Origin of the sequence: Klebsiella sp. CN_Kp088, from assembly GCF_040064335.1 — a bacterium.
Taxonomy (GTDB): domain Bacteria; phylum Pseudomonadota; class Gammaproteobacteria; order Enterobacterales; family Enterobacteriaceae; genus Klebsiella; species Klebsiella aerogenes.
Genome location: NZ_JBEAIQ010000030.1, coordinates 1 through 56,950 on the forward strand (window position 1 = coordinate 1; position 56,950 = coordinate 56,950).

Consider the following 56,950-nt stretch of genomic DNA (forward strand, 5'->3'; position numbering starts at 1 on the left):
CGATGGTAGTGTGGGGTCTCCCCATGTGAGAGTAGGGAACTGCCAGGCATCAAATAAAACGAAAGGCTCAGTCGGAAGACTGGGCCTTTTGTTTTTGTGTTTTGCGGTCAGACGCACCGCCATCTCCCCGGTGGCGCTGCGCTTACCGGGGCTACAGACCCCGTAGCCCGGAAAAGGTGCGCAGCACCGCCTCCGGGGAAAGCCGCTGTCATAGCAACGTAAACGAAAGGCTCAGCCGGAAGACCGGGCCTTTTGTTTTTGTGTTTTGCGGCCAGAGGTGCTGCCATCTCCCCGGTGGCGCTGCGCTTACCGGGGCTACCGCTCCTCCCCCCGGCCTGTGCCGCCTCCGGGGAAATCCCACGCCCTATTCCGAAACTTGATACGGAGCGTCTAAAGTCTCCTGTCAGCTGTTATTATCCTCTCAGGATCTTGCTGAAACAGGAAAGGACGCGTGACCATCTTATATATCTCGTTGTATAAAAATCGAATGACCGTACGCAACCTCGATGATAGCCGCGAATACAGTGGCAGCGGGGCATTTAGCAATCAACGTCTCCTCGTGGCACAGTTTTTTGCCGCGCATGACGTCTTATATCCCCTGATCCAACAACAAAAAGGCGAAAACTGGCTGGCGCGTTTGCTGAAAAGAAAGCGCTTTCGCATTCTGGTCGATGCCATGGAGTTAAATGAAGGAGGGTTATCACAAGTCGAAGAGCGCGCAATAATGGAAATGGTTGCCAGCGCCGTATCAATGCGTTACCGCCAGCTTGAAGTTCGCTGCAGCAGCCATGTACGCAATGATGTTGAAGTTCGTGCGTTGCTGGCTAATTCCACGTCCTGACGGCTGTTGTCGATATTGAAACTTTCTCACCTTCCGCTTGCAGACTCGACATTTTGTTTATTCCTGGTTATTGTCAGCTATCTGGATGTCTAAACGTTTATACGTATGTAATGAGGTGATACAGCTATGCCAATTCGGGTGCAGGACGAGCTACCGGCCGTCAATTTCTTGCGCGATGAAAACGTCTTCGTGATGACCACATCGCGTGCTACAACTCAGGAAATCCGCCCGCTGAAGGTGTTAATTCTCAATCTGATGCCCAAGAAGATCGAGACGGAGAATCAGTTCCTGCGGCTGCTGTCGAACTCGCCGCTGCAGGTTGATATCCAGCTGCTACGCATCGATGCGCGTGAGTCGCGTAATACGCCGACGGAGCACCTGAATAACTTTTACTGCAATTTCGAAGATATTCGCGAGCAGAACTTCGATGGTCTGATTGTTACCGGTGCGCCGTTGGGGCTGGTCGAGTTTAATGATGTTGCCTACTGGCCGCAGATTAAACAGGTACTGGAGTGGGCTAAGGATCACGTCACGTCAACGCTATTTGTCTGTTGGGCGGTACAGGCGGCACTGAATATTCTGTATGGCATCCCCAAGCAAACTCGTACCGAAAAGATCTCTGGCGTTTATGAACACCATATTTTGCACCCGCATGCGCTGCTGACTCGGGGGTTTGATGACACCTTCCTTGCGCCTCATTCGCGCTATGCCGACTTCCCGGCCGGGCTGATTCGTGACTACACTGACCTCGATATTCTTGCTGAAACCGAAGATGGCGATGCCTATCTGTTCGCCAGCAAAGACAAGCGTATCGCTTTTGTTACCGGTCACCCTGAATACGATCCGCATACCCTGGCAAGTGAATACTTCCGCGATCTGGAGGCAGGTTTAGCGCCACAGCTTCCGGACAACTACTTCCCGAATAACGATCCAAACAATAAACCGCGGGCGACCTGGCGCAGTCATGGCAATCTCCTGTTTGCCAACTGGCTTAACTATTACGTCTACCAAATCACACCATACGATCTGCGACATATGAATCCCACGCTGGATTAATCTACCAGCGCGTACGATCCTAAAGCGTTTCAGCATCTCGCCTCAGGCACCTTCGGGTGCCTTTTTTATTTCCGAAAATCACTTCCCCTTCTATTTAAACTTTAATTTCTTTGTTATCAGGATGTTGTATAAATTTTAAATTGAAAATGGAAATTGTTTTTGATTTTGGAAAATTCTTGAGTAGTCTTAATTGTGCTGAGCGAAAAGCAGACAACGATCTTTCGTTCGCGCTACCAGGATAAACCAAGAGGAGCTGCACAATGACGCACCAGGCGACAATGACCGATGAACTGGCTTTCAGCCAGCCTTATGGCGAGCAGGAGAAGCAAATTCTGACTGCGGAAGCGGTGGAGTTCCTGACGGAACTGGTGAGCCGCTTTATGCCTGAGCGTAATCAACTGTTGGCGGTACGCGTCCAGCAACAGCAGGCCATTGATGAGGGTAATCTTCCTGATTTTATTTCGGAAACGGCTTCCATTCGGAATGGTGACTGGAAGATACGAGGTATTCCGGCCGATTTACAGGACCGCCGCGTAGAAATTACCGGTCCGGTAGAACGCAAGATGGTAATTAACGCCCTGAATGCTAACGTTAAAGTCTTTATGGCTGATTTCGAAGACTCGCTGGCGCCGGATTGGCACAAAGTGATTGATGGCCAAATCAATCTGCGCGATGCGGTCAATGGCACCATCAGCTACACCAACGAAGCGGGGAAAATTTATCAGTTGCAGCCCGATCCGGCGGTTCTGGTCTGCCGCGTTCGCGGCCTGCATCTGCCGGAAAAACACGTTACCTGGCGTGGTGAGGCGATTCCCGGCAGTCTGTTCGATTTTGCGCTCTATTTCTTCCACAACTACCAGGCCCTGCTGGCGAAAGGGAGCGGCCCCTATTTCTATCTGCCGAAAACCCAGTCCTGGCAAGAGGCGGCATGGTGGAGCAAAGTCTTCAGTTTCACCGAAGATCGTTTTGAACTGCCGCGCGGCACCATTAAGGCTACTTTGCTGATTGAAACACTGCCGGCAGTGTTCCAGATGGATGAAATCCTGCATGCGCTGCGCGACCATATTGTTGGCCTGAACTGCGGGCGCTGGGACTATATCTTCAGCTATATCAAGACGCTGAAAAATCACCCCGATCGTGTCCTGCCGGATCGCCAGGTGGTGACGATGGATAAACCTTTCCTGAGCGCCTATTCACGCCTGCTGATTAAGACTTGCCATAAGCGCGGCGCCTTCGCGATGGGCGGTATGGCGGCGTTTATCCCGAGCAAAGACGCCGAGCGCAATCGTCAGGTGCTGAATAAAGTCACCGCCGACAAAGAGCTGGAGGCTAACAATGGCCACGATGGCACCTGGATTGCGCATCCGGGACTGGCGGATACGGCAATGGATGTCTTTAACCGCGTACTGGGTGAACATCCTAACCAGCTGTTTGTTACCCGCAATGACGACGCGCCGATTACCGCCGAGCAGTTGCTGGCTCCCTGCGAGGGCGAGCGTACTGAAGCCGGCATGCGCGCCAATATCCGCGTGGCGGTGCAGTACATCGAGGCCTGGATCTCCGGCAACGGCTGCGTACCGATTTACGGCCTGATGGAAGATGCGGCGACGGCTGAGATTTCGCGTACCTCTATCTGGCAGTGGATCCATCATCAGAAAACCCTGAACGACGGCACACCGGTTACCAAGGCGCTGTTCCGCCAGTGGCTGGCTGAAGAGCTGATGGTGATTCAGGAAGAGTTGGGGGAACACCGCTTCAGCCACGGTCGCTTTGACGATGCGGCACGGCTGATGGAGCAAATCACCACTTCCGACGAACTGATCGACTTCTTGACGTTGCCAGGTTACCGCCTGCTGGCGTAATTCACCCCATCACAATATGGAGCATCTGCACATGAAAACCCGTACCCAACAAATCGAAGAATTAAACAAAGAGTGGACGAACCCGCGCTGGGAAGGCATTACCCGCCCATACAGCGCGGAAGAGGTGGTGAAGTTACGCGGCTCGGTGAATCCGGAATGCACGCTGGCGCAGCTTGGCGCGGCGAAAATGTGGCGTCTGCTGCATGGTGAAGCGAAAAAGGGTTATATCAACAGCCTTGGCGCGTTAACCGGCGGCCAGGCGCTGCAGCAGGCGAAGGCGGGCATTGAAGCCATCTACTTGTCTGGCTGGCAGGTCGCCGCCGACGCCAACCTGGCCTCCAGTATGTACCCGGATCAATCGTTGTACCCGGCTAACTCGGTGCCATCGGTGGTTGATCGGATCAATAACACCTTCCGTCGCGCCGATCAGATCCAGTGGGCGGCGGGGATTGAGCCGAACGATCCGCGTTTTATCGACTATTTCCTGCCGATCGTCGCCGATGCGGAAGCCGGTTTTGGCGGCGTGCTGAACGCCTTTGAGCTGATGAAATCGATGATTGCGGCCGGTGCAGCGGCCGTGCATTTCGAAGATCAGCTGGCGTCGGTGAAGAAGTGCGGACATATGGGCGGCAAGGTGCTGGTGCCGACACAAGAGGCGATTCAGAAGCTGGTCGCCGCGCGCCTGGCGGCGGATGTGATGGGCGTGCCGACGCTGCTTATCGCCCGTACCGACGCTGATGCCGCTGACCTGATTACCTCGGATTGCGATCCTTACGATCGCGAGTTTATCTCCGGCGATCGCACCAGCGAAGGTTTTTATCGCACCCATGCCGGAATCGAACAGGCAATCAGCCGCGGCCTGGCCTACGCCCCTTACGCTGACCTGGTATGGTGTGAAACCTCCAAACCGGACATTGAACAGGCGCGTCGTTTTGCCGAGGCGATCCACGCCCGCTTCCCGGGCAAGCTGCTGGCCTATAACTGCTCGCCATCTTTTAACTGGAAGAAAAATCTCGACGATAAAACCATCGCCAGCTTCCAGCAGCAGCTTTCGGATATGGGCTATAAATTCCAGTTCATTACCCTGGCGGGTATTCACAGCATGTGGTTCAACATGTTCGACCTGGCCCACGCCTACGCGCAGGGTGAAGGCATGCGTCACTACGTCGAAAAAGTTCAGCAGCCGGAGTTTGCCGCCGGGCCGGAAGGCTACACCTTCGTGTCGCATCAGCAGGAGGTGGGTACCGGGTACTTCGATAAAGTGACCACCATTATCCAGGGGGGGACCTCGTCGGTAACGGCGCTGACCGGCTCGACCGAAGAATCGCAGTTTTAAGCAATGCCCGGTGGCGCTGTGCTTACCGGGCCTACAAAGGTGTAGGCCGGATAAGCGAACGCGCCATCCGGCATGATGTTGTGCCGGATGGGGGAAAGCGATGACGCGTGGCCTGGAACTACTGATTGCCCAAACCATTTTACAGGGATTCGACGCCCAGTACGGGCGTTTTCTGGAAGTCACTTCCGGCGCGCAGCAGCGCTTTGAACAGGCTGACTGGCACGCCGTGCAGCAGGCGATGAAGCAGCGTATCCACCTCTACGATCACCACGTGGGTCTGGTGGTAGAACAGCTGCGCTGTATTACCGAAGGGAAAAGTACCGACGTCGATTTTCTTCTGCGGGTGAAACAGCAGTACACCCAACTTTTGCCGGATTACCCTCGCTTTGAAATTGCGGAGAGCTTTTTCAACTCGGTCTACTGCCGACTGTTTGACCACCGCTCGCTGACCCCCGAGCGGCTCTTTATTTTCAGCTCCCAGCCGGAACGGCGTTTTCGCACGATTTCGCGACCGCTGGCGAAGGACTTTTATCCCGAACGCGGCTGGGAATACCTGATGCATAACCTGCTTGCCGATTTGCCGCTGCGCCTGCCGTGGCAAAACAAAGGGCGTGATATCGGTTATATCGTCAGTCATTTACGCGAAGCGCTTGGCGGCGAGTTGCTGTCGCAGTCGCATCTGCAGGTGGCGAATGAGCTGTTTTACCGTAATAAAGCCGCCTGGCTGGTGGGTAAACTGATTACGCCGATGGCGACGCTGCCGTTCCTGCTGCCGATACATCGTAGCGATGACGGTCAGCTGTTTGTGGATACCTGCCTGACGACCCACGCCGAGGCGAGTATCGTCTTTGGTTTCGCCCGCTCCTATTTCATGGTCTACGCGCCGCTGCCCGCGGCGCTGGTTGAATGGCTGCGCGAGATTCTGCCGGGAAAAACTACCGCCGAGCTATATATGGCGATTGGCTGCCAGAAGCATGCTAAAACGGAAAGTTATCGCGAGTACCTGCACTATGTTACCCGCAGCGATGAGCAGTTTATTGAAGCGCCAGGCATCCGTGGGATGGTGATGTTGGTCTTTACCCTGCCGGGATTCGACCGGGTATTTAAGGTGATTAAAGACCGCTTTGCGCCGCAAAAAGAGATGACTGCCGCCCACGTCCGCGCCTGCTATCAGCTGGTCAAAGAACACGACCGCGTCGGGCGGATGGCGGATACTCAGGAATTTGAAAACTTTGTGCTCGATAAGCGGCAAATTGCGCCCGAGCTGATGACGCTGTTGCAGGCGGAAGCGGGAAATAAGTTGACCGACCTCGGCGATCGCATTGCCATCAGCCATCTTTATATTGAACGACGGATGGTGCCGCTCAATATCTGGCTGGAGCAGGTGGAAGGCCAGGCGCTGCGCGACGCGGTAGAAGAGTATGGTAATGCCATTCGCCAACTGGCGGCCGCCAATATCTTCCCCGGCGACATGCTGTTCAAAAACTTCGGCGTCACGCGCCACGGGCGGGTGGTATTCTATGATTACGATGAAATTTGCTACATGACAGAGGTGAATTTCCGCGATATTCCGCCGCCGCGCTATCCGGAAGATGAGCTGGCCAGTGAACCCTGGTATAGCGTGTCCCCTGGCGATGTCTTCCCGGAAGAGTTCCGTCACTGGTTGTGCGCCGATCCGCGGATCGGACCATTACTGGAGGAAATGCACGCGGATTTGCTGCGAGCCGATTACTGGCGCGAATTACAGACGCGAATTAAAAACGGGCACGTGGAAGATGTTTACGCTTACCGGCGTAAGCAGCGTTTTAGCGTGCGCTATGGCGCCGACAGTAGGCCGGATAAGGCGTTTACGCCGCCATCCGGCAAGGTGCGCCGATCTGCCTGATGGCGCTACGCTTATCAGGCCTACTTAAAATGCCCCTTTGGGGCATTTTTATTATTTAACCCCGCCGTATGCCAACGTGACTTCCTTGGCGGCCTTAATGACCAATGCGCCAAGCTCGGTCACCCGGTCATCGGTCATGCGCGAAATCGGCCCGGAGATGGAGATAGCGGCGAACGGCTCGCGGTGTTCGTCGTAAATGCAGGAGGCGATACAGCGCAGCCCCAGCGCATGTTCTTCATCATCAAATGAATAGCCGCGTTTACGCGTTTGGGCCAAATCCTCTTTCAAATGTACCGGAGAAACCAGGGTGGCGTGGGTGTAAGCGTGCAGCCCTTTCCGATGTAGCAGCGTGGTGACCTCTTCTTCGCTCAACTGCGACAGAAACGCTTTTCCGGCGCCTGACGCGTGCATTGGCAATTTGCCGCCAATCGGCGCCGACATGCGCATCAGCTGCGTACATTGCACCTGGTCGATGATAATCGCCTGATGATCGCTTTTATCCAGCACCGCCAGGTTGACCGTTTCGCCGGAATCTTCCATCAGCTGGCGCAGAATAGGATGGACGATGGCCAGCAGATTGCGGCTTTGCAGGAAGCTGCTGCCGACGACAAACGCATGCGCGCCAATCGCCCAGTGCCCCAGATCGCCGACCTGGCGGACAAAACCGAGCTGCTGCATGGTGGTGAGCAGACGATGGGTCGTGGAGTTAGGCAGTCCCGCCTGCTGCGCCAGTTCGGTGAGCGCGACGCTGCTATGCGATTCAGAAATCCATTCAAGCAGTTTCAAACCGCGGGTAAGCGACTGCACTTGCCCGCCAGCCTGCGCGGCAGGGGCGGCAGCGGCGGGTTTTCTGCCGCGTTTGGCGGGAACCGGGGTAGCCATGATGAACTCCTTTTTTCTGTATCGTGGAAATGATTTTCGTTTTATTTGGCGATAATGCAATCAGAACCAGACTGATCGGAGGAGTGAAGTTGAACTTGTCTCATGTTGCTGCAGGTTTCCTTTTCCGGCAGGTTGGTTTATGCCAGTATGGTTTGTTGGCTTTTTGGTCTGAGTTGAGCGCTGTCGGGAGTCTGTGTGAGTAACAAAGTAGAACAATTACATCAGCAGTTAAGAGAACGCATTCTGGTTCTGGACGGGGGCATGGGCACCATGATCCAGGGCTATCGTCTGAGTGAGCAGGATTTCCGCGGCGAACGCTTTGCCGATTGGCCGTGCGACCTGAAAGGCAATAACGACCTGCTGGTCCTCAGCAAGCCTGAGGTTATTCGCGAGATCCACGACGCCTATTTCGCCGCCGGCGCGGACATTATCGAGACCAATACCTTCAACTCGACAACCATCGCGATGGCGGATTACCAAATGGAATCCCTGTCGGCGGAAATCAACTTTGCCGCCGCAAAGCTGGCCCGCGCCAGCGCCGACGCGTGGACCGCGCGTACGCCGGAAAAACCGCGCTATGTGGCGGGGGTGCTCGGGCCGACCAACCGCACCGCTTCTATTTCTCCGGACGTCAACGATCCGGCATTTCGGAATATCACGTTCGATCAGCTGGTGGCCGCCTATCGTGAATCCACCAAAGCGCTGGTGGAAGGCGGCTCGGATCTCATTCTTATTGAAACGGTCTTTGACACCCTGAACGCCAAAGCGGCGATTTTCGCGGTCAAAGAAGAATTCGAGGCGCTCGGCGTCGAGTTGCCGATTATGATTTCCGGCACTATCACCGATGCCTCCGGACGTACACTGTCCGGGCAGACGACCGAAGCGTTCTATAATTCGCTGCGCCACGCCGATGCCCTGACCTTTGGCCTGAACTGCGCGCTGGGGCCGGATGAGCTGCGCCAGTACGTGCAGGAGCTTTCGCGGATCGCCGAATGCTACGTTACCGCGCACCCGAACGCCGGACTGCCGAACGCCTTCGGCGAATACGATTTGGATGCCGACACCATGGCGGCGCAAATTCGCGAATGGGCGCAGGCTGGTTTCCTTAATATCGTCGGCGGCTGCTGCGGCACCACCCCGGAACATATCGCCGCCATGAGCCGGGCGGTAGAAGGCTTACCGCCGCGCCAGCTGCCGGTACTGCCGGTCGCCTGCCGTCTGTCTGGCCTGGAGCCGCTGAACATCGGCGACGATAGCCTGTTCGTCAACGTGGGTGAGCGGACCAACGTCACCGGCTCCGCTAAATTTAAGCGCTTAATCAAAGAAGAGAAATACAGCGAAGCGCTGGACGTGGCGCGTCAGCAGGTGGAAAGCGGCGCGCAGATTATCGATATCAATATGGATGAGGGGATGCTCGATGCCGAAGCGGCGATGGTGCGTTTCCTCAACCTGATAGCGGGTGAACCGGATATTGCCCGTGTGCCGATTATGATCGACTCCTCCAAGTGGGAAGTCATCGAAAAAGGGCTCAAGTGCATTCAGGGCAAGGGCATCGTTAACTCGATCTCGATGAAAGAGGGCGTCGAACCCTTTATTCATCACGCTAAGCTGGTTCGCCGCTACGGCGCGGCAATGGTCGTCATGGCCTTTGATGAAGTAGGCCAGGCCGATACCCGCGAGCGCAAAATCGAAATTTGCCGCCGCGCCTACAAAATCCTCACCGAAGAGGTCGGTTTCCCGCCGGAAGATATCATCTTCGACCCCAACATTTTTGCCGTCGCTACCGGTATTGAAGAGCACAACAACTACGCTCAGGACTTTATCGGCGCCTGCGAAGACATCAAACGCGAGCTGCCGCATGCGCTGATTTCCGGCGGCGTCTCCAACGTGTCGTTCTCGTTCCGCGGTAACGATCCGGTACGTGAAGCGATCCACGCCGTATTCCTCTACTACGCTATCCGCAACGGTATGGATATGGGCATCGTCAATGCCGGCCAGCTGGCGATATACGACGATCTGCCTGGCGAGCTGCGCGACGCGGTTGAAGATGTGATCCTTAACCGCCGCGATGACAGTACCGAAAGATTGCTTGAGCTGGCGGAAAAATATCGCGGCAGCAAAGCGGACGATAGCGCGAACGCTCAGCAGGCGGAATGGCGCAGCTGGGAGGTGAAAAAGCGTCTTGAATACTCGCTGGTCAAAGGGATTACCGAATTTATCGAGCAGGATACGGAAGAGGCGCGCCAGCAGGCCGAACGGCCGATTGAGGTGATTGAAGGGCCGCTGATGGACGGCATGAACGTGGTCGGCGATCTGTTCGGCGAAGGCAAAATGTTCTTGCCGCAGGTGGTAAAATCCGCGCGGGTGATGAAACAGGCGGTGGCCTACCTCGAACCTTACATCGAAGCCAGCAAAGAACAGGGCTCCAGCAACGGTAAGATGGTGATCGCCACCGTGAAGGGCGATGTACACGATATTGGTAAAAACATCGTCGGCGTAGTGCTGCAGTGCAACAACTACGAAATTATCGATCTCGGCGTGATGGTGCCGGCAGAGAAAATCCTGCGTACCGCGCGCGAAGAAAACGCCGATCTGATTGGTCTCTCCGGGCTTATCACGCCGTCGTTGGACGAAATGGTCAACGTGGCGAAAGAGATGGAGCGTCAGGGCTTTACCATTCCGCTGCTGATTGGCGGAGCGACGACCTCGAAAGCCCATACCGCGGTGAAAATCGAACAGAACTACAGTGGCCCGACGGTCTACGTGCAGAACGCCTCGCGTACCGTAGGCGTGGTTTCAGCCCTGCTGTCGGCAACCCAGCGCGATGATTTTGTCGCCCGTACCCGTAAAGAGTATGAAACCGTGCGAATCCAGCACGGGCGTAAAAAGCCGCGCACGCCGCCGGTGACTCTGCAGGCGGCGCGGGAAAACGATCTGGCGTTTGACTGGGAGAGCTACACGCCGCCGGTAGCCCACCGTCTGGGCGTGCAGGAGGTGGAAGCCAGCATCGAAACGTTGCGTAACTACATCGACTGGACGCCGTTCTTTATGACCTGGTCGCTGGCGGGTAAATATCCGCGTATCCTGGAAGATGAAGTGGTGGGTGAAGAGGCGCAACGCCTGTTTAAAGACGCCAACGATTTGCTGGATAAACTCAGCGCCGAAAAAACGCTCAACCCGCGCGGCGTGGTCGGGCTGTTCCCGGCCAACCGCGTTGGCGACGACGTGGAAATCTATCGTGATGAAACCCGCACCCACGTGCTGACGGTCAGCCATCATCTGCGCCAGCAAACGGAAAAAGTCGGCTTCGCGAACTACTGCCTCGCTGATTTTGTTGCGCCGAAGCTGAGCGGTAAAGCGGACTATATCGGGGCTTTCGCGGTAACCGGCGGGCTGGAAGAAGACGCGCTGGCGGAAGCCTATGAAGCGCAGCACGACGACTATAACAAGATCATGGTTAAGGCCATCGCCGACCGTCTGGCGGAAGCCTTCGCCGAGTATCTGCATGAGAAAGTGCGTAAGGTTTACTGGGGCTATGCGGCCAATGAGAACCTCAGCAATGAAGAGCTGATCCGCGAAAATTACCAGGGGATCCGCCCGGCGCCCGGTTATCCGGCCTGCCCGGAACACACCGAGAAAGCGACCATCTGGGAACTGTTGGATGTGGAAGCGCATACCGGCATGAAGCTCACCGAGTCCTTCGCCATGTGGCCTGGCGCATCAGTTTCCGGCTGGTACTTCAGCCATCCTGATAGTAAGTACTTCGCCGTAGCGCAGATCCAGCGCGACCAGGTGGAAGATTACGCCCTGCGTAAAGGGATGACGGCGGCGGAAGTTGAGCGTTGGCTCGCCCCTAACCTCGGCTATGATGCTGACTAACGAAATATGTTTCGTTACAACAAACAGGGCGCTCTTTGAGCGCCTTGTCTCTTTATTGAAGTTAACCCCTTATACTGAAGGGAGGTTTAAACCTCAGGAACACTTATAACGATAAGGAGAAGCTGATTCTGTGTTAACGCTGTTACACCTACTTTCCGCCGTAGCCCTACTGGTGTGGGGTACCCATATTGTGCGCACCGGCGTGATGCGCGTCTTTGGCGCACGCCTGCGTACCGTGCTCAGCAGTAGCGTGGAGAAAAAACCGCTCGCCTTCTGCGCGGGGATTGGCGTCACCGCGCTGGTGCAGAGCAGTAACGCCACCACCATGCTGGTGACGTCGTTTGTGGCCCAGGATCTGGTCGCGCTGGCGCCAGCGCTGGTCATGGTGCTGGGTGCGGATGTGGGGACGGCGCTGATGGCGAGGGTACTGACCTTCGACCTCTCCTGGCTATCGCCGCTGCTGATATTTATCGGCGTTATTTTTTTCCTCGGGCGTAAACAGACGCGCGCGGGTCAGCTTGGGCGGGTGGGTATCGGCCTCGGGCTTATCCTGCTGGCGCTGGAGCTCATCGTCCAGGCGGTGCATCCGATTACCCAGGCCAACGGCGTTCAGGTGATTTTCGCCTCGCTGACCGGCGATATCATGCTGGATGCGCTGATTGGCGCCGTGTTCGCCATTATCAGTTACTCCAGCCTGGCGGCCGTGCTGCTGACCGCAACGTTAACCGGCACCGGGGTGATCTCTTTCCCGGTGGCGCTATGTCTGGTCATCGGCGCTAACCTTGGCTCAGGCCTACTGGCGATGCTTAACAACAGCGGCGCCAATGCGGCGGCGCGGCGCGTGGCGCTCGGCAGCCTGCTGTTCAAGCTGGTGGGGAGCTTGATAATTTTGCCATTTGTGCACGTACTGGCTGATGTCATGCACAAATTGCCGCTGGAAGAGTCGGAGCTGGTTATCTACTTCCACGTCTTCTACAACCTGATCCGCTGCGTGGCGATGGTGCCGTTCGCCGGGCCGATGGCGAACCTGTGTAAGCGCCTGATCCGCGATGAGCCGGAGCTGGATAACCATCTCAAGCCGAAGCATCTGGATCCCTCGGCGCTGGATACGCCGGCGCTGGCGTTGGCCAACGCCGCCCGTGAGACCTTGCGTATCGGCGACGCCATGGAGCAGATGCTGGAAAGCCTACGCAAGGTGATGCACGGCGAGCCGCGCGAAGAGAAAGAGCTGCGGCGGATGGCGGACGATATCAACGTGCTGTATACGGCTATCAAGCTCTACCTGGCGCGGATGCCGAAGGACGAGCTGGCGGAAGAGGAGTCTCGCCGCTGGGCGGAAATTATCGAGATGTCGCTCAACCTGGAGCAGGCGTCTGACATCGTCGAGCGAATGGGCAGCGAGATCGCCGATAAATCACTGGCGGCGCGGCGCGCATTTTCCGTCGAGGGGCTAAAAGAGCTGGATGCGTTATACGAGCTGCTGCTCAGTAACCTGCAGCTGGCAATGTCGGTCTTCTTTTCCGGCGACGTGCCGAGCGCCCGTCGGTTGCGCCGCAGTAAGCACCGTTTTCGTATTCTTAATCGCCGTTACTCGCATGCGCATGTTGACCGCCTGCATCAGCAAAACGTGCAGAGTATCGAAACCAGTACGTTGCATCTGGCGCTGTTGGGCGATATGAAGCGTCTGAACTCGTTGTTCTGTGCTGTTGCCTATAGCGTGATGGAGCAGCCGGATGAAGACGACGAGCGGGATGATTATTAGCAGGATTTACGCTGGGTAGCCCGGATAAGGCGCAACGCGCCGCTATCCGGGTAATGTTCGTCAAACTAGTCTAGAAACGGTGGCCCGCGGCCAGGGTTACCGCTTCTTCTCCCGCTTTGAACAACAGCGTCGGGTTCGGGCCGCCGAGCGTGGCGTGTCCGTCGCTGACCTGAATCCAGTTCCCCTCCGGCAGGCCAATCACCGTTAATTCCGGCGCCACGACCAGCAATTCGCGAATACGTTGCTCACGGGTCTCACCCTGATGCCCGGTCGGCAGCGCGTTAGTGAAGTGCGAGTTAATCTGCAGCGGGAACAGCCCTAACGCGTCAAACCCCTGAGGATCGACAATCGGCATATCGTTGGTGGTACGAATGGTCGGGCAGGCGAGGTTAGAACCCGCGCTCCAGCCGATATACAACGCCCCGCGTTTGACGACATCGACAATCGGCGCCAGCAGCCCGCGGCTGCGACACTCTTTCAGAAGCTGGAAGGTGTTCCCGCCGCCGACGATGACCATCTCGGTACTTTCAATGGCGGCGATAGGGTCGGCGACGCTGTGAATACCGGTCACGCTGACGCCCATCGGCGCCATGACTGCGGCGGCTTTGGCGGTGTAATCATCCCAGCTTTGCGTCACCCCGGCGAAGGGAATAAATACCGCCGAGCGGCGGCCTTTGACCTGGCCGGCAATCAGCGGCAGCGCATGTTCCATCCAGGCTTTGCCCGGTAGCGTTGAGTTACTCAGTAACAGCAGTTCCATCTTTTCATCCTGTGTAAGCATGTCATTTGACGCAGATTCTATCATTGGCCCGGCCTTGAGGCGCTGATATGGCTCACGGTGCAGGCAAGCTGAATGTTATTATCGGGGCCGAAAGCGCAGATGCTAACCACCCCGGAGACGACCTATGAACAATGAAATACCGCTGAAATATTATGACATCGTGGATGAGTACTCGACGGAGTGCGCGGAAGCGGTAAAAGAGTCCGAGCGCGATTGTCTGGCGCATTACTTCCAACTGCTGATTACGCGCTTAATGAATAATGAGGAGATCAGCGAGGAAGCGCAGCAGGAGATGGCCCGTGAAGCAGGCATTGCCGAACAGCGTATCGACGATATCGCCAATTTCCTCAATCAATGGGGTAATGAATAACGTCATCCCTGTTTTTTATCGCCAGTAAGGTGAGGTATATTTCGCTGTCAAAGGAGAAACTATGCTGACCGACTCATCTACTCGATTAAATAAATACATCAGCGAAAGCGGGATTTGCTCGCGTCGCGAAGCGGACCGCTTTATTGAACAAGGCAACGTCTTTATCAACGGTAAGCGCGCCGCCATTGGCGATCAGGTGAAGCCGGGCGATGTGGTGAAAGTCAACGGTCAGCTGATTGAGCCGCGAGAAGCCGATGATTTGGTGTTGATTGCGCTGAATAAGCCGGTGGGTATCGTCAGCACTACCGAAGATGGCGAGCGCGATAATATCGTCGACTTCGTGAACCACAGTAAACGCGTGTTCCCGATTGGCCGTCTCGATAAAGACTCTCAGGGGTTAATTTTCCTGACCAACCATGGCGATCTGGTGAACAAAATCCTGCGCGCCGGCAACGATCATGAAAAAGAGTATCTGGTCACCGTCGATAAGCCGGTTACCGATGAGTTTATTCGTGGAATGGGCGCGGGAGTGCCGATTCTCGGTACCGTGACCAAAAAATGTAAGGTCAAGAAAGAAGCGCCTTTCGTGTTCCGCATCACGCTGGTTCAGGGATTAAACCGCCAGATCCGTCGCATGTGCGAGCATTTCGGCTATGAAGTCATGAAGCTGGAGCGGACGCGCATTATGAACGTTAGCCTGACGGGCATTCCGCTGGGCGAGTGGCGCGATTTAACCGATGATGAGCTGATCGATCTTTTCAAGCTGATTGAAAACTCCTCTTCCGAAGCGAAGCCAAAAGCTAAACCGAAGGCCAAAGCGGCGACCGCCGGCATCAAGCGCCCGGTGGTGAAGATGGAAAAAACCAACGAGAAAGGCCGCCCGGCCTCGAACGGTAAACGTTTCGCTCAGCCGGGACGTAAAAAGAAAGGCCGCTAACGCCTGCCGCGGGTCGGCGTATTCGCCGACCACGAAAATGTCGCTTCTTTGTCTACTTTGTAAGCCTGCTGCTTTTTCACCTGGCGGGCTTTCTTCGCTTCCGCTTCGCGCAGCGCCATCAGCTTATCGATATATTCCTTTTTCACGCTGTTCGTTTCCGCATTGCTCAGCGGGCGGCCGTGCGCGATACGCGCGCGGTCCAGCAGCGTCTTCAATTCGCGCTGTTCGCGCTCGGTCATCTCTTTTTGTGTAATGCGGGGGAGTGCCATGGTGGTGCCCTCAATCAGACCAGAGAGTCCAGTGTACGGCAATCGGCGCAAAATAGAACTAATCCGGAAAATGCCTCGCAGAATATTTGCTGAGTGGGTGACCGATGACGTTGTCTGGATTAGCGTAGCAGCATGGTTTATGTGGTCATCCGCAAACTTATTTTTGCGCGATTTGTGTATAAAATTTTATACAAGGATGTGGTATGTTGAATCAGGGGCAAAGTTTACGACGTATTGTCTGGATGGGGTCTTCCTTTGATGATTTGCGCCAATTTCCTGAGGAGGTCCGCCGTGATGCCGGTTTCCAGCTTTACCGTTTACAGGCGGGGTTAGAAGCTGCTGATTGGAAAGCAATGCCTCAGTTGGGTCGAGGCGTGGAGGAAATACGGTTACGTCATTATTCCGGCGCTTATCGGGTGATTTACCTTGCTCGTTTTGAGGCAGAGGTTTATGTCCTGCACTGTTTTAACAAAAAAACTCGACGTACCGCCGAACATGAAAAACAAATTGTCAGAAGCCGTTTGCAGCTTATACCGCAGGAACACAGGAGTCGTAAATGAATCGTAAGAAAGTAGATGGCATCCGTCACGTGACGGCAGCAGAGACGAATATTTTCAGTGAACTCGGCTTTGATGACTGTGAAGCGGAGCGGTTAAGGGCGCAAGCGGAACAAGAAGTCGAACAGCTAATGATACTCAAGCGGCAACTCATGCAGGAAATTGCTGAGTGGATAGATGAAAATCAACTGAAGCAAGCGGATGCTGCAGCGAAGTTGAATATTTCACGACCACGTATTTCAGATGTGGTAAACCAGAAAACCAGTAAGTTTACCCTTGATGCGTTGGTCATGATGTTAATGAAGTTAGGCAAGCCGGTGAGTTTACAGGTGGGATAAACGAAACGTCCGGGCATTTGCCCGGACGTATACCGATTAGCGCTGGTTGCCTTTTTTGGTCGTCGGCTTACCGGACCAGTAACCCGCCAGCAGCGAGCCGGAAAGGTTATGCCATACCGAGAACAGCGCGCCGGGCAGGGCGGCCAGCGGGCCGAAGTAGATTTTCCCGAGGGCCGCGGCGAGGCCGGAGTTTTGCATACCCACTTCGATCGCCAGGGTGCGGCAGGTGGATTCATCAAAACCGAACAGGCGCCCGCCCCAGTACCCGCCGAGCAGGCCAATAGCGTTATGCAGGATCACCGCCACGATAACCACCAGGCCTACCGAAGCGATATGCGATGCGGAACCGGCGACCACGGCGCTGATAATCGCCAGGATGCACAGCATGGAGAAGGCGGGAAGGAAGGGTTCCACCGCCTTTACCACTTTTGGCAACAGGTGATGGACAATCAGACCGAGGCCGATTGGGATCACCACGATTTGCAGGATGCTTAGCAACATGCCCATCACATCGACCTGAATGTGCGCATCAACGTACAGGCGCGTCAGCAACGGCGTGGCAACCACGCCAACCAGCGTAGAAACGGAAGAGATGGTTACCGACAGCGCGACATCGCCTTTCGCCAGGTAGATCATGACGTTGGATGCCGTGCCGCTGGCGACGCTGCCGACCAGCACCATCCCGGCGGAGAGTTCTGGCGGCATGTGGAACAGCAGCGCCAGTACCCAGGCGGCGAGCGGCATCACCAGGTAATGCAGAAAAATTCCCGCAGCGACCGGCGCCGGACGTGATAGCACGCGCTTAAAATCGTCCAGCTTCAAATGGACGCCCATGCCGAACATAATCAGCATCAGCAGCGTGGTGACCCACGGGCCGATAGGGGTAAAAGTGGTTGGCGTGTAATAAGCCAGGACGGAGAGCAGCAGCGCCCATAAGGGGAACAGCCGCGTAAGCGTGGCGAGCATAGTGTATTCCTTGCGACAGTGTTTGTTGTGTTGATGTTGTTATAAAAAAGCCGGGTTCGAGCCCGGCTATAGGTATTTTTTATCGCGCAAAAGAATAATATTCAAACAAATTATGCTCATGATGATTAGCCCAGGCTTTCCCAACTGAGACCAAAGCGGGCGAGGTACTTGCGTAACCGGTCGGCATCATTCGGATTGGCCTTTTTCAGCCGGGAGACCGCAAACAACTCACGGCCGGCTTCAGATAGCGAAGCGCTGCGGCGGCAAACCTCCAGCACCGTTTCCAACTGACGGCGATCGAACAGATCGATCTCGTCGATGACGGCGGGAAGAGGATCGTTGATCTGCCAGCTCTCGCTCAGTCGCGAAATTTCCTCATCGACCACATCCAGCGTAATTCGGCCCTGCTCGGCGAGGGTCGCCATGCGGGTCACCGAGGCGCCAAGCTCGCGAAAATTTCCGCGCCACTGGGCCTGCGGCGAACTGGCGAAAGCCAAATAGCGCACGCGCGCGTCTTTATCAAAACGTATTTGCTGCTGTCTGGCGCTGGAGAAACGTTGCAATTCGTACTCAATATTGGGCGCAATATCTTCTCTACGCTGCGCCAGACCGGGTAGCGCAAAGCTCCACATGTTGATACGCGCGTATAAATCCTCACGAAAGCGGCCATCGGCGACCCACTGGCGCATGTCGCGGTGGGTACCAGCAATCAGTTGAAAATCACTGTGCACTTCTTTGTCGGAGCCAAACGGGAAAAAGCTTTTTTCTTCAATCGCTTTTAACAACATCGCCTGTTCATCGAGGCCCAGTTCGGCAATTTCATCGAGAAACAACACGCCGCCGTCGGCCTCGCGTAGCAGGCCTCTACGCGCCGCCTGCGCGCCAGTAAAAGCGCCTTTGACGTGGCCGAATAGCGTCGACATGGCGTTATCGCCACGCAGCGTGGCGCAGTTGATGGCGACAAACTTACCCGCCACCAGGTGGCGTGACTGACGTAGCAGGAAAATGCGTTTCGCGAGAAAGGATTTGCCCGCGCCGGTAGGTCCGGTGAGTAGAATCGGATCGGTTGAACGCAGAGAAACCCGCTCAATGCGATCGATAAGCTTATTGAAGGTGGCGTTGCGGGTTTCAATCCCGTCCTTAAGAAATGAAACGGACTGCTGTTGTTCACGCTGAAAACGGCTGGTTAGAGTGGCATAGCGGCTTAAATCCAGATCGATAACCGAGGCGGTACCGGCCGCGATCTGCTCGTCGGTGGTGCCTTTTGGCGCCGGCCCGGTCTGCAGCAAACTGGCGGGCAGATAGCGCGCCTCGGTCAACAGGAACCAGCAGATCTGCGCCACGTGCGTTCCGGTGGTGATATGCACCAGATATTCTTCATTGTCGGTATCGAACGGGTAGCGGGTCGCAAAATCAAGAAAGGCGGCATACACCTCTTCGAAATCCCAGGGATTGGCGATGGCTACAGCATGCGGATGTACTTCGGTCTGTGGCGAGACCAACGCAACATCTTCGGCGAGCTGCTGCGCCATGCCGATGTCACGGGGCTGATGCAGTAGTTCCAGCCGATCAATGGGCATTTCAGCTTGTTGGCACAACCCAATCGTTGGCCGCCACTTGCGAAAACGGTTGGCGCGCTTGCCACGTTTATCGAGCACCGTCCCCAATACGCCAATAACCACCCGACGTTTTCTCATGATTTATCCCACAAGATAAAATTAGATACTTAAGGATAAAAATATATCTTTCCGCAGGCAATCGGAATAGATGCTTAATAAATAAAAGTCATTAATTTTCATTTTGTTAAAAAATTATTTTGTTGTTTTACGTTTTTGGCACGCTTCTGGCAATAACTCTATTGTCAACGCGCTGAAATGCAGGGGGTTAAACCCCGCCGGCGCTGTAGAAACGGCGCAATCCGTTTTTCTGCCGCGTTCCGTCAGCAACTGACCACATAAGTGGAGGGTTCGATTCCCTCATTCATCTCCTCGATGAAACTGGTTGTAAATCAAAATAATAAGCCGGGGAACTGCGTGTTTGGCGGTCCCCAAAACAGGTTGCCGATAATAACGCCGGGCGCCAGGCAAAAGGGAGTTCCCCTGCCGCTTCGCCTTTGCATCCGCGCCTGCTCCATTTTTAAGGAACGAATAATGGCTAAGAAAATAACGATACGAAAAGGTCAATTAGGTCTGCTGGCGAAAGCGGGCGACTACTATCAGGTACTGGAAGCCGGCGAGCATCGCTTACCGTGGTTTTCCACACCGGAAGTGCTGATCGTCACCACCGATGGCAGCGAAGTACCGCAGGCGTTGGCCGACTATATGCGCCGCTTCCAGCCTGAATGGATCGACCGTTACTGCCTGGCGGCTGATATGGCGGAAGAGGAAGCCGGCGCGCTGTATATCGATGGCGTGCTGCAGGAGATCATCCCGCCAGCGACGCGCCGTCTGTACTGGCAATATGACAATGCGCTGAAGCTGGTACGCATGGATACTCGCGCGGTGCTGGTACCAGCAGAGGTGATGAACGCGGTACTGCAACCTCGACGCAGCGGCGCGGTAAAAGGGCGTGAGTCGATACTGACGGTACAGGTTCCTGCCTGGCATGTTGGGGTGGTGAAAATTGACGGCGAGCTGCAGAAAGCTCTACCGCCCGGTTTGACTGCCTACTGGAAGATTAACCATCTGGTGGAAGCCGAAGTGGTGGATACTCGCCTGCAGGTGCTGGAGGTCAGCGGTCAGGAGATCCTGACCAAAGACAAAGTTAATTTACGTCTGAATCTGGCGGCGAACTGGCGTTATCAAGACGTGCTGACGGCATTTTGCCAGTTAACTAAACCGCTGGATCATCTGTATCGTGAACTGCAGTTCGCGCTGCGCGAAGCGGTCGGTACACGTACGCTGGATGAGCTTCTGGAAAATAAACAGATGATTGATGAAGTGGTGAGCGCGCAGGTGAAAGAGCGTATGGCGCCATTCGGCATCGAGATCGCCTCGTTGGGAGTAAAAGATATCGTCCTGCCAGGCGACATGAAGGCCATTTTGTCGCAGTTGGTGGAAGCGGAGAAATCGGCCCAGGCCAACGTTATCCGCCGCCGGGAAGAGACGGCGGCAACTCGTTCTTTATTGAACACGGCCAAAGTAATGGAAAACAATCCGGTCGCCCTGCGCTTAAAAGAGCTTGAAACGCTCGAACGCGTCGCGGAGCGAATCGATAAAATTTCCGTATTTGGCGGGCTGGACCAGGTATTACATGGACTTATCAACATTAATGGAGTGAACCATGGCGCATAACGATTATCACCTGCTGACGGCGGAAAATAGCGCGCCGATCAAAATGTGGACCCGCGGCGTGCCGGTAGAGCCGGAAGCACGCGTCCAGTTGCTGAATACGGCAAAAATGCCGTTTGTCTTTAAGCATCTGGCGGTGATGCCGGACGTGCATCTCGGGAAAGGCTCGACTATTGGCAGCGTGATCCCGACAAAAGGGGCAATCATTCCGGCGGCCGTCGGCGTGGATATTGGCTGCGGTATGATGGCGGTGCGTACTTCGCTTATTGCCAGCGATCTGCCGGATAACCTGGGCGGGTTGCGCAGCGCGATCGAGCAGGCGGTACCGCACGGGCGAACTAACACGCGCTCCCGGCGCGATAAAGGCGCCTGGGAGACGCCGCCGCAGGAAGTCGATCAACAGTGGTCGCTACTGGCTCCGCGCTTTAAGCGCCTGACGGACAAATATCCGCAGTTGTTGAAAACCAATAATCATCAGCATCTCGGAACATTGGGTACCGGCAATCACTTTATTGAAGTGTGCCTGGATGAACAGCAGCGGGTATGGGTAATGCTGCATAGCGGTTCGCGCGGCGTCGGTAATGCTATCGGCAACCTGTTTATTACCCTGGCGCAGAACGATATGCAGCAGCATATCGCTAATCTGCCGGACAGAAACCTGGCCTACTTTCAGGAAGGTAGCCCGCACTACGAGGATTACATCGAGGCGGTGGAATGGGCGCAGGATTTCGCCAGGCATAATCGCGAGGTAATGATGGCGCGGGTACTGGCGGCGCTATCGGCCATTGTGACGAAACCGTTTATGACCCAGCAGGAGGCGGTCAATTGCCACCATAACTATGTGCAGAAAGAGCGGCACTTTGGCGAAGAGGTTCTGGTCACGCGTAAAGGCGCGGTATCGGCGCAGAAGGGGCAAATGGGCATCATTCCCGGCTCAATGGGGGCAAAAAGCTTCATTGTGCGCGGATTGGGTAATGAAGAGAGTTTCTGCTCATGTAGCCACGGCGCAGGACGCGTGATGAGCCGAACGGCGGCGAAAAAGCGGTTCACCGTCGCAGACCAGATCCGCACGACCGCCCACGTCGAATGCCGAAAAGATAGTGAGGTGATCGACGAAATTCCGCTGGCTTATAAAGACATTGAGGCGGTGATGGCCGCGCAATCGTCGCTGGTAGAGGTGGTACATACCCTGCGTCAGGTCGTCTGTGTTAAAGGATAAAAAATAATGAGTGAAAATAGCGTCGATGCCGCGATGCGCCAGCGCGTGCGGCGGCAGTTAGCCGACATAGAACAACGCTACCAGGTCAGGGTGCTGTATGCCTGTGAATCGGGTAGCCGCGGCTGGGGTTTTGCCTCGCCGGATAGCGATTATGATGTTCGCTTTTTATATGTTCATCAACCCGAATGGTATTTACGCGTGGAAGCGCAGCGCGATGTTATCGAACTGCCGATAGATGATGAGCTGGATGTCTGCGGCTGGGAGTGGCGCAAAGCGCTGGGGTTATTGAAAGCGGCGAACCCTACTCTTATAGAGTGGCTGGATTCACCGGTGGTGTATCAGCAGGATGCGTCGACAGTGGCGGCGTTAAAAGCGCTGGTGCCGCAGTGGTTTTCGCCGCTACGCGCCCGTTGGCACTACTATTCAATGGCGCGGAAGAACTTTCGCGGCTACCTGCAGGGTGAGCAGGTACGGTTGAAAAAATACTTTTATGTACTGCGCCCGCTGTTGGCCGTGCGCTGGGTTGAAGCCGGTAAAGGCGTGCCGCCGATGCGTTTTAGCGAACTGCTGGCGGGCAGCGAACTGGAACCCGCCCTGCGTAATGAAATCGATGAGCTGCTGGTTCGCAAACAACGTGCCGGCGAAGCAGAGTACGGCATACGACGCCCGCTTTTGCATGCCTTTATTCAACATGAGCTGGCGCGTGGCGAGGTAGCGCCGGAACTGCCGGATAGCCGAACGGGGCGCGTTGAGCAACTCGATCGCTTGCTGATGAGCACGGTACTGGCGCCATAAAAAAGGCCCGGCTTCTGACGAAACCGGGCCTTTTGCTAACGGGCTTTCCCGTCGCGATTATTCAAACAAATTATGATGCAGCTTCTGCACCACTTTCTCCGCATCGTCGCCCGGCACCAGGAAGCACAGGTTGTGGCTGGATGCGCCGTAACAGATCATGCGGATATTGAACGGTTCCAGAACGCCAAACACCTCTTTACCGACGCCGCAGGCTTTCGACAGCTCGTTGCCGATCAGGGCGACCAGCGCCAGATTCTCTTCCACTTCGACGCGGCACAGCGAAGAGAGCTCGGTCAGCAGCGCCTGGGTGAGCAGGGTGTCGCCAGCGGAGGTAGAACCGGTGGTGTCCATGGTCAGCGCAATGCTCACTTCCGAGGTGGTGATCAGATCGACGGAAATATTATGCCGCGCCAGAATACCGAACACTTCGGCCAGGAAGCCGCGGGAGTGCAGCATATGCAGGCTGTGCAGTGTCAGCAGCGTTTGACGACGACGCAGCGCCAGCGCGCGGAACAGCGGTGGATTTTCGGTTTTATGACAGACCATCGTGCCGCCGGCTTTAGGTTCTTTGCTGGAGCCGACGAATACCGGGATATCGCTGCGTACGGCGGGCAGCAGGGTGGCCGGATGCAATACCTTGGCCCCGAACGTGGCCATCTCCGCGGCTTCAGCGAAAGCGATCACATCGATGCGCTTCGCCGCTGGCGCAACGCGCGGATCGGTTGTGTAGATGCCAGGGACATCGGTCCAGATATCGACACGGCTGGCGTTTAAGGCCTCGCCGAGTAGCGCTGCGGTGTAATCGCTGCCGCCGCGACCAAGGGTAGTGGTGCGTCCTTTGGCTTCGCTGCCGATAAAGCCCTGGGTAATAACCAGGCCTTCTTCCAGCCGCGGCGCCAGTTGTTGTTGCGTCAGTTCCGCCAGCGCGGCGATATCCGGTTCGGCACGGCCGAAACGATCGTTGGTGCGCATCACTTTACGTACGTCGAACCACTGCGCCGCAATACCGCGTTCGCGCAGGATCTCAACGAACAGTAAGGTGGACATCAGTTCGCCGTGGCTCACCAGTTCATCGGTCAAGGCTTCCGAGCTGGCCAGCGAGGCGGCTTCCGCCAGGGTAGTAATGTTTTCCAGCAGACGCTCGATCTCTTCGCGAATAACGTTGGGATAACGTAAACGCTCCAGAATATTGAACTGGATTTGGCGCATTTCATCGAGCTTAGCGAAACGTTCGGTGGGTTCCAGCCCTGCCGCTAAAGCAACTAAGATATTGGTAACGCCAGCCGATGCGGATAACACCACTACGCGGGTATTCGCATCCAGCAGCGCGACGTCGACGCTACGGTTCATCGCGTCGAAATCGGCCACGCTGGTGCCGCCGAACTTAGCAACAACTAAATCTGTCATAACAACCTCGTGTCAGGGGGCCTGACTTATTAAAACGATTCCTGAACAACCGCTCCTGGTTCGGGCTGGAAATAACCGGAGCGCTACAAAATGTCTTAATAAGCCAGGCCAAATTAACTCAGCCATGGCACAAGGGAAGAGCGAAAAGTAGGGTGGGCGCAGAGCGATAAACAAACTACGATGTCACCCAGAAGTGCTCCACCTTGTAGACCCGTTCGCCGATGACGCGCATCGGTTCGCGAGTATGAAACGCCCGACTGCGAACGTTTCTGGTGACAACCCAGGGGATTCAGCCCCTGTGGCCGGCGACAGACTTAACCAGATGCCTGTACGCCTCGGCGTTGCTCCCCCTCACGTATTATCCCCGGACTGGTTCCTCCAATACGGTTACCTGGGCAACGCACCTCTTCTGGCAATTACTGACGTCTTTCACTATGCCTGGGGGGAGACTGGTCATTATACCCCCCAGCGATACTCTTCGCTGTAGCGTGAAATGCGCGAGCAATACATACCTACGGTTCCGTAGGCAGTTCAGCTATATAAAGGCTTCCGGACGGGTATGTCAACGACAGGGTTATGCGGATTTTTCATGCATCGGCGGATAACAGAAAAAAGCCTAATGATAGCTATAATATGGGAGCTCTTTACCCTATTTCTGACCCCCGTCAACGGCATAACACAAAAATCATCACAATTTTCCGCCGCTGAGGCTACAATCGACCGAAGTCACATTTTTCAAATCAGAAGAGTATTGCTAATGAAAAATATCAACCCAACGCAGACCGCTGCATGGCAGGCATTACAGAAACACTTCGATGAAATGAAAGACGTCACTATCAGCGAGCTTTTCGCCAAAGATAGCGATCGTTTCTCTAAATTCTCCGCCACTTTTGACGATCTGATGCTGGTGGACTTCTCCAAGAACCGCATCACTGAAGAGACGCTGTCTAAGCTGCAGGATCTGGCGAAAGAGACCGATCTGGCCGGCGCTATCAAGTCGATGTTCTCCGGTGAAAAAATTAACCGTACCGAAGACCGCGCGGTACTGCACGTCGCACTGCGCAACCGCAGCAATACGCCAATTGTGGTTGACGGCAAAGATGTGATGCCGGAAGTCAACGCTGTACTGGAGAAGATGAAAGTCTTCTCAGAAGCGATTATCTCTGGTAGCTGGAAAGGCTATACCGGCAAACCGATCACCGACGTGGTGAACATCGGTATTGGTGGTTCAGATCTCGGCCCGTTCATGGTGACCGAAGCGCTGCGCCCGTATAAAAACCACCTCAACATGCACTTCGTTTCTAACGTTGACGGCACCCATATCGCCGAAGTGCTGAAAGCGGTGAATCCGGAAACCACGCTGTTCCTGGTGGCTTCTAAAACCTTCACCACTCAGGAAACCATGACCAACGCCCACAGCGCGCGTGACTGGTTCCTGGCGACCGCGGGCGACGAGAAACACGTGGCGAAACACTTCGCGGCGCTCTCCACCAACGGTAAAGCGGTTGGCGAGTTCGGTATCGATACGGCTAACATGTTTGAGTTCTGGGACTGGGTCGGCGGTCGTTACTCCCTGTGGTCCGCCATCGGTCTGTCTATCATTCTGTCCGTCGGCTTCGACAACTTCGTTCAGCTGCTGTCCGGCGCCCACGCCATGGACAAACACTTCTCTACCACGCCGGCTGAGAAAAACCTGCCGGTACTGCTGGCGCTGATTGGTATCTGGTACAACAATTTCTTCGGCGCCGAAACCGAAGCAATTCTGCCGTACGATCAGTACATGCATCGCTTTGCCGCTTACTTCCAGCAGGGCAACATGGAATCCAACGGTAAGTACGTTGACCGTAACGGCAACGTCGTGGATTACCAGACTGGCCCTATCATCTGGGGCGAGCCGGGGACTAACGGTCAGCACGCGTTCTATCAGCTGATCCACCAGGGCACCAAAATGGTACCGTGCGATTTCATCGCCCCGGCTATCACCCATAACCCGCTGTCTGACCACCATCAGAAACTGCTGTCTAACTTCTTCGCTCAGACCGAAGCGCTGGCCTTTGGTAAATCCCGCGAAGTGGTTGAGCAGGAATATCGCGATCAGGGTAAAGATCCGGCTCAGCTTGAGCACGTGGTGCCGTTTAAAGTGTTCGAAGGCAACCGTCCGACCAACTCCATCCTGCTGCGTGAAATTACCCCGTTCAGCCTGGGCGCATTGATTGCGCTGTATGAGCACAAAATCTTCACCCAGGGCGCGATCCTCAACATCTTCACCTTCGATCAGTGGGGCGTTGAGCTGGGTAAACAGCTGGCTAACCGTATCCTGCCGGAACTGAAAGATGGCGCGGACGTCAGCAGCCACGACAGCTCTACCAACGGCCTGATTAACCGTTATAAAGCCTGGCGCGCATAAGCGCTGCGCAATTAAACCTTAATGCCGACCCTCGGGTCGGCATTTTTATTTATAGTCGCCGCAGCAGCCTCGCCGGGTTGCCCGCCCAAACGCCTTTCTCGGTGATGGATTTTGTCACCACGCTCCCGGCGCCGATGACCACGCCATCGCAGATACTCACCGCCAGAATGGTGGCGCCGCTGCCGATAGACACGTCATTGCCGATTTCAATACGCCCCCAACTGTCGCGGTCGGCATTCGGTTTGCCATCGCGGAACATATCGTTAGCGAACATCACGCCGTGGCCGATAAAACAGCGTTGGCCGATGGTGACGTACTCGCAGATAAAACTGTGGGACTGGATTTTGCTGTCCGCACCGATGCGCGTGTGCCCCTGAATCTCGACGAACGGCCCGACAAAAACGTTATCGTCAAGCTGGCAATCATAAAGGTTGGCGGGCTGGTATATGACCACGTTTTCGCCGCAAATGACGTTGCGAACGCCGGTATCGCGAAGCGTAAAAGGGGGAATATTTGGCTCATTCGACATGCTGCATTCCTCGTTCGGATCTCATCGTATAGTGCCTGCAAAATGAGCAAGGAGGAACGGCGAAAAACGGTGGGGAAGGAGGCTGGAGGTTTTCCCCCCCCAGCCAGGAGATTAACGAGCGAAGGCGATGGCTTCGATTTCGACGCCGGCGTCTTTCGGCAGTCTTGCGACCTCCACGCAGGAGCGTGCCGGAAAGGTGGCCTGATGTTCGGTAAAGAAGGCCTCATAGGCGGCGTTGATGGCGGCAAAATCCTTCAGGTCTTTGACAAACACCGTGGTTTTAACAATCTGCCCGACCGTGAGTCCGGCTGCTTCAACGATGGCTTTCACATTTTCCAGCGATTGCCGCGCCTGTTCGGCGATATCGCTGGGCATGGTGCCGTCCAGCGGATTAATCGGCAGCTGACCGGAGGTGATGGTCATCGCGCCGAGATTGACGCCCTGCACGTACGGGCCGATAGCGGCAGGCGCGTCAGCGGTGGTAATAATCATACGGGTTATCCTTCAAACGGTTACATAAAGTAATTCAACAACACCAGCGAGCCGACGCCGCTCACCACCACCCACACCAGGCCTAAACGGAAGCTGGCGAGCGTGCAGATAATGGCGGCGATCACCTTCGGATTCTTTAAGTCGAACTCCATGCTGGAATTCACGCTAAGGATCTGAATGGTGATAATGGCCGGCAGGACGGTGACCGGGACGAAGCGCAGCGTTTTCGTCACCCGCTCGGACATCTGGATTTTTCCGGCCAGGCCGATAAACGAAAATCGGATCAGGAAGGTCACGGCGGCCATACCCAAAGTCAGGGCGATAAAGTAGCTATTATTCATGTTCCAGCGCCTCCACGAGCGGCATGTCGGATTCGGCAATCGCTGCCTGTTTACGTTCTTCAGCCAGGTCGACGCACAGCCCGGCGAGCACGCCAAGTACTGAGGCGACGACAATACCCAGGGAGTAGGGCAGGATGACCAACAGCACGCCGGAGACGGCGGCCACCACGGCGGCGACGGTACAGGCCTGGCTTTTTATTTGCGGCACCACGATGGCGATAAAGGCGGCGACCATGGCGAAATCCAGACCATACTTTTCAATATTCGGGAATGAGGCGCCGACCAGCGCGCCGAGGAAATCGGCCAGTACCCAAATCGCCCAGAAGGTGATCATCGCCGAGCCATAAAACAGATACTTATCCTGCTTATTGCCTTCCATCTCTTTGACGGTGGTGGCATACACTTCATCGGTCAGCGCGTAGGACATAAAGCATTTTTTAAAGAATGACGCTTCACGGACGGTACCGGAAATAGAGGCGCTGTACAGTACGTGACGTAGGTTAATTATTAATGTGGTGAATATAATAACCCCGAGCGTGGCACCGGTTTTAAGCATATTTAATGCCAGCATTTGCGCGGAGCCGGCAATAACAATCGCCGACCACGCCGTACTCTGCCAGACGCTCATGCCGGCGCTGACGCTTAATGCGCCGACAATAAATGAAAATGGAAAGTCGCCGATGCACAGCGGCATAATGGCGCTGGCGCCGCGGAAGATGACTTTTTTATTCATCTGCTATACCTGCTAATTTATAAATAATAGTGTGGGTAGGGTAGGTTAATCAGGGCCTGAATGTTCAGGCCTGTTAAATATTATTATTTAGCGACCATGATGCTGATGATTTCTTTATCGGTGAGGGTCATTGGTTTAATCACCAGGCGACACAGGTTATTAATAGTCTGCTCGACATCGGCGCAGACAATACCGTCATTGGCGCCAGCGCAGCTATTTTGCATTGCCATCAGTACCGCCTTGAAGGCGCTGGATACCACAGATGAGACTTTCATCGCACAGCTATTAGAGGCGCCATCACAAATCATGCCGGTAATATCGCTGACCATATTAATAATCGCGGTGTTAATGGTGTTGATGTCGCGAGTAAATAGCCAGGCCATCCCGGCGGCGGCGCCCATGGCGGCGGTTGAGGCCGCGCATAGCGCAGATAAGCGCGTATAACGAGAATGAATTGAGATGGCGGTGAGATGAGAAAGAGACAAAGCGCGCGCCAGAGTCTCTTCATCGGCGCCGAGATGCTCTGCAACCACCACTACCGGCATGGTTGCTGTAATGCCCTGATTGCCTGAGCCGAAGTTAGACATCGCTACCACCGGCGCGCCGCCCATGCGGGCATCTGAAGCGGCGACGGTGTCGATGATCACCTTGCTTAACAGATCGTTGCTCATCAGGCCGTTTTTCACGGCGTCAGCAAAGGTACCGTTAATGTTCAGGCCATATTTTTTGGTTTTGCCTTCTGCCGCCAGCGCGGAGTTTAAGCGCGCGGCTTCGAGAATAAAGCGAATATCATTAAAGTCGGCGCTATTAATAAATTCGTAAGCCTGCTGTAGCGAAAATGTGGGCAGCGTTTCGTGCCGGGCGCTCGCATTCTGTTTTGCGCTTAATGGCTGTGGCTGGCCATTAATATAAAGTTCGACCACGTTGGTATGGGTTCCTTTCACCACGACGCGACAGTTATTCTCGCCAGCAGAGAGGGTTAAATCGAGATGAATAAAGTCCGGAGTCTCTTCGACGGCAATATCAACGGCATTATTGGCGATCAGTTTCTGCGCCATTTCGACGTGTAGCGGGGTGATATCTTCCAGCGTTTTTAATCCCTTTTGCGGATTGCCGCCAAATGCGCCAATTGCGGCGGCCAGCGCTACACCGCAAACGGTGGTGCCGGGAATAGTCACGCCCATCGCGTTTTTATAGAGATTGGCGGAAATAAAACCGCTAATTCTGGTGCAAGGCTGATCCAGATATTGTGCGGCGTAGGCGGCAGTGAAGGAAATAGCGACGGGTTCAGTACAACCTAAAGCCGGGGCAACTTCTTGTTTGAGCCATTTTACGTACAGGGAAGCGTTATCGGTATTCATAATGATTTAATTTCCAAAATTAAATTTTATTCAGCTGCGATAATGCTAAGACAAAGGATGAGAAAAATCTCACCCTAATAGCCATATAAACAATGCGGATTAGAGAAAAATTTTATCTTGTGGCAGGTTTTAAGATATAACTGTTTCAAATGGTAAATTCTTTAAATTTCAGTTGGTTATTTGGTTTTGTCCTAAGCGTAACGGATGATTTAGTTAACTTGCTCACAGCATTGCAGGAAGTAAAATTTTCTCTTAGTTGCATTTACCGCGTTGAAGGACCGATGCTGCTCGCAAAGCGAAGTAGATCTGGATCACACTTTTGCGCTATACAGATCAATAACGTTCATGCATTTGAGGTGTCACTATGCCGTCGGTATATCGTCCGCTGGTTAATTTTGTTGCGAAGGCCATGCAGGCCGTGCTCAACCTGGCGCTGCTGTGCCTGGGAATTATTCTGGTGGTGTTCCTGGGAAAGGAGACCCTGCATCTGGCGCACGTGCTGTTTACGCCGGAGCCGGTGAGTAAGTACAAGCTGGTCGAAGGGCTGGTGGTTTATTTTCTCTACTTCGAATTTATCGCGTTGATTGTGAAATACTTTGAGTCCGGTTTTCACTTCCCGCTGCGTTATTTCGTCTATATCGGCATTACGGCGATTGTACGGCTTATTATCGTCGACCATGAGTCGCCAATGGCGGTGCTGATTTACTCTGCGGCGATCCTTATCCTGGTGATTACCCTGTGGTTGTGTAATTCCAACCGCCTGAAACGGGAATAAAAAAAGCGGCCTCCAGGGCCGCTTGACCGACAATCACAAATGAAATTTATGTAGGGTCCAGTAGAGGATTGCAGTGGCATTTGCCCTACTTTTTCAGGGAGAGGTGGGCTGTCGTACCCGGTTGGAGTCGTGTACCACATCCCACCCTCTCTGAAATTTGGGGCGGTAAAACAAGGGTCTAACATGATGAAACTTAACCTTTCACCCCGCCCGCCGTCAGGCCGTTGACCAACCAACGCTGAGCCAGCAGGAAGACGACGGTAATCGGAATCGCCGACAGTACCGCCGCCGCGGCGAAGTCGCCCCACAGGTAGTTCTGCGGATTGAGATACTGCTGCATCCCCACCGCCAGGGTATAGCTGTTCACATCGCGTAGCAGCAACGAGGCCACCGGCACTTCGGTAATCGCGGCGATGAACGACAGAATAAACACGACCGCCAGAATCGGCACCGACAGCGGCAGCAGCACCAGGCGGAAGGCCTGCCACGGAGTGGCGCCATCCAGCGCGGCCGCTTCTTCCAGTGAACCATCGATAGTTTCGAAGTAGCCCTTAATCGTCCAGACGTGCAGCGCGATGCCGCCCATATAGGCGAAGATCACCCCGCCGTGAGTGTTGAGGCCGACGAAAGGCAGATACTGACCGAGGCGGTCGAACAACGCATACAGCGCCACCAGCGACAGTACCGCCGGGAACATCTGGAAAATCAGCATCCCTTTGAGCAGCGTCGCTTTACCCGGGAAGCGCATACGGGCGAAAGCGTAAGCGCAGGTGGTGGAGAGGGCGACGATGCCGATCGCAGTAATCCCGGCCACCTTAATTGAGTTCCACAGCCACAGCAGGACCGGGAATGGTGGCGGCGTTACCCGGCCATCGGCGTGTTCGACGCTGAAGCCTAATGCCAGACGCCAGTGCTCCCAGGAGATGGTATCCGGGATCAGGCTGCCGGTCGCGAAGTTGCCTTCGCGCAGCGAGATAGCGATAACCATCAGCAGCGGGAACATAATCGCGGCGATAAAAATCAGCAGCAACAGGTGTGTCGTAAAGAGACGCAGTTTCTGAGATTTGGGTTGGACCATAGCCATTATCGTTATCTCCCTTAATCAAACTTCATGCGCGTGGCTTTCAAATTCACAATCGCTAACGCCCCAACCAGCAGGAAGATAAGCGTGGCGATAGCCGCCGCCAGGCCGAAGTCCTGACCGCCGCCGCCTTCAAAGGCGATGCGATAGGTGTAGCTCACCAGCAGGTCGGTATAACCGGCCGGCGTGGTGGTGCCGAGACGGTCCGGGCCACCGTTGGTTAACAGTTGAATCAGCACGAAGTTGTTAAAGTTAAAGGCGAAGCTGGCGATCATCAGCGGCGTGAGCGGCTTGATCAGCAGCGGTAGCGTAATTTTAAAGAAGTTCTGGAACGGCCCCGCGCCATCCATCGCCGACGCCTCGTACAGATCGTCCGGAATCGCCTTCAGCAGTCCCATGCACAGGATCATCATGTACGGGTAGCCCAGCCAGGTGTTGACGATGATGATCATCGTGCGCGCGGTGGTTGGGTCGCTAAACCAGGCCGGTTTAATGCCGAACAGTGCGCTCAGCATCATGTTGATTTCACCAAAGCTCTGGTTAAACAGCCCCTTGAAAATCAGTATTGAGATAAATGACGGCACCGCATACGGCAGAATCAACAGCACGCGGTAAATCGCTTTGCCCTTCAACGCTTCCCACTGCACCAGGCAGGCCAGCACCATTCCCACGGCGACGGTCAAAATCACCGTCAGCACCGAGAACACCACGGTCCAGACGAAAATGGCGAAGAACGGCTTCTGGATCCCTTCATCCTGGAAAACGCGGGTGAAGTTATCCCAGCCGATGGTGACGGTATAACCCGGGCTCAGCTTCTCATTGCCCCAGCTGCCGTCGGCATTGATGGATTGATAAAAGCCGATGTCGGCGTTGGGGCGATATTTCACGCCGCTTTGGTTGTTGGTGAGCGTGCCGTCGTTAGCCAGCGCGTACAGCGGCTGGGTGCCGGAAAACTGGCGCAGTGAACTCATAATCACTTTGCTTTCATCCGGCAGCACGGCGGTCAGTTGGTTCAGCGCGGCGCGGTTCTGGGTGATTACGCGTAAATTCGCGCGTTCGCCTTGCGGCAGGGCATCGGCTTCTTTTAACGCCAGCTTCTGCTCGCCGCCAAATTTAAAGGCTTCAGAGAGATAATTTTTACCGCTTTCACCGTCCGTCAGCGCCAGCTGCCACTCATCGCCTGCCGGGTAGAGTGAGAAGTTATAGGCTTTGCCGGCCTGGAAAGAACGATCCATCAGTACCTGTTGGGCGCGTTCGAAGGTGAGCTGGTTGGTGCTGCTGTAGTTGGTGAAGGCGATGGCAATGGTGCAGATCAGCGGGAACAGAACAAACAGCCCCATCCCGGCGAGACCCGGATAAACGTAACGCCAGGCATAGGCCTTGCGATTGGAAAAGATATACAGGCCAACTGAGCTTAAAATCAGCGTCATGATGGCGAACAGGTACTCCCCCTGGGCGTACATTAAAACAACAAGGTAACCCACCAGCAGGCACAGCAAACCAATCACAGACCATGTGAGTTGCGGGCTTTGCCACCAGTGTTTCTTTTTAACGGCATCCATGGGGATCATCCTCTACAACGTTAAATATCTGTCGACAAGAGTGCCTGATGGCGCTGTGCTTATCCGGCCTACAAAGCGTGTAGGCCGGATAAGGCATTTATGCCGCCATCCGGCACGTGTGCGACGGTATTACTTGGTGATACGGCCCTGTGCATCCTTCAGCGCGGCATCGACGGTCTGACGGCCGCTTGCGGCGTTGATAACCGCGGTACGGACGGCATACCAGAACGCCGACATCTGCGGGATGTTCGGCATGATTTCGCCTTTCTGGGCGTTAGCCATGGTGGCGGCGATACGCGGGTCTTTCTCCAGCTTCTCCTGGAAGGATTTCAGCGCCACGGCGCCCAGCGGTTTATCGTTGTTCACCGCTTCCAGGCCCGGATCGGTCATCAGGTAGTTTTCGAGGAACTCTTTCGCCAGTTCTTTATTCGGACTGGCGGCGTTAATCCCGGCGCTCAGTACGCCAACGAACGGTTTAGACGGTTTGCCTTTGAAGGTCGGCAGCAGAGTGACGCCGTAGTTAACCTTGCTCTTGTCGATGTTAGACCACGCCCACGGACCGTTGATGGTCATCGCGGTTTCGCCTTTGTTGAACGCCGCTTCCGCGATGGAGTAGTCGGTGTCGGCGTTCATGTGTTTATTTTTGATGAGGTCGACCAGGAAGGTCAGACCGGCTTTTGCCCCGGCGCTATCGACGCCGACGTTTTTCACGTCGTATTTGCCGTTTTCAAACTTAAACGCGTATCCACCATCGGCGGCGATCAGCGGCCAGGTGAAGTACGGTTCTTGTAGGTTGAACATCAGCGCGCTCTTGCCTTTCGCCTTCAGCGCTTTATCCAGCGCCGGGATCTCTTCCCAGGTTTTCGGCGGGTTCGGGACCAGGTCTTTGTTATAAATCAGCGACAAGGCTTCCACCGCCACCGGGTAAGCGATCAGTTTGCCGTTGTAGCGTACGGCATCCCAGGTGAACGGATAGAGTTTGTCCTGGAACGCTTTATCCGGGGTGATTTCCGCCAGCAGACCGGACTGCGCATAGCCGCCAAAGCGGTCATGCGCCCAGAAGATGATATCCGGGCCGTCGCCGGTCGCTGCAACCTGCGGGAACTTCTCTTCCAGCTTATCCGGATGTTCTACGGAAACTTTAATGCCGGTATCTTTTTCGAACTTTTTACCCACTTCAGCGAGGCCGTTATAGCCTTTATCGCCGTTAATCCAGATAACCAGCTTACCTTCTTCAATTTTTGCGAGGGCAGAGGCGGAAAACATCATCGTCGTCAATGCAGACAGCGCGAGGATGCGAGCGCCAGTTTTGATTTTCATATACCCGTCCTATTTGGTGATGTGCTCGTGGATACACTTGAGTGGTTTAACGCTGATGAGTTTCCTTTTTTAACAACCTCTTTCCATCCTCCCTATGTCTACGCCCCGCCCGCCGTTTATGTGATCCGTATTGCAGAAATGCCGGTAATGGGCCCTGGAGCACATAAAAAAGCCACCGTTTTTGTCGCTTCGATCACGAAATGACCTTTTGCCGGGAACTTCCGGCGGCGAGAGGCAATTTCTCATCCTCCCGTCTCCTCCCCCATCAAAAACCCGGGGGGTGGAGGATTTGCCAACGTAATGAATGCCGCATAGTCAGCCCATCTTGAATGTGTCTTTAAGTGACAGGTTGTAACGAAGGGAGAAGGGCATGGCGAGCGTACAGCTACGAAATGTAACGAAAGCCTGGGGCGACGTGGTGGTATCTAAAGATATCAATCTCGAGATCCAGGATGGGGAGTTCGTCGTGTTTGTAGGACCGTCGGGCTGCGGCAAATCCACCCTGCTGCGTATGATTGCCGGACTGGAAACGGTCACCAGCGGCGATCTGTTTATTGGCGATACCCGAATGAACGATGTGCCGCCCGCCGAGCGCGGCATCGGCATGGTATTCCAGTCTTATGCGCTCTATCCCCACCTTTCCGTTGCCGAAAATATGTCTTTTGGCCTGAAACTGGCCGGGGCGAAAAAAGAGGTGATTAACCAGCGCGTGACTCAGGTCGCAGAGGTGTTGCAGCTGGCGCACCTGCTGGAGCGTAAGCCGAAAGCGCTCTCCGGCGGCCAGCGTCAGCGCGTGGCCATCGGCCGTACCCTGGTCGCCGAGCCGCGGGTTTTTCTGCTTGATGAGCCCCTGTCCAACCTCGATGCCGCGCTGCGCGTGCAGATGCGTATCGAAATCTCCCGTCTGCATAAGCGCCTTGGTCGCACGATGATTTACGTCACCCACGATCAGGTGGAAGCCATGACCCTGGCCGACAAAATCGTCGTGCTGGATGCCGGCCGCGTCGCGCAGGTCGGGAAACCGCTGGAACTCTATCACTATCCGGCAGACCGCTTCGTCGCGGGCTTTATTGGCTCGCCGAAGATGAACTTCCTGCCGGTCAAAGTCACCGCGACCGCCATTGAACAGGTACAGGTCGAACTACCGAACCGCCAGCAGGTCTGGCTGCCGGTAGACAGCGCCCACGTTCAGGTCGGCGCCAATATGTCTTTGGGTATCCGCCCGGAACACCTGCTGCCGAGCGACATCGCTGATGTCACCCTTGAGGGCGAAGTGCAGGTGGTCGAACAGCTTGGTCACGAAACGCAAATTCATATCCAGATCCCCGCCATCCGTCAGAACCTGGTGTACCGCCAGAATGACGTGGTGTTGGTAGAAGAGGGAGCCACATTCGCCATCGGTTTGCCGCCGGAGCGCTGCCATTTATTCCGTGAGGATGGCACAGCTTGTCGTCGGTTGCATAAAGAGCCGGGCGTATAAGGTTCCCCATTAAAAGAAGACGCGAACCCAGCGCGCAGCCAACCATGCGGCGGCCGACGGGGAAGTGTTCAAAGAAAAGCAATGATCTCAGGAGATAGAATGATGATTACTCTGCGCAAACTTCCACTGGCGGTAGCCGTTGCGGCGGGCGTGATGTCTGCCCAGGCGCTGGCTGTCGATTTCCACGGCTACGCGCGTTCCGGTATTGGCTGGACCGGCAGCGGCGGCGAACAGCAGTGCTTCCAGGCCACCGGCGCTCAAAGTAAATACCGTCTCGGTAACGAATGTGAAACTTACGCTGAACTGAAACTGGGCCAGGAAGTGTGGAAAGAGGGCGATAAGAGCTTCTACTTCGATACCAACGTTGCCTACTCGGTATCGCAGCAGAACGACTGGGAATCTACCAGCCCGGCCTTCCGTGAAGTTAACGTGCAGGGTAAAAACCTGATCGATTGGCTGCCGGGTTCAACCCTGTGGGCCGGTAAGCGCTTCTATCAGCGTCATGACGTTCACATGATCGACTTCTACTACTGGGATATATCCGGTCCTGGCGCCGGTATCGAAAACATCGATCTGGGCTTCGGTAAACTCTCTCTGGCCGCCACTCGTTCTTCTGAATCCGGCGGCTCGGCAACCTATGCTGACCGCGATCCGCTGACTGGCGAACGCGTTTATGATCATCTGGTACCGAACGACGTCTTCGATGTGCGTTTAGCGCAGATGGAAACCAACCCAGGCGGTACGCTGGAGCTGGGCGTGGACTATGGTCACACCAACGTGCCGGATGACTACTACCTGCAGCCGGATGCATCAAAAGATGGCTGGATGTTCACCGCTGAACATACCCAGAGCATCCTGAAAGGCTACAACAAATTTGTTCTGCAGTACGCGACCGACGCCATGACCTCCAACGGCAAAGGCGTACCGCAGGGCGGCAGCATTAATAACGATGGTTCCATGTGGCGTGTGCTTGACCACGGCGCGGTCTCTCTGGCGGACGATTGGGACATGATGTACGTCGCCATGTACCAGGACGTCAACCTGGACAACAACAACGGTACCAAATGGTGGACCGTCGGCGTACGTCCTATGTACAAGTGGACGCCGATCATGAGCACCCTGCTGGAAGTCGGCTACGACAATGTCAAATCGCAGAAAACCGGCGACAGCAACAACCAGTACAAAATCACCCTGGCGCAACAGTGGCAGGCGGGCGACAGCATCTGGTCCCGTCCGGCAATTCGTCTGTTCGCCACCTACGCGAAGTGGGATGAGAAGTGGGGTTACACCGATAGCGGCGTCGCCATGCGCGATACCTCTGGTACCGGTATCAACACTTCCAGCCGCGGCGACGACGATGAGTGGACCTTCGGCGCCCAGATGGAAATCTGGTGGTAATGCAATCCGCATCATGATGAGTAAAAGAGGGGCAGCAGCCCCTCTGTTTTCGGCCCAGCGCGCTATTGCCTGGCTAACGCTCGGCCATAGGAATTGAGGTGATAACAATGAATATGAAGAAAAGTCTCGTTGCCCTCTGCCTGTCCGCCGGCCTGCTGGCCAGCGTACCCGCAGTCAGTTTTGCTGATGTCAATTTCGTGCCGCAGAATACCTCTGCCGCGCCGTCAATCCCGGCCTCCTCGCTGCAGCAGTTGACCTGGACGCCGGTCGATCAATCGAAAACCCAAACCTCTAAAGTGGCGGTCGCCGGTCAAACGCTGAATGTCCCCGGTATCGCCGGGCCGGTGGTGGCCTATAGCGTACCGGCCAATATCGGCGAGTTAACTCTGACGTTGACCAGCGAAGTCGACAAACAGACTAGCGTCTACGCGCCAAATGTCCTGATCCTCGATCAGAGCATGACGCCGTCCGCCTTCTTCCCGAGCAGCTATTTCACTTATCTGGAGCCGGGCGTGATGAGCGCCGACCGCCTGGAAGGGGTAATGCGCCTGACGCCGGCGCTGGGACAGCAGAAAATTTATGTGCTGGTGTTTACCACTCCGCAGGATCTGCAGCAGACCACCAAATTAATCGACCCGGCGAAAGCCTACGCGAAAGGCACCGGTAACGCGGTGCCGGACATTCCGGATCCGATCGCTAAACATACCACTGACGGCACCTTGAGCCTGAAGGTGAAAACGTCTTCGAGTTCCAGCGTGCTGGTGGGCCCGCTGTTCGGCTCCTCCGGCCCAGGCCCGGTGACCGTCGGCAATACCGCCGCGCCGGTCTATAACGCCCCGGCCGCTGCGCCGGTAGCCGCGCCAGCCCCAGCAGCCAAAAGCGAACCGATGCTTGACGATACCGAAACCTACTTCAACAACGGTATTAAGCAGGCGGTGAAGCAAGGTGATATCGACAAAGCCCTGAAATTGATGAACGAAGCTGAACGCCTCGGCTCGAAATCTGCTCGTTCCACCTTTATCAGCAGTGTAAAAGGCAAGGGGTGACCGTCTCCCCACAATGCTGATGTTTAGGCACAGCCTTTAGGTGCGTCCGCCTGGACGCACTTTTTTTTCTCGCGCAGCGGCAACTGTTGCATGCCTGTTGCGCGGATGATCGTATATTGACGTTTGCCCGCCCTCAAAACGCTATTCTGCGATACAATGCCTGCACGTTTTGTACCGGAGAATCAGGCATGCCACATCCTGCGCTTACGCAACTGCGTGCGCTGCGCTATTTTGCCGCCATACCCGAGCTGGACGTGCCGCTGCGCGACTGGCTGTTGCTGGAAGACTCAATGACCAAACGCTTTGAGCAACAAGGGAAAAAGGTCACCGTGACCATGATTAACGAAGGTTTCGTCGGGCGCGACGCGCTGGCGGGCGAAGAAGCCCTGCTGCCGGAAGAGGCGCGGTATTGGCTGCGGGAGATCATTCTTTGCGCCGATGGCGAACCCTGGCTTGCCGGTCGTACTCTCGTGCCGGAATCGACGCTATGCGGCCCGGAATTAGCCCTGCAGCAGTTGGGGCAGACGCCGCTGGGTCGGTATCTGTTTACGTCGTCGACGTTAACCCGTGATTTTATTGAGATTGGCCGTAGTGCACAGCTGTGGGGGCGACGTTCCCGTCTCCGGCTGAGCGGCAAACCGCTGCTGCTGACAGAGCTTTTTCTGCCTGCATCGCCATTGTATTAAGAGGAAGAGAAAATGGAGTGGAGTCTGACGCAGAATAAGCTGTTGGCGTTTCACCGCCTGATGCGTACTGACAAACCAATCGGCGCGCTATTGCTGCTGTGGCCGACGCTGTGGGCGTTATGGGTGGCTTCACCCGGGGTACCGCCGCTGTGGATTCTGGCGGTATTTGTCGCTGGCGTCTGGTTGATGCGCGCCGCCGGCTGCGTCGTGAATGACTATGCCGACCGTAAATTTGATGGTCACGTTAAGCGTACGGCTCGCCGGCCGTTACCAAGCGGCGAGGTCACGGAAAAAGAAGCGCGCATATTATTCGCGGTGCTGGTGGGGCTCTCCTTCCTGTTGGTGCTGACGCTCAATACCATGACCATCCTGCTGTCGGTCGCGGCGCTGGCGCTGGCCTGGGTCTACCCCTTTATGAAGCGCTACACCCATCTGCCGCAGGTGGTGCTGGGCGCGGCCTTTGGTTGGTCGATCCCGATGGCGTTCTCGGCGGTAAGTGAAGCGCTGCCGCTCAGCTGCTGGCTGATGTTCCTCGCCAATATTCTGTGGGCGGTAGCCTACGACACCCAGTACGCGATGGTCGATCGCGACGATGATGTCAAAATCGGCATTAAGTCGACGGCGATTCTGTTCGGCGAAAACGATCGTTTGATTATCGGTATTCTGCAGGTTGCCGTGCTGGTATTGATGGGGGCTGTAGGCTGGCTGAATGGGCTGAACTGGGCGTTTTACTGGTCGCTGTTTATCGCGGCAGGACTGTTTGTCTGGCAGCAGAAACTTATCTTCAAGCGCGAACGCGATAACTGCTTCAAAGCGTTTATGAATAATAACTACGTTGGGCTGGTGCTGTTTCTCGGTCTGGCGATGAGTTACCTGCAGTAAATCCTTCTGTTCCCCGACTCGCGCCGCGAGCCGGGGAACAGAAGCCGCAACGTTATGCGTCGTCCTGAGCGGCGCTTTCAATCGTCAAACGTACATCCGACGTAATCAAATCCGCCAGCATCTGGTAGACCTTCAGGGTCTCTGCCGGCTCGGCATCGCCAGTATCGCTGATGTAGCCTTCGTCACGCAGGGTCAGCACGAGGGTACTGAACACCGCCTTATCGAAGAACTCCGGCGCGTTGATACCATGCAGTACCGACAGACGCTGCGCCATGGTGCGGCTTTCTTTCTCCAGCGTACTGCGGTTGATGGACGGGTTGGCGCTCAGCAGCCAGAAGGTAATCGCGTAGCGCTGTAACGTCTCACGCGCGCCGGCGGCCAGCAGCTGCAGGGAACGAGAGTGAGCCGGATTGACGCTCATCTCATCGCCATTCAGCACCACCAGCCCCTGACGCTGCATCTCTGCCATCAGCGCATCGATAACGCCCGCCAGTTCTTCTTTTTCCCAGCGCAGGAACAGTTCGGCTTTCAGGAACGGATAGAACATCTCGACATGACGCAGCACTTCGCTACGGGAGATGCGGCGATGCTGGGTCACGATAGCGGCCAGCAGCGATGGCATCACCAGCATATGGGCGATGTTGTTGCGATAGTAGGTCATCAGCACCGCCTGCTCGCGCGGCAGGATGATGATATCGCCGATGGTGTCTTTCTCGACTTCGAACTTGTTCATCTGCAGCGCGTGGTCGATAAGCTCGCTGGCGGAAGCCGTCGGCGCGGTCGAATCGGTGGAGTACGGCACGTTACGCAGCAGGTCGAGGTAGCAATCCAACTGTTGGGTTAGTTGCTCACGGGTCAAAGAACGCTGACGTGACGCCAGAAGCGCCGTACAGCACAGGTTCATGGCGTTAGCTGCCCCGGCATTGTTGATGCGCACCATCAGGTCGGCGGCGATATTATTCACCGTCGGCGTCAGCCAGGAAGGGCGGACGGCTTCGATAGGATCGATGGCTTCGCGCCATTCCGGCACGTGCTGATTGAGATAGGTCATCAGCGGCAGCGGTTCACCGAAGTTAACGTAGCCCTGGCCAAGATTACGCAGCTTACTGAGGCCGCGCATCATCTGCGGCAGGCTCTCTTTTTCTTTTGTCGCGCCGCGCAGCTCTTTGGCGTAGGTACCCACTTCCATCACGTGCTCGTAGCCGATATAAATCGGCACCAGCGTGATGGGGCGGCTACCGCCGCGCAGCATCGCCTGGATAGTCATCGACAGGGTGCCGGTTTTCGGATCCAGCAGACGGCCGGTACGGGAACGCCCGCCTTCGACAAAGTATTCCACCGAATAACCACGGCTGAACAGCTCGCCAAGATATTCGCGGAATACCGTGGAGTAGAGCTTGTTGCCCTTAAAAGTACGACGAATAAAGAAAGCGCCCAGGCGGCGGAAAATCGGCCCAGCCGGCCAGAAGTTGAGGTTTATGCCGGCAGCGATATGCGGCGGCACCAGACCCTGATGATAGAGCACATAGGAGAGCAGCAGGTAGTCCATGTGACTACGGTGACAAGGCACATAGACAATCTCATGGCCGTCATGCGCCAGCTGGCGTACGCGCTCGGCATTGTGCACGTTAATCCCCTGGTACAGACGGTTCCAGGTAAAGCCCAGAATACGGTCAGTCAGGCGGATCATTTCATAAGAGAAGTTAGCGGCAATCTCTTCCATCAGCGCAATGGCGTTCTGCTGGGCCTTCTCGTGAGATATCTTCTTGCTGCGCGCTTCATCTTCTACCGCGCGGGCGATAGCTTTCGACGCCAGCAGCTTGTTGAAGAGATCCTGGCGGGCAGGGAGGCGCGGGCCGACGGCGGCCAGACGTTGACGGGCGAAGTGCATACGCGCCACGCGGGCCAGCTTCTGGGCGATGATTTTATCGGTCCCGTGCTCATCCGCCATGCGGCGCAGAGAGACCGACGGCGAGAAACGCACGAAGCTATCGCGGCCAAGCCAGGAGACGGCGAAGAATTTCTGAATACCGTTAAGCATCCGCAGCGGCGGATTCTCTTCGCCTTTTTCACGACCCGGCGCGCGGCCGAACATGACCGACACCGGTACCATTTGCACGTCGAGGTCGGGATGGTTACGGTGCAGATCCAGGTAGTCGTGGAACAGCTTGATGGACTCTTCTTTCGGCGTGTAGTAAGTAAACACGCGCGGGCCGCCGTGGATGAAAACGTAGCGCGGCAGCAGTGTGCCGTCGATTTCCAGCGGTTCAAAAGGGTCGGGTAAATCATGCGCCAGGCACTGGGCGCGCAGGGTCAGCAGGTCCGCCTTGGAGTTATAAGGCAAGACGTACATTATCGGACGCGAGGTATCGAGCCCTAATTCCTGAGCAGGTTCTGCCGGAATAGACTTGCTTTTTACCAGCACCCGTAATGGTAAATTCAGTAATTTATAGTAAATTCGTTGCCAGCCGGACATAAACGATGTGAAGCCTCTGGTTAATCATGCAAATGCGCGGCAAGAATAACAGAAAGCGTACAAAATTTCCGTTGTCGCACGGCAAACACGTACACTCGTCGACGTCATTTACATTAAAAGGTTCTTTTTGATGGCCAATAATACCACTGGGTTAACCAGAATCATTAAAGCAGCAGGTTATTCCTGGAAAGGTTTCCGTGCGGCATGGGTTAATGAAGCCGCTTTCCGTCAGGAAGGGGTCGCCGCTATTGTGGCCGTGGCGATAGCTTGCTGGCTGGATGTCGATGTCATTACGCGAGTCCTGCTTATTGGCTCGGTCCTGTTAGTGATGATAGTCGAAATACTTAACAGCGCGATTGAAGCGGTGGTTGATCGTATCGGGCCTGAACACCATGAACTTTCCGGGCGCGCCAAGGATATGGGGTCGGCAGCGGTGCTGCTGGCGATAATCATCGCGCTGATCACCTGGGCCATGCTGCTGTGGTCGCATTACCGCTAAGTCTTGTCGGCAACGCTCGCAAAACGGAAAGAATCTCCTGATTTTTATATGATATGTGGTTCCAAAATCACCATTAGCTGTATATACTCACAGCATAACTGTATATACACCCAGGGGGCGGAATGAAAGCGTTAACGACCAGGCAGCAAGAGGTGTTTGATCTCATCCGGGATCACATCAGCCAAACGGGCATGCCGCCGACGCGTGCGGAAATTGCTCAGCGCTTGGGGTTCCGTTCCCCAAACGCGGCGGAAGAACACCTCAAAGCGCTGGCGCGTAAAGGCGCGATTGAAATCGTCTCCGGCGCTTCCCGCGGCATTCGTCTGCTGACGGAAGAAGAACATGGCCTGCCGCTGATTGGCCGCGTCGCCGCTGGCGAGCCGCTGCTGGCGCAGCAGCATATTGAAGGCCACTACCAGGTTGACCCGGCGATGTTTAAACCGAATGCCGACTTCCTGCTGCGCGTTAGTGGGATGTCGATGAAAGACATCGGTATCCTCGACGGCGATCTGCTGGCGGTGCATAAAACTCAGGACGTGCGTAACGGCCAGGTGGTTGTCGCGCGTATCGATGAAGAAGTGACTGTTAAGCGTCTGAAAAAGCAGGGCAACGTCGTTGAACTGCTGCCGGAAAACAGCGAGTTTTCCCCAATCGTCGTCGATCTGCGCCAGCAGAGCTTCACCATTGAAGGTCTGGCCGTCGGCGTGATCCGTAACGGTGAGTGGCTGTAACTCCCGTCTTAACGCAGCGTCATCATGATGCATGACGCTGCGATGTTCCTCCTCTTTCTGGTCCCTCTTCATGCTGCTCAACGCCGCCGATAAAGCACTGTGGCGCCTCGCGCTACCAATGATTTTCTCCAATATCACCGTTCCGCTGTTAGGGCTGGTCGATACTGCCGTTGTCGGCCATCTCGATAGTCCCGTCTATCTTGGCGGCGTCGCCGTCGGTGCGACGGCCACCAGTTTCCTCTTTATGCTGCTGCTGTTCCTGCGAATGAGCACCACTGGCTTAACCGCTCAGGCCTATGGCGCCAAAGATCCGCAACGCCTGGCGCGCGCGCTGGTGCAACCGCTGATCCTGGCGCTGGCCGCCGGGCTGCTCATCGTTCTGTTCCGCATGCCGCTCATTGACCTCGCGCTGCATATCGTCGGCGGGAGCGAGGCGGTACTGGAACAGGCCAGGCGGTTCCTGGAAATCCGCTGGCTCAGCGCCCCGGCGTCGTTGGCCAACCTGGTGCTGTTAGGGTGGCTGCTTGGCGTGCAGTACGCTCGCGCCCCGGTCATCCTGCTGGTGGTCGGCAACGTGCTGAATATCGTGCTCGATCTGTGGCTGGTGATGGGGTTGCATATGAACGTGCAGGGGGCGGCGCTGGCGACGGCGCTGTCGGAATACGCCACCTTTATCATCGGCCTGCTGATGGCGAAACGGGTGCTGGCGCTGCGTGGCGTGACGTTTGCCATGTTGAAGGAGGCGTGGCGCGGCAATATGCGGCGCCTGCTGGCGCTTAACCGCGACATCATGCTGCGCTCGCTGCTGCTGCAGCTCTGCTTTGGCGCCATCACCGTCTTCGGCGCCCGTCTTGGCAGCGACGTGGTGGCGGTCAATGCGGTACTGATGACCATGCTGACCTTTACCGCATACGCGCTGGACGGTTTTGCCTATGCCGTCGAAGCTCATTCCGGACAGGCCTACGGCGCGCGTGACGGTAGCCAACTGCTGGAAGTCTGGCGCGCGGCCTGTCGGCAGTCGGGAATGGTAGCGCTGGCGTTTGCGTTAATCTACAGCGTGGCCGGTGAGCATATCATCGCGCTATTGACCTCTATCCCATCATTGCAGCAGCTGGCCGACCGCTATCTGTTCTGGCAGATGATCCTACCGGTGATTGGCGTCTGGTGTTATCTGCTGGATGGCATGTTTATCGGCGCGACGCGCGGCGCGGAGATGCGTAATAGCATGGCGGTAGCCGCTGCGGGGTTTGCGGTGACGCTGCTCTCTGTGCCCATGCTCGGCAATCACGGCCTGTGGCTGGCGCTTGCCGTGTTCCTGGCTTTGCGTGGGCTTTCGCTGGCGCTCATCTGGCGCCGCCACTGGCAGCGTGGCACCTGGTTTAACTCACCCTCCTGAATGTAAAAAGCCCGGCTCAGCGTAGCGCGAGCCGGGAAAATCCCCCCAGCGTTTTCAATCGACCTGATGGTTAAAAATTCCGAATAACGAATCGGTGCCAGCATTGTCATCTATAGTTATTACCATGTCCGGAACAAAACGGGCTGTTAACCCACCGAATGATGAGGACGTAATGATGAATAAAGACGAAATCAGCGGTAACTGGAAACAGTTGAAAGGTAAAGCCAAGGAACAGTGGGGTAAGCTGACCGATGACGATATGACGGTCATCGAAGGGAAGCGCGACCAGTTGGTCGGTAAAATTCAGGAACGCTACGGCTATGCCAAAGATCAGGCCGAAAAAGAGGTGTCTGACTGGGAGCGTAAGAACGATACGCGCTGGTAGTGAAAGCGGTTTTGACCCCCTGTTTATGCCTGTCTAACGGCATAGTGATATGCCGTAGCTTCCCGCTGATGTCGCCCGACTCAGCGGGCTTTCTTTTTAATCTGGATGGTATGATCGTGATGGCAGTGTTCGCGAGTACTGCAGGCTTCGACTTCCACGCAGGCCGCGCACAGGCCATGCGCTTCAATCACATTATGCCGTAGAGCGAAGCCCATTCTGGCCGCCAGCGTATGCATAATATCCTCTACGCCTTCCGCACACTCTTCTTTGACCACGCCGCAGCGATCGCAGATAAACATCGCCGAACTGTGGGTTGGCTGATCGAAAAGGTGGCACAGCACATAGCTGTTGGTCGATTCCACTTTGTGCACAAAACCTTGCTCCAGCAGAAACTCCAGCGCGCGATAGACCGTCGGCGGCTTCGCCTGCGGCTCTTTTTCACGCAGCAGATCCAGCAGATCGTAGGCGCTAATCGCCCCTTGCTGCAGGCTCATCAGACGCAACACTTCCAGACGCTGCGGGGTCAGGCGTACGCCACGTTGCACGCAAAGCTTTTCAGCCTGCGCTAACATTTCTTGCGAAGTGGTGTTATCCATGAGCATCCTCTGGTTGCGTGATGTTGAAACTGTTACTTTATCACGAACCAGGTAAAACGCCGAGAACCTGCAAGCTTTGCTATACCTGATGTATCTCATTTTCGGGAGAAAACGATGAAACGACCTGATTGCATTCGACATTGGCGCGAACTGGAAGGTGCGGATGATTCCACCTACCCCGATAGTCACGAGCTTTTTTCTATTGGCGCGCCCCTTGCCCGCGGCCTACGGCTAAATCGGCTGGGCATCCATCATGAACGTTTACCGCCGGGACGCAGAACCTCTTATCCGCACGCGGAAAGCGATGAAGAAGAATTCATCTACGTGCTGGAAGGCTTTCCGGAAGTCTGGATCAATGGCTATCTATGGAAGCTGGAGCCGGGCGATAGCGTCGGCTTTCCGGCGGGAACTGGCGTATGTCATACCTTCCTGAATAATACCGAGCAGGAGGTGCGACTGCTGGTCGTTGGCGAGGCAAATAAAAAGCACAACCGTATTTACTATCCGCTGAACCCGGGCTATGCCGCGACTCGCCAGGACCGTTGGGTGGATCACCCTCCGCAGTTCTTTGGCCCGCACGACGGTAAACCGCGTAAAATATAGGCAACATTTTGACCATGGCGCGTGGCGTTCGACGCTATGCGCCGTGGTTTGTGTTTGTGCTATAGTAGCGCCCCTTTTTACCCGGATGCTTATTTATTCGCCATGATGCCAGAATCCACGTCTACCGCTTTTGCCGCCCACCGTTTTTCTATCGCGCCCATGCTCGATTGGACCGACAGACATTGCCGCTACTTCCTGCGTCTGCTGTCGCGCCATACTCTGCTGTATACCGAAATGGTCACCACCGGCGCGATTATTCACGGTAAAGGCGACTATCTGGCCTATAGCGAAGAAGAACATCCGGTAGCGCTGCAGTTGGGCGGTAGCGATCCTGCGGCATTGGCGCAATGCGCAAAGCTTGCCGAAGCGCGCGGCTATGACGAGATTAACCTCAACGTCGGCTGCCCCTCTGACCGCGTGCAGAACGGGATGTTTGGCGCTTGTCTGATGGGTAATGCCGCGCTGGTGGCGGACTGCATCAAAGCGATGCGCGACGTGGTGTCGATCCCGGTAACGGTAAAAACCCGTATTGGCATTGACGATCGGGATAGCTATGAATTCCTGTGTGATTTCATTGAGACCGTATCCGGCAAAGGGGAGTGTGAAATGTTCATCATTCACGCCCGTAAAGCCTGGCTTTCCGGCCTGAGCCCGAAAGAGAACCGTGAAATCCCGCCGCTGGATTATCCGCGCGTCTGGCAACTGAAACGTGATTTCCCGCATCTGACGATGGCGATTAACGGCGGAATTAAATCTCTGGCAGAGGCCAAACTGCAGCTTGAGCACATGGATGGCGTGATGGTGGGGCGTGAAGCCTATCAAAATCCGGGCATTCTGGCTTCGGTGGATCGTGAGATTTTCGGCGTCGACGGTGCGGATGCCGATCCGGTGGCGGTGGTGCGCGCAATGTATCCCTATATCGAGCGTGAGCTCAGCAACGGTACCTATCTGGGTCATATCACCCGCCATATGCTGGGATTGTTCCAGGGGATCCCCGGTGCGCGTCAGTGGCGCCGCTATCTCAGCGAAAACGCCCACAAAGCGGGCGCCGATATCAATGTGCTGGAGCACGCGCTGAAGCTGGTTGCCGATAAGCGTTAATTTTTTCGCTAAAACCTGGTCTTTTTCGCCACGCCCTGCGCTATTGCTGCAGGGCGTTTTGTTTTAATTCAATGAGTTATACCTGGCATGATTCTTGAAAATGACTCTTGAAATAGCTAATCAGCTATCTGGTTATTTTTTCGGGAGAAGACCATGCTGGAACTCTTATTTGTTATTGGCTTTTTTGTCATGTTGCTGGTCACCGGCATCTCGCTGCTTGGCATTATTGCCGCGCTGGTTGTCGCCACGGCGCTGATGTTCTTCGGCGGCCTGTTCGCATTAATGTTTAAACTGCTACCCTGGCTGCTGCTGGCGGTGGCTGTCGTATGGGTCATTCGGGCGATGAAATCGCCGACGACCACCCGCTATCGTCGTGAAGATCGCTGGCGCTATTAAGCCAACATTTTGGGTATTGAGCGGTATGTCACAACCTGAGTAATTTTGCATAAAACAGCGTAGGCATTGCGTATTAAATCTGTCACTATTAGCGCGATAACGAATTCATCGCGCTGTACCCTACATACAGCCGAACAAAAAAAGTCAGGGCCTCCGTCAGGAGGCCCTAAACTTTTCTGGCGATCTCACCCCGTTACGGCAGCAGCAGGCTCGACCCCTCGGTCACCCGGCTTTCCAGAATCTCATGCGCGCGCCGGGCGTCACGCAGGGCGTATTTCTGATTATCCGTGACATCGACCTTGATCACGCCGCTGGCGATCAGCGAAAACAGTTCATTGCTGGCTTCCGTCAGCTCTTCCCGGTTGGTGATGTAGCCTTGCAGAGAAGGGCGGGTCACATACAGCGATCCTTTCTGATTGAGGATACCCAAATTCACGCCGGTTACCGGGCCAGATGAATTGCCGAAGCTGACCATCAGCCCACGCCGCTGAAGACAATCGAGCGAGGCCTCCCAGGTATCTTTACCTACGGAATCGTAAACCACGGCGACTTTTTTGCCGCCGGTCAGCGCCTTGACGCGCTCGGCAATATTCTCTTCGAGGTAGTTAATGGTTTCCCAGGCGCCGGCCTGCCGGGCGCGCTGCGCTTTTTGCTCGCTGCCGACGGTGCCGATAAGTTTCGCCCCCAGCGCTTTCGCCCACTGGCAGGCAATCAGCCCCACGCCGCCCGCCGCCGCGTGGAACAGGAAGGTCTCGTTGGCTTTTATTTCATAGGTTTTGCGCAGCAGATACCATACCGTCAGCCCTTTCAGAAACGAGGCGGCGGCCTGCTCAAAGGAAATCGCATTCGGTAAAATCGCCGCTTTATCGGCATGCACGTTATGCACCGAGCTATAAGCGCCAAGCGCGGCCTGGGCGTACACCACCCGATCGCCAACCTTGATATGTTTAACGCCGCTGCCGATTTTACTGACGATACCGGCGGCTTCGGTGCCCAAACCGCTCGGCAGCGAGGGCGGCGGATACAGGCCGCTGCGGATGTAGGTGTCGATGTAGTTGATACCGATGGCTTTATTTTCTACCTGGATTTCGTGCTCGGCAGGATCGTTGGGGGTAAACTCGACCGCATGCAGCACCTCGGGGCCTCCATGCGCGGGAAATTCAATTCGTGTTGCCATGTGAACTCCTTTATAATTTTGTGTCTCTCATTTACAGGTAACTCCATTCACTATGGCAGGAAATAAACCCTTCAACAAACCACAGACAGAACCTCGCGAACGCGATCCGCAGCTCGCCGGGTTGAAAGTCCCGCCGCACTCGATTGAAGCGGAACAGTCGGTGTTGGGCGGTTTAATGCTGGATAACGAGCGCTGGGACGACGTCGCCGAAAGGGTGGTGTCGGAAGATTTCTATACCCGTCCGCATCGTCATATCTTTACCGAGATGGCGCGCCTGCAAGAGTCAGGTAGCCCGATTGACCTGATCACCCTCGCTGAATCGCTTGAGCGTCAGGGGCAACTGGATAGCGTTGGCGGCTTCGCCTATCTGGCCGAGCTCTCCAAAAATACGCCAAGCGCGGCGAACATCAGCGCCTATGCCGACATCGTGCGCGAACGCGCAGTGGTGCGTGAAATGATTTCGGTGGCCAACGAAATCGCCGAAGCCGGTTTCGACCCCCAAGGGCGCACCAGCGAGGACCTGCTGGATCTGGCGGAATCGCGGGTATTTAAAATTGCCGAAAGCCGCGCCAACAAAGATGAAGGGCCGAAGAACATCGCCGATGTGCTCGATGCCACCGTCGCCCGTATTGAGCAGCTGTTCCAACAGCCGCACGATGGCGTCACCGGGGTGAATACCGGCTATGACGATCTCAACAAAAAGACCGCCGGGCTACAGCCTTCGGATCTGATTATCGTCGCCGCGCGTCCTTCGATGGGTAAGACGACATTTGCGATGAACCTCGTGGAAAACGCGGCGATGTTGCAGGATAAGCCGGTATTGATATTCAGTCTGGAGATGCCCTCCGAGCAGATCATGATGCGTTCTCTGGCCTCGCTATCGCGCGTCGATCAGACTCGTATCCGTACCGGCCAGCTGGACGATGAAGACTGGGCGCGTATCTCCGGCACTATGGGTATCTTGCTGGAAAAACGGAACATTTATATTGATGATTCCTCCGGCCTGACGCCGACGGAAGTGCGTTCGCGCGCCCGGCGTATCGCCCGCGAGCACGGCGGTATCGGCCTTATCATGATCGACTACCTGCAGCTGATGCGCGTACCGTCGCTCTCCGACAACCGTACTCTGGAGATCGCCGAAATCTCCCGCTCGCTGAAGGCGCTGGCAAAAGAGTTGCAGGTGCCGGTGGTGGCGCTGTCGCAGCTGAACCGCTCTCTGGAACAGCGCGCCGATAAACGCCCGGTCAACTCCGACCTGCGTGAATCCGGCTCTATTGAACAGGATGCCGACTTAATCATGTTCATCTACCGTGATGAGGTTTATCACGAGAACAGCGATTTAAAAGGTATTGCTGAAATTATCATTGGTAAACAACGTAACGGCCCGATCGGTACAGTACGACTGACCTTTAACGGCCAGTGGTCGCGTTTCGATAATTATGCCGGCCCTCAGTATGACGATGAGTAAACCTCAGTCTGTCTTTTTTAAGGAATTCAAATGCAAGCGGCAACTGTAGTTATCAACCGCCGCGCTCTGCGACACAACCTGCAACGCCTGCGTGAACTGGCTCCTGCCAGCAAACTGGTTGCGGTGGTGAAAGCGAACGCCTACGGACACGGCCTTCTTGAGACCGCGCGAACGCTGACCGACGCCGATGCCTTCGGCGTCGCCCGCCTGGAGGAGGCGCTGCGCCTGCGTGAAGGGGGTATTACCCAACCGATATTGCTGCTGGAAGGTTTCTTTGAAGCGGCGGATCTGGCGCTGATTTCCGCGCAGCGCCTGCATACCGTGGTACATAGCCCAGAACAGCTGGCGGCGCTCGAACAAGCGGAACTGGCCGAACCGGTTACCGTCTGGATGAAGCTGGATACCGGTATGCATCGCCTTGGCGTACTGCCGGAACAGGCCGAAGCGTTCTATCAGCGGCTAAGCCGGTGCAAAAATGTCCGCCAGCCGGTGAATATCGTCAGCCATTTCGCCCGTGCCGATGAACCTGAATGCGGCGCGACCGAGCGTCAGCTGGATATTTTCACCACCTTTACCGAAGGTAAGCCGGGGCTGCGTTCTATTGCCGCCTCGGGCGGGATCCTGCTGTGGCCGCAGTCGCATTTCGACTGGGCGCGGCCGGGCATCATTCTCTATGGCGTTTCGCCGCTGGAGAACCACTCTACCGGTGAGGATTTCGGCTGCCTGCCGGTCATGTCGCTGACCTCCAGCCTGATTGCGGTGCGCGAGCATAAAGCCGGGGAGCCGGTGGGCTACGGCGGCACCTGGATTAGCGAGCGCGATACCCGCCTCGGCGTCGTGGCGATGGGCTATGGCGATGGCTATCCACGCGCCGCGCCCTCCGGCACGCCGGTGCTGGTCAACGGCCGCGAAGTGCCGATAGTCGGCCGCGTGGCGATGGATATGATTTGCGTTGACCTCGGCCCTCAGGCGCAGGATCAAGCCAGCGATCCGGTTGTGTTATGGGGAGAAGGGCTCCCCGTTGAGCGCATCGCGGAAATAACGAAAGTGAGTGCTTACGAACTTATCACTCGCCTGACCTCCAGGCTGGCTATCCGTTACCTCGACTAACTACGGTCAGTGGCATATTTCCCCGATTACGCTACGCTTATCGGGGTAATGAGCAGGGGCGGCGCGCGGCGTCGCCCAGGTTTGCAGCGATCTTTGTCGATAACTTACCAACATCCCCTCGACCTTCCCCAACTTCCGGTTTATTGTGTAAATACCTGCTTTCGTAAACCTGGAGATACATCTCGTGTTTCAAAAAGTTGACGCCTACGCCGGCGACCCCATTCTCTCCTTGATGGAGCGTTTCAAAGAAGATCCGCGTAGTGACAAAGTGAACCTCAGCATCGGTCTTTACTACAACGAAGACGGCATTATTCCGCAACTACAGGCCGTGGCGGATGCCGAAGCACGACTCAATGCCCAGCCGCACGGCGCCTCGCTGTATCTGCCGATGGAAGGTCTCAATAGCTACCGCCACGCCATTGCGCCGCTGTTATTTGGTGCCGACCATCCGGTGCTGAAACAAAACCGCGTAGCATCAATTCAAACCCTGGGTGGCTCCGGCGCGCTAAAGGTTGGCGCCGATTTCCTTAAACGCTACTTCCCACAGTCTCGCGTATGGGTTAGCGACCCGACTTGGGAAAACCACATCGCCATATTTGAAGGGGCTGGATTCGAAGTAAGTACTTACCCATGGTTCGATGATGAGACCAACGGCGTACGTTTTGAAGCCTTCCTCGCCAAACTACAGACGCTCCCTGAGCGCGATATTGTGCTGCTGCATCCATGTTGCCACAACCCAACGGGCGCCGATTTGAGCAACGCACAGTGGGATGAAGTTGTTAAGATGTTGAAAGCACGTAATTTAATTCCTTTCCTCGATATTGCCTATCAGGGCTTTGGCGCCGGTATGGAAGACGATGCCTACGCTATCCGCGCGATTGCCAGCGCCGGCCTGCCGATGCTGGTCAGCAACTCATTCTCCAAAATCTTCTCGTTGTACGGCGAACGCGTCGGCGGCCTGTCAATCGTCTGCGATGATGCTGAAACCGCTGGCCGCGTGCTGGGTCAGTTGAAAGCGACGGTGCGTCGTAACTACTCCAGCCCGCCTAATTTTGGCGCGCAGGTGGTGGCGGCAGTATTGAACGACCCGGCGCTGAAAGCCTCATGGCTGGCGGAAGTGGAAGCTATGCGTACCCGCATCCTGGCGATGCGTCAGACGCTGGTGGATGCGCTGAAAGAGGCCGTTCCCGGCAAAAACTTTGACTACCTGCTGAAGCAGCGCGGCATGTTTAGCTACACCGGATTGAGCGCGGCACAGGTAGATCGTCTACGCGAAGAGTTTGGCGTTTACCTGATTGCCAGCGGCCGGATGTGCGTGGCGGGACTTAACTCGCGTAACGTCCAGCGTGTCGCCCAGGCGTTTGCTGCCGTAATGTAAGTGTTTACTTACTAATTTGCCCTCGCCAGCGTTAAGGCGAGGGTAGTATTACCTCTGAAGTGTGATCATGCTCTTTTTATATGACATTTGAGCAGAAAATCCTTTCTATCTATGTGGTCAGGCGTTAAGGTCTTGGGGCATTAATGCGCTCACTCATTATTAAAAATAATAACGAATCGATTATTTAGACCCAAAATAACTCAGGTTGCCGCTAAGCGGCCTGGCGCATGAGGGGCATAGGGATAAATATGCGTAAGTTAACTTTGGCCATTAGCGCCACTTGTCTGTTGTTCGCTCTGAATAGCTCCGTTGTCGCTCGCGCGTCCACTCCACAGCCCATTTGGGAAGGGACGAATGTTGCGAAACTCGCCGAACAGGCGCCGATCCATTGGGTATCGGTAGCGCAAATCGAAAATAGCCTGCTGGGCCGCGCGCCGATGGCGGTGGGTTTCGATATCGATGATACCGTGTTATTTTCCAGCCCCGGTTTCTGGCGCGGGCAAAAAACCTATTCTCCCGGCAGCGAAGCTTATCTGAAGAACCCGGAGTTCTGGGAAAAGATGAATAACGGCTGGGACGAGTTCAGTATGCCGAAAGAAGTGGGCCGCCAGTTGATCGCGATGCATATTAAGCGCGGCGACAGCATTTACTTCGTCACCGGCCGCAGCCAGACTAAAACTGAGACCGTCTCCAAAACCCTGCAGGATGATTTCCTGATCCCCGGTGCTAACATGAACCCGGTGATTTTTGCCGGCGATAAGCCCGGCCAGAACACAAAAACTCAGTGGTTACGCGAGAAGAATATCAAAGTCTTCTACGGTGACTCTGACAACGATATCTCGGCGGCCCGCGATGCCGATGCGCGAGGAATTCGCGTGCTGCGTGCGGCAAACTCCTCCTATAAACCTTTGCCGATGGCCGGGTCGCAGGGGGAAGAGGTGATTGTGAATTCAGAATATTAAGGCGTGTGAAACGCAACGCATCTGAATACGAGAAGGCAGCCGCAGGCTGTCTTTTTTTTGTACGAATTTCAGCCTTTGAGGTTTTACCTTTTCGTTTCTTGCTGCAAACTTAGAAGGATTCACACATTACAGGAGTCGTTTATGTGGCATCAGCAAACCCTGACATTAGGCCCGAAATCTCGTGGTTTCCATCTGGTGACCAACGAAATTATTGGTCAAATCCGCGAGCTCTCGCATATCAAGGTTGGCCTGCTGCATCTGTTACTCCAGCATACTTCCGCTTCCCTGACGTTGAATGAGAACTGCGATCCTACGGTCCGTTTTGATATGGAACAGCATTTCCTCAATGCCGTACCAGACAACGCGCCGTATGAACACGATTATGAAGGTCCTGATGATATGCCCTCGCACATTAAATCATCGCTGCTGGGCGTTTCCCTGATGTTGCCGGTGCAGAACGGCAACGTCATGTTAGGGACCTGGCAGGGGATCTGGCTGGGGGAGCATCGTATTCACGGCGGTTCGCGGCATATTGTCGCAACGCTCATGGGAGAATAAAAAATGACCATATCGGATCTACTGCAGTACTGCATGGCGAAGCCGGGCGCGGAGCAAAGTGTTCATAGCGACTGGAAAGCGACGCAAATCAAGGTCGCGGATGTGTTATTCGCCATGGTGAAAGAGGTGGAGGATAAGCGGCCGGCCGTTGCGTTAAAGACCAGCCCGGAGCTTGCCGAGCTGCTGCGCGAACAACATCGCGATGTTCGCCCCAGCAGGCATCTGAATAAAGCTCACTGGAGCACGGTTTTCCTCGATGGCTCTCTGCCAGACTCGCAGATTTACTACCTGGTGGATGCTTCCTATCAACAGGCGGTCGACCTGCTGTCGGAGGATAAGCGGAGGCAGTTGGCCTAGCTTATAGCCTGCCAGCCAGCGCCAGCAGCGTGATATCGAGCAGCCGTAACAACGTCGCCTGCAGCTGCGCCTGACGCGCGATGCTCTGGTTGTTGGCGCGAATGCGGGCAATATCGCGCTGACCTTCCAGCAGTAGCCGTAGATCGTCTTCGGTCAGCCAGCCCTGAGCTTTTTGCTGCAATGCCTGTAGCAAAAAGATGGCGCTATCGCGTACTTCGCGCTGCTCATCGCCAAGTACTTTATTCAGTAATGGCATCCATTCGGCGCTATTAATCGCGCAAGCGGACAACAGCGTGCGAATCTCCATGGTTGTCGGCATTATTCCCTCCCTGTACGCTGACATTCGCCAGCGATAGCCTGTTGATAAAGATAAATGGTCTGCCGCGTTAAATATTGCGCTTCGGCAGGGGTAAAGGGCGCGCCCCGCATCTGGTGATGGGCGTATACGCGCAGATAGTTACCTTCAAGTAGCTTGAAATTTTCCTGACGCAGCGAGTCGCCTTGGGCGATCGCCTGCGTGAACTGCTGGCGAATCTGTTCATCTTCCTTGTTCAATTGTTGATCGTCCTGCGTCGCTGCGGTGGCGATGAACTGCAAATGCAACTGCTTGAGTGTGAGCAATTGCTGATAGGCCGTATCGCTGTAGCGGCCAACCCATGAGCAGGCGCTTAACGTACATAGCGCGGCGGCGATGATAAATAACGGAGTGAGGCGTGGTACTCGCATAGTTTTCCCGGCATCGGTGGGCGATAGCGACTATCAGACGCCAGAGTGAGCGCTTCGGGCAAATCACGAAGTCTCAGCGTGGAAAAATGAGATGAAATGAGGCCTCTTCCGTGAAGGAAGAGGCCTGAGAGGTTACTTCAGCAAGGGCTTCAGGAAGCGCGCCGTGTGTGAGGCTTCACATTCGGCAACGGTTTCCGGCGTGCCGGAAACGAGAATTTCCCCACCGCCGCTACCGCCTTCCGGGCCTAGGTCGACAATCCAGTCGGCGGTTTTAATAACGTCGAGGTTGTGCTCAATGACCACGATGGTATTGCCCTGATCGCGTAGCTGATGCAGCACGTCCAGCAGCTGCTGAATATCGGCGAAATGCAGACCGGTGGTCGGTTCATCAAGGATATATAGCGTCTGGCCGGTACCGCGCTTGGAGAGTTCGCGCGCCAGCTTCACGCGCTGGGCTTCACCGCCGGAGAGCGTGGTTGCCGACTGGCCGAGACGAATATAGGTCA

The 56,950-nt window shown here is 55.5% G+C and carries 54 protein-coding genes and 1 riboswitch (1 of these 55 cut by a window edge); of the genes, 34 read left to right on the forward strand and 20 right to left on the reverse strand.

Going from position 1 to position 56,950, the window contains the following annotated elements; genetic code table 11:
* Positions 1-451: 451 nt before the first annotated feature.
* The 5 genes from ABLV08_RS19135 to aceK all read left to right on the forward strand — a co-directional run bounded on the left by ABLV08_RS19135 (position 452) and on the right by aceK (position 6,980).
* Complete coding sequence (locus ABLV08_RS19135; RefSeq protein WP_015368803.1) at positions 452-841, forward strand: YjaA family stress response protein; 390 nt, start codon at positions 452-454, stop codon at positions 839-841.
* Positions 842-967: 126 nt separating this feature from the next.
* Positions 968-1,897, forward strand: a complete 930-nt coding sequence (gene metA / locus ABLV08_RS19140) for a homoserine O-succinyltransferase (RefSeq protein WP_015368802.1) — start codon at positions 968-970, stop codon at positions 1,895-1,897.
* Positions 1,898-2,157: 260 nt separating this feature from the next.
* Complete coding sequence (aceB, locus tag ABLV08_RS19145) at positions 2,158-3,759, forward strand: malate synthase A (protein ID WP_020079890.1); 1,602 nt, start codon at positions 2,158-2,160, stop codon at positions 3,757-3,759.
* 31 nt (positions 3,760-3,790) lie between these two features.
* Positions 3,791-5,095 (forward strand): isocitrate lyase, encoded by a 1,305-nt coding sequence (aceA, locus tag ABLV08_RS19150; protein WP_015368800.1) that lies wholly within the window; start codon positions 3,791-3,793, stop codon positions 5,093-5,095.
* Positions 5,096-5,195: 100 nt separating this feature from the next.
* Positions 5,196-6,980, forward strand: coding sequence for a bifunctional isocitrate dehydrogenase kinase/phosphatase (gene aceK, locus ABLV08_RS19155; RefSeq protein ID WP_020079888.1), 1,785 nt, complete (start codon positions 5,196-5,198; stop codon positions 6,978-6,980).
* A 51-nt stretch (positions 6,981-7,031) separates the two neighbouring features.
* Here aceK and iclR read toward each other — a convergent pair whose 3' ends face one another.
* Positions 7,032-7,862 carry a glyoxylate bypass operon transcriptional repressor IclR gene (gene iclR, locus ABLV08_RS19160; protein WP_015368798.1) on the reverse strand — a complete coding sequence of 277 codons (831 nt, stop codon included), beginning with the start codon at positions 7,860-7,862 and terminating at the stop codon, positions 7,032-7,034.
* Positions 7,863-8,057: 195 nt separating this feature from the next.
* Here iclR and metH point away from each other — a divergent pair, with 195 nt between their 5' ends.
* Positions 8,058-11,741, forward strand: coding sequence for a methionine synthase (gene metH, locus ABLV08_RS19165; protein WP_032713430.1), 3,684 nt, complete (start codon positions 8,058-8,060; stop codon positions 11,739-11,741).
* 130 nt (positions 11,742-11,871) lie between these two features.
* Positions 11,872-13,503 carry a Na/Pi cotransporter family protein gene (locus ABLV08_RS19170; protein WP_015368796.1) on the forward strand — a complete coding sequence of 544 codons (1,632 nt, stop codon included), beginning with the start codon at positions 11,872-11,874 and terminating at the stop codon, positions 13,501-13,503.
* Positions 13,504-13,573: 70 nt separating this feature from the next.
* On the opposite strand, the gene pepE is transcribed toward ABLV08_RS19170, so the two are convergent.
* Complete coding sequence (gene pepE / locus ABLV08_RS19175) at positions 13,574-14,263, reverse strand: dipeptidase PepE (RefSeq protein ID WP_348856161.1); 690 nt, start codon at positions 14,261-14,263, stop codon at positions 13,574-13,576.
* Between the two features lie 145 nt (positions 14,264-14,408).
* Here pepE and ABLV08_RS19180 point away from each other — a divergent pair, with 145 nt between their 5' ends.
* Together ABLV08_RS19180 and rluF are read left to right on the forward strand one after the other, a co-directional pair.
* Complete coding sequence (locus tag ABLV08_RS19180; RefSeq protein ID WP_020079884.1) at positions 14,409-14,654, forward strand: YmjA family protein; 246 nt, start codon at positions 14,409-14,411, stop codon at positions 14,652-14,654.
* Between the two features lie 61 nt (positions 14,655-14,715).
* Entirely contained in the window at positions 14,716-15,591 is an 876-nt protein-coding gene (rluF, locus tag ABLV08_RS19185) for a 23S rRNA pseudouridine(2604) synthase RluF (protein ID WP_045396831.1), read from the forward strand.
* Here rluF and ABLV08_RS19190 read toward each other — a convergent pair.
* Positions 15,588-15,860: a DUF3811 domain-containing protein gene (locus ABLV08_RS19190; protein WP_045396828.1), complete on the reverse strand. Its 273-nt coding sequence runs from the start codon at positions 15,858-15,860 to the stop codon at positions 15,588-15,590. The genes rluF and ABLV08_RS19190 overlap by 4 nt on opposite strands.
* Before the next feature lie 203 nt (positions 15,861-16,063).
* Here ABLV08_RS19190 and ABLV08_RS19195 point away from each other — a divergent pair, with 203 nt between their 5' ends.
* Together ABLV08_RS19195 and ABLV08_RS19200 are read left to right on the forward strand one after the other, a co-directional pair.
* Positions 16,064-16,420 (forward strand): type II toxin-antitoxin system RelE/ParE family toxin, encoded by a 357-nt coding sequence (locus tag ABLV08_RS19195; RefSeq protein ID WP_015368791.1) that lies wholly within the window; start codon positions 16,064-16,066, stop codon positions 16,418-16,420.
* The gene (locus ABLV08_RS19200; RefSeq protein ID WP_348856162.1) at positions 16,417-16,755 is read left to right on the forward strand and encodes an XRE family transcriptional regulator; all 339 of its coding nucleotides are present in this window, start codon (positions 16,417-16,419) and stop codon (positions 16,753-16,755) included. Before ABLV08_RS19195 ends, ABLV08_RS19200 begins: the two co-directional genes overlap by 4 nt.
* Before the next feature lie 36 nt (positions 16,756-16,791).
* On the opposite strand, the gene panS is transcribed toward ABLV08_RS19200, so the two are convergent.
* Together panS and rtcR are read right to left on the reverse strand one after the other, a co-directional pair.
* Entirely contained in the window at positions 16,792-17,721 is a 930-nt protein-coding gene (gene panS / locus ABLV08_RS19205; RefSeq protein WP_015368789.1) for a ketopantoate/pantoate/pantothenate transporter PanS, read from the reverse strand.
* 125 nt (positions 17,722-17,846) lie between these two features.
* Positions 17,847-19,418 carry an RNA repair transcriptional activator RtcR gene (rtcR, locus tag ABLV08_RS19210; protein WP_348856164.1) on the reverse strand — a complete coding sequence of 524 codons (1,572 nt, stop codon included), beginning with the start codon at positions 19,416-19,418 and terminating at the stop codon, positions 17,847-17,849.
* 453 nt (positions 19,419-19,871) lie between these two features.
* Between rtcR and ABLV08_RS19215 the strand changes: the two genes are divergently transcribed.
* Genes ABLV08_RS19215 through ABLV08_RS19225 form a run of 3 tightly spaced genes read left to right on the forward strand, consistent with a single transcriptional unit; the run spans position 19,872 to position 23,025 of the window.
* A complete protein-coding gene (locus ABLV08_RS19215; protein ID WP_015704029.1) occupies positions 19,872-21,014 on the forward strand; it encodes a slipin family protein in 1,143 nt (380 codons plus the stop codon).
* Positions 21,004-22,230, forward strand: coding sequence for an RtcB family protein (locus tag ABLV08_RS19220; protein WP_032713435.1), 1,227 nt, complete (start codon positions 21,004-21,006; stop codon positions 22,228-22,230). The genes ABLV08_RS19215 and ABLV08_RS19220 overlap by 11 nt, the downstream gene beginning before the upstream one ends.
* Positions 22,231-22,236: 6 nt before the next feature.
* Positions 22,237-23,025 (forward strand): nucleotidyltransferase domain-containing protein, encoded by a 789-nt coding sequence (locus ABLV08_RS19225; protein WP_015704031.1) that lies wholly within the window; start codon positions 22,237-22,239, stop codon positions 23,023-23,025.
* Positions 23,026-23,082: 57 nt separating this feature from the next.
* On the opposite strand, the gene lysC is transcribed toward ABLV08_RS19225, so the two are convergent.
* On the reverse strand, positions 23,083-24,432 hold the full coding sequence (lysC, locus tag ABLV08_RS19230) for a lysine-sensitive aspartokinase 3 (protein ID WP_032709596.1): 1,350 nt from the start codon (positions 24,430-24,432) through the stop codon (positions 23,083-23,085).
* Between the two features lie 183 nt (positions 24,433-24,615).
* Positions 24,616-24,849, reverse strand: a riboswitch (Lysine riboswitch).
* A gap of 340 nt (positions 24,850-25,189) precedes the next feature.
* On the opposite strand from lysC, the gene pgi reads away from it, so the two are divergent.
* Positions 25,190-26,839: a glucose-6-phosphate isomerase gene (gene pgi / locus ABLV08_RS19235; RefSeq protein ID WP_015368781.1), complete on the forward strand. Its 1,650-nt coding sequence runs from the start codon at positions 25,190-25,192 to the stop codon at positions 26,837-26,839.
* Positions 26,840-26,888: 49 nt separating this feature from the next.
* Here pgi and ABLV08_RS19240 read toward each other — a convergent pair whose 3' ends face one another.
* The 5 genes from ABLV08_RS19240 to ABLV08_RS19260 form a co-directional block, all read right to left on the reverse strand.
* A complete protein-coding gene (locus ABLV08_RS19240) occupies positions 26,889-27,368 on the reverse strand; it encodes an acyltransferase (RefSeq protein ID WP_015368780.1) in 480 nt (159 codons plus the stop codon).
* A gap of 111 nt (positions 27,369-27,479) precedes the next feature.
* Positions 27,480-27,860, reverse strand: coding sequence for a RidA family protein (locus tag ABLV08_RS19245; RefSeq protein ID WP_015368779.1), 381 nt, complete (start codon positions 27,858-27,860; stop codon positions 27,480-27,482).
* A 20-nt stretch (positions 27,861-27,880) separates the two neighbouring features.
* Positions 27,881-28,201, reverse strand: a complete 321-nt coding sequence (locus tag ABLV08_RS19250) for an AzlD domain-containing protein (protein ID WP_015368778.1) — start codon at positions 28,199-28,201, stop codon at positions 27,881-27,883.
* The gene (locus ABLV08_RS19255; protein ID WP_015368777.1) at positions 28,194-28,934 is read right to left on the reverse strand and encodes an AzlC family ABC transporter permease; all 741 of its coding nucleotides are present in this window, start codon (positions 28,932-28,934) and stop codon (positions 28,194-28,196) included. Before ABLV08_RS19255 ends, ABLV08_RS19250 begins: the two co-directional genes overlap by 8 nt.
* Positions 28,935-29,017: 83 nt before the next feature.
* A complete protein-coding gene (locus ABLV08_RS19260; protein ID WP_348856165.1) occupies positions 29,018-30,295 on the reverse strand; it encodes an L-serine ammonia-lyase, iron-sulfur-dependent, subunit alpha in 1,278 nt (425 codons plus the stop codon).
* Between the two features lie 364 nt (positions 30,296-30,659).
* Here ABLV08_RS19260 and psiE point away from each other — a divergent pair, with 364 nt between their 5' ends.
* Positions 30,660-31,070, forward strand: a complete 411-nt coding sequence (psiE, locus tag ABLV08_RS19265; RefSeq protein WP_015368775.1) for a phosphate-starvation-inducible protein PsiE — start codon at positions 30,660-30,662, stop codon at positions 31,068-31,070.
* 193 nt (positions 31,071-31,263) lie between these two features.
* Here the strand turns inward: psiE and malG are convergent, their stop codons facing one another.
* The 3 genes from malG to malE form a co-directional block, all read right to left on the reverse strand.
* The gene (gene malG, locus ABLV08_RS19270; RefSeq protein WP_015368774.1) at positions 31,264-32,154 is read right to left on the reverse strand and encodes a maltose ABC transporter permease MalG; all 891 of its coding nucleotides are present in this window, start codon (positions 32,152-32,154) and stop codon (positions 31,264-31,266) included.
* Between the two features lie 14 nt (positions 32,155-32,168).
* A complete protein-coding gene (gene malF, locus ABLV08_RS19275; protein WP_015368773.1) occupies positions 32,169-33,713 on the reverse strand; it encodes a maltose ABC transporter permease MalF in 1,545 nt (514 codons plus the stop codon).
* Positions 33,714-33,842: 129 nt separating this feature from the next.
* Entirely contained in the window at positions 33,843-35,033 is a 1,191-nt protein-coding gene (malE, locus tag ABLV08_RS19280; RefSeq protein ID WP_015368772.1) for a maltose/maltodextrin ABC transporter substrate-binding protein MalE, read from the reverse strand.
* Positions 35,034-35,403: 370 nt separating this feature from the next.
* Between malE and malK the strand changes: the two genes are divergently transcribed.
* From malK to ubiA, 5 genes are all read left to right on the forward strand, one after another.
* Positions 35,404-36,513, forward strand: coding sequence for a maltose/maltodextrin ABC transporter ATP-binding protein MalK (gene malK / locus ABLV08_RS19285; RefSeq protein WP_015368770.1), 1,110 nt, complete (start codon positions 35,404-35,406; stop codon positions 36,511-36,513).
* 99 nt (positions 36,514-36,612) lie between these two features.
* Positions 36,613-37,911, forward strand: coding sequence for a maltoporin (locus ABLV08_RS19290; protein ID WP_015704036.1), 1,299 nt, complete (start codon positions 36,613-36,615; stop codon positions 37,909-37,911).
* 107 nt (positions 37,912-38,018) lie between these two features.
* A complete protein-coding gene (gene malM, locus ABLV08_RS19295; protein WP_015704037.1) occupies positions 38,019-38,957 on the forward strand; it encodes a maltose operon protein MalM in 939 nt (312 codons plus the stop codon).
* Positions 38,958-39,145: 188 nt separating this feature from the next.
* Complete coding sequence (gene ubiC, locus ABLV08_RS19300) at positions 39,146-39,643, forward strand: chorismate lyase (protein WP_348856166.1); 498 nt, start codon at positions 39,146-39,148, stop codon at positions 39,641-39,643.
* Positions 39,644-39,655: 12 nt separating this feature from the next.
* Positions 39,656-40,525, forward strand: a complete 870-nt coding sequence (gene ubiA, locus ABLV08_RS19305; RefSeq protein WP_015368766.1) for a 4-hydroxybenzoate octaprenyltransferase — start codon at positions 39,656-39,658, stop codon at positions 40,523-40,525.
* A 52-nt stretch (positions 40,526-40,577) separates the two neighbouring features.
* Here ubiA and plsB read toward each other — a convergent pair whose 3' ends face one another.
* Entirely contained in the window at positions 40,578-43,001 is a 2,424-nt protein-coding gene (gene plsB / locus ABLV08_RS19310) for a glycerol-3-phosphate 1-O-acyltransferase PlsB (protein WP_015368765.1), read from the reverse strand.
* Between the two features lie 130 nt (positions 43,002-43,131).
* On the opposite strand from plsB, the gene ABLV08_RS19315 reads away from it, so the two are divergent.
* The 4 genes from ABLV08_RS19315 to ABLV08_RS19330 all read left to right on the forward strand — a co-directional run bounded on the left by ABLV08_RS19315 (position 43,132) and on the right by ABLV08_RS19330 (position 46,012).
* Positions 43,132-43,500, forward strand: coding sequence for a diacylglycerol kinase (locus ABLV08_RS19315; protein WP_015368764.1), 369 nt, complete (start codon positions 43,132-43,134; stop codon positions 43,498-43,500).
* A gap of 122 nt (positions 43,501-43,622) precedes the next feature.
* Positions 43,623-44,231 carry a transcriptional repressor LexA gene (gene lexA, locus ABLV08_RS19320; protein WP_015704040.1) on the forward strand — a complete coding sequence of 203 codons (609 nt, stop codon included), beginning with the start codon at positions 43,623-43,625 and terminating at the stop codon, positions 44,229-44,231.
* Positions 44,232-44,301: 70 nt separating this feature from the next.
* Positions 44,302-45,627, forward strand: coding sequence for an MATE family efflux transporter DinF (gene dinF, locus ABLV08_RS19325; RefSeq protein WP_020079875.1), 1,326 nt, complete (start codon positions 44,302-44,304; stop codon positions 45,625-45,627).
* A 175-nt stretch (positions 45,628-45,802) separates the two neighbouring features.
* Complete coding sequence (locus ABLV08_RS19330; protein ID WP_015704042.1) at positions 45,803-46,012, forward strand: CsbD family protein; 210 nt, start codon at positions 45,803-45,805, stop codon at positions 46,010-46,012.
* A gap of 80 nt (positions 46,013-46,092) precedes the next feature.
* Here ABLV08_RS19330 and zur read toward each other — a convergent pair whose 3' ends face one another.
* Positions 46,093-46,608, reverse strand: a complete 516-nt coding sequence (zur, locus tag ABLV08_RS19335; RefSeq protein WP_015368760.1) for a zinc uptake transcriptional repressor Zur — start codon at positions 46,606-46,608, stop codon at positions 46,093-46,095.
* A gap of 114 nt (positions 46,609-46,722) precedes the next feature.
* On the opposite strand from zur, the gene ABLV08_RS19340 reads away from it, so the two are divergent.
* The 3 genes from ABLV08_RS19340 (at position 46,723) to pspG (ending at position 48,708) form a co-directional block, all read left to right on the forward strand.
* On the forward strand, positions 46,723-47,211 hold the full coding sequence (locus ABLV08_RS19340; RefSeq protein WP_015368759.1) for a cupin domain-containing protein: 489 nt from the start codon (positions 46,723-46,725) through the stop codon (positions 47,209-47,211).
* Between the two features lie 102 nt (positions 47,212-47,313).
* The gene (gene dusA / locus ABLV08_RS19345) at positions 47,314-48,312 is read left to right on the forward strand and encodes a tRNA dihydrouridine(20/20a) synthase DusA (protein WP_020079874.1); all 999 of its coding nucleotides are present in this window, start codon (positions 47,314-47,316) and stop codon (positions 48,310-48,312) included.
* A gap of 153 nt (positions 48,313-48,465) precedes the next feature.
* On the forward strand, positions 48,466-48,708 hold the full coding sequence (gene pspG / locus ABLV08_RS19350) for an envelope stress response protein PspG (RefSeq protein WP_015368757.1): 243 nt from the start codon (positions 48,466-48,468) through the stop codon (positions 48,706-48,708).
* Between the two features lie 193 nt (positions 48,709-48,901).
* Here pspG and ABLV08_RS19355 read toward each other — a convergent pair whose 3' ends face one another.
* The gene (locus ABLV08_RS19355) at positions 48,902-49,885 is read right to left on the reverse strand and encodes a quinone oxidoreductase (RefSeq protein WP_348856168.1); all 984 of its coding nucleotides are present in this window, start codon (positions 49,883-49,885) and stop codon (positions 48,902-48,904) included.
* A 52-nt stretch (positions 49,886-49,937) separates the two neighbouring features.
* Between ABLV08_RS19355 and dnaB the strand changes: the two genes are divergently transcribed.
* From dnaB to ABLV08_RS19385, 6 genes are all read left to right on the forward strand, one after another.
* Positions 49,938-51,353: a replicative DNA helicase gene (gene dnaB / locus ABLV08_RS19360; protein WP_015368755.1), complete on the forward strand. Its 1,416-nt coding sequence runs from the start codon at positions 49,938-49,940 to the stop codon at positions 51,351-51,353.
* A 30-nt stretch (positions 51,354-51,383) separates the two neighbouring features.
* Entirely contained in the window at positions 51,384-52,463 is a 1,080-nt protein-coding gene (gene alr, locus ABLV08_RS19365) for an alanine racemase (protein ID WP_348856169.1), read from the forward strand.
* Positions 52,464-52,647: 184 nt separating this feature from the next.
* The gene (tyrB, locus tag ABLV08_RS19370) at positions 52,648-53,841 is read left to right on the forward strand and encodes an aromatic amino acid transaminase (protein WP_032715437.1); all 1,194 of its coding nucleotides are present in this window, start codon (positions 52,648-52,650) and stop codon (positions 53,839-53,841) included.
* A gap of 248 nt (positions 53,842-54,089) precedes the next feature.
* On the forward strand, positions 54,090-54,803 hold the full coding sequence (gene aphA / locus ABLV08_RS19375) for an acid phosphatase AphA (RefSeq protein WP_015368752.1): 714 nt from the start codon (positions 54,090-54,092) through the stop codon (positions 54,801-54,803).
* Between the two features lie 141 nt (positions 54,804-54,944).
* Positions 54,945-55,361: a secondary thiamine-phosphate synthase enzyme YjbQ gene (locus tag ABLV08_RS19380; protein ID WP_015368751.1), complete on the forward strand. Its 417-nt coding sequence runs from the start codon at positions 54,945-54,947 to the stop codon at positions 55,359-55,361.
* A gap of 3 nt (positions 55,362-55,364) precedes the next feature.
* Positions 55,365-55,718, forward strand: coding sequence for an MmcQ/YjbR family DNA-binding protein (locus ABLV08_RS19385; protein WP_020079872.1), 354 nt, complete (start codon positions 55,365-55,367; stop codon positions 55,716-55,718).
* Between the two features lies 1 nt (position 55,719).
* Here the strand turns inward: ABLV08_RS19385 and ABLV08_RS19390 are convergent, their stop codons facing one another.
* From ABLV08_RS19390 to uvrA, 3 genes are all read right to left on the reverse strand, one after another.
* On the reverse strand, positions 55,720-56,037 hold the full coding sequence (locus ABLV08_RS19390; RefSeq protein WP_015704048.1) for a hypothetical protein: 318 nt from the start codon (positions 56,035-56,037) through the stop codon (positions 55,720-55,722).
* On the reverse strand, positions 56,037-56,444 hold the full coding sequence (locus tag ABLV08_RS19395) for a hypothetical protein (protein WP_348856170.1): 408 nt from the start codon (positions 56,442-56,444) through the stop codon (positions 56,037-56,039). Before ABLV08_RS19395 ends, ABLV08_RS19390 begins: the two co-directional genes overlap by 1 nt.
* 132 nt (positions 56,445-56,576) lie before the next feature.
* A protein-coding gene (gene uvrA, locus ABLV08_RS19400) for an excinuclease ABC subunit UvrA (RefSeq protein ID WP_213193508.1) crosses the window boundary here: on the reverse strand, positions 56,577-56,950 show its 3' end. 2,452 nt of this gene lie beyond the right edge of the window; only the last 374 of its 2,826 coding nucleotides appear in the window; the start codon falls outside the window, past its right edge — the gene reads right to left on this strand; its stop codon occupies positions 56,577-56,579.

Coding starts and splice junctions, on each gene's coding strand:
- ABLV08_RS19330 (WP_015704042.1), top strand. CDS start 45,803: ATGAATAAAGACGAAATCAGCGGTAACTGGAAACAGTTGAAAGGTAAA.
- ABLV08_RS19355 (WP_348856168.1), bottom strand. CDS start 49,885: ATGGCAACACGAATTGAATTTCCCGCGCATGGAGGCCCCGAGGTGCTG.
- psiE (WP_015368775.1), top strand. CDS start 30,660: ATGCCGTCGGTATATCGTCCGCTGGTTAATTTTGTTGCGAAGGCCATG.
- ABLV08_RS19215 (WP_015704029.1), top strand. CDS start 19,872: ATGGCTAAGAAAATAACGATACGAAAAGGTCAATTAGGTCTGCTGGCG.
- ABLV08_RS19260 (WP_348856165.1), bottom strand. CDS start 30,295: ATGAATACCGATAACGCTTCCCTGTACGTAAAATGGCTCAAACAAGAA.
- metA (WP_015368802.1), top strand. CDS start 968: ATGCCAATTCGGGTGCAGGACGAGCTACCGGCCGTCAATTTCTTGCGC.
- ABLV08_RS19225 (WP_015704031.1), top strand. CDS start 22,237: ATGAGTGAAAATAGCGTCGATGCCGCGATGCGCCAGCGCGTGCGGCGG.
- pspG (WP_015368757.1), top strand. CDS start 48,466: ATGCTGGAACTCTTATTTGTTATTGGCTTTTTTGTCATGTTGCTGGTC.
- pgi (WP_015368781.1), top strand. CDS start 25,190: ATGAAAAATATCAACCCAACGCAGACCGCTGCATGGCAGGCATTACAG.
- ABLV08_RS19390 (WP_015704048.1), bottom strand. CDS start 56,037: ATGCCGACAACCATGGAGATTCGCACGCTGTTGTCCGCTTGCGCGATT.
- malF (WP_015368773.1), bottom strand. CDS start 33,713: ATGGATGCCGTTAAAAAGAAACACTGGTGGCAAAGCCCGCAACTCACA.
- dusA (WP_020079874.1), top strand. CDS start 47,314: ATGATGCCAGAATCCACGTCTACCGCTTTTGCCGCCCACCGTTTTTCT.
- rluF (WP_045396831.1), top strand. CDS start 14,716: ATGCTGACCGACTCATCTACTCGATTAAATAAATACATCAGCGAAAGC.
- ABLV08_RS19240 (WP_015368780.1), bottom strand. CDS start 27,368: ATGTCGAATGAGCCAAATATTCCCCCTTTTACGCTTCGCGATACCGGC.
- ABLV08_RS19250 (WP_015368778.1), bottom strand. CDS start 28,201: ATGAATAATAGCTACTTTATCGCCCTGACTTTGGGTATGGCCGCCGTG.
- panS (WP_015368789.1), bottom strand. CDS start 17,721: ATGCTCGCCACGCTTACGCGGCTGTTCCCCTTATGGGCGCTGCTGCTC.
- malM (WP_015704037.1), top strand. CDS start 38,019: ATGAATATGAAGAAAAGTCTCGTTGCCCTCTGCCTGTCCGCCGGCCTG.
- ubiA (WP_015368766.1), top strand. CDS start 39,656: ATGGAGTGGAGTCTGACGCAGAATAAGCTGTTGGCGTTTCACCGCCTG.
- ABLV08_RS19385 (WP_020079872.1), top strand. CDS start 55,365: ATGACCATATCGGATCTACTGCAGTACTGCATGGCGAAGCCGGGCGCG.
- ABLV08_RS19195 (WP_015368791.1), top strand. CDS start 16,064: ATGTTGAATCAGGGGCAAAGTTTACGACGTATTGTCTGGATGGGGTCT.
- ABLV08_RS19200 (WP_348856162.1), top strand. CDS start 16,417: ATGAATCGTAAGAAAGTAGATGGCATCCGTCACGTGACGGCAGCAGAG.
- ABLV08_RS19255 (WP_015368777.1), bottom strand. CDS start 28,934: ATGAATAAAAAAGTCATCTTCCGCGGCGCCAGCGCCATTATGCCGCTG.
- malG (WP_015368774.1), bottom strand. CDS start 32,154: ATGGCTATGGTCCAACCCAAATCTCAGAAACTGCGTCTCTTTACGACA.
- iclR (WP_015368798.1), bottom strand. CDS start 7,862: ATGGCTACCCCGGTTCCCGCCAAACGCGGCAGAAAACCCGCCGCTGCC.
- malE (WP_015368772.1), bottom strand. CDS start 35,033: ATGAAAATCAAAACTGGCGCTCGCATCCTCGCGCTGTCTGCATTGACG.
- ABLV08_RS19315 (WP_015368764.1), top strand. CDS start 43,132: ATGGCCAATAATACCACTGGGTTAACCAGAATCATTAAAGCAGCAGGT.
- pepE (WP_348856161.1), bottom strand. CDS start 14,263: ATGGAACTGCTGTTACTGAGTAACTCAACGCTACCGGGCAAAGCCTGG.
- alr (WP_348856169.1), top strand. CDS start 51,384: ATGCAAGCGGCAACTGTAGTTATCAACCGCCGCGCTCTGCGACACAAC.
- ABLV08_RS19380 (WP_015368751.1), top strand. CDS start 54,945: ATGTGGCATCAGCAAACCCTGACATTAGGCCCGAAATCTCGTGGTTTC.
- ABLV08_RS19340 (WP_015368759.1), top strand. CDS start 46,723: ATGAAACGACCTGATTGCATTCGACATTGGCGCGAACTGGAAGGTGCG.
- ABLV08_RS19190 (WP_045396828.1), bottom strand. CDS start 15,860: ATGGCACTCCCCCGCATTACACAAAAAGAGATGACCGAGCGCGAACAG.
- ABLV08_RS19245 (WP_015368779.1), bottom strand. CDS start 27,860: ATGATTATTACCACCGCTGACGCGCCTGCCGCTATCGGCCCGTACGTG.
- dinF (WP_020079875.1), top strand. CDS start 44,302: ATGCTGCTCAACGCCGCCGATAAAGCACTGTGGCGCCTCGCGCTACCA.
- dnaB (WP_015368755.1), top strand. CDS start 49,938: ATGGCAGGAAATAAACCCTTCAACAAACCACAGACAGAACCTCGCGAA.
- lysC (WP_032709596.1), bottom strand. CDS start 24,432: ATGACAGATTTAGTTGTTGCTAAGTTCGGCGGCACCAGCGTGGCCGAT.
- malK (WP_015368770.1), top strand. CDS start 35,404: ATGGCGAGCGTACAGCTACGAAATGTAACGAAAGCCTGGGGCGACGTG.
- ABLV08_RS19395 (WP_348856170.1), bottom strand. CDS start 56,444: ATGCGAGTACCACGCCTCACTCCGTTATTTATCATCGCCGCCGCGCTA.
- aphA (WP_015368752.1), top strand. CDS start 54,090: ATGCGTAAGTTAACTTTGGCCATTAGCGCCACTTGTCTGTTGTTCGCT.
- ABLV08_RS19290 (WP_015704036.1), top strand. CDS start 36,613: ATGATGATTACTCTGCGCAAACTTCCACTGGCGGTAGCCGTTGCGGCG.
- ABLV08_RS19180 (WP_020079884.1), top strand. CDS start 14,409: ATGAACAATGAAATACCGCTGAAATATTATGACATCGTGGATGAGTAC.
- lexA (WP_015704040.1), top strand. CDS start 43,623: ATGAAAGCGTTAACGACCAGGCAGCAAGAGGTGTTTGATCTCATCCGG.
- rtcR (WP_348856164.1), bottom strand. CDS start 19,418: ATGAGAAAACGTCGGGTGGTTATTGGCGTATTGGGGACGGTGCTCGAT.
- ABLV08_RS19220 (WP_032713435.1), top strand. CDS start 21,004: ATGGCGCATAACGATTATCACCTGCTGACGGCGGAAAATAGCGCGCCG.
- plsB (WP_015368765.1), bottom strand. CDS start 43,001: ATGTCCGGCTGGCAACGAATTTACTATAAATTACTGAATTTACCATTA.
- zur (WP_015368760.1), bottom strand. CDS start 46,608: ATGGATAACACCACTTCGCAAGAAATGTTAGCGCAGGCTGAAAAGCTT.
- ubiC (WP_348856166.1), top strand. CDS start 39,146: ATGCCACATCCTGCGCTTACGCAACTGCGTGCGCTGCGCTATTTTGCC.
- aceA (WP_015368800.1), top strand. CDS start 3,791: ATGAAAACCCGTACCCAACAAATCGAAGAATTAAACAAAGAGTGGACG.
- aceB (WP_020079890.1), top strand. CDS start 2,158: ATGACGCACCAGGCGACAATGACCGATGAACTGGCTTTCAGCCAGCCT.
- aceK (WP_020079888.1), top strand. CDS start 5,196: ATGACGCGTGGCCTGGAACTACTGATTGCCCAAACCATTTTACAGGGA.